The organism is uncultured Polaribacter sp., assembly GCF_947497125.1.
Classification (GTDB): domain Bacteria; phylum Bacteroidota; class Bacteroidia; order Flavobacteriales; family Flavobacteriaceae; genus Polaribacter.
This window is the reverse complement of the sequence record NZ_CANMFI010000002.1, coordinates 1-57,671: the sequence shown is the minus strand read 5'-3', so window position 1 is coordinate 57,671 and position 57,671 is coordinate 1. Positions and strand designations below refer to the sequence as shown.

30 protein-coding genes and 1 pseudogene (1 of these 31 running past the window's edge) are annotated in these 57,671 nt (G+C 32.2%); 19 read left to right on the top strand and 12 right to left on the bottom strand.

The features are described 5' to 3' along the window. Both Q0678_RS03340 and Q0678_RS03335 read right to left on the bottom strand, forming a co-directional pair. A protein-coding gene (locus tag Q0678_RS03340; protein WP_299053884.1) for a voltage-gated chloride channel family protein crosses the window boundary here: on the bottom strand, positions 1–981 show its 5' portion. Its footprint begins 324 nt before the window's first position; 981 of the gene's 1,305 nt are visible here — the first part of the coding sequence; the start codon lies at positions 979–981; its stop codon lies beyond the left edge, outside the window. Between the two features lie 236 nt (positions 982–1,217). Further along, the gene (locus tag Q0678_RS03335; protein ID WP_299053880.1) at positions 1,218–4,316 is read right to left on the bottom strand and encodes a glycosyl hydrolase; all 3,099 of its coding nucleotides are present in this window, start codon (positions 4,314–4,316) and stop codon (positions 1,218–1,220) included. Positions 4,317–4,371: 55 nt separating this feature from the next. Between Q0678_RS03335 and Q0678_RS03330 the strand changes: the two genes are divergently transcribed. From Q0678_RS03330 to Q0678_RS03315, 4 genes are all read left to right on the top strand, one after another. Next, positions 4,372–5,601 carry a 3-phosphoshikimate 1-carboxyvinyltransferase gene (locus Q0678_RS03330; protein WP_299053876.1) on the top strand — a complete coding sequence of 410 codons (1,230 nt, stop codon included), beginning with the start codon at positions 4,372–4,374 and terminating at the stop codon, positions 5,599–5,601. Positions 5,602–5,674: 73 nt separating this feature from the next. Beyond that, positions 5,675–6,724, top strand: coding sequence for a tRNA preQ1(34) S-adenosylmethionine ribosyltransferase-isomerase QueA (gene queA, locus Q0678_RS03325; RefSeq protein WP_299053872.1), 1,050 nt, complete (start codon positions 5,675–5,677; stop codon positions 6,722–6,724). A gap of 222 nt (positions 6,725–6,946) precedes the next feature. Further along, positions 6,947–7,984, top strand: a complete 1,038-nt coding sequence (gene rlmN, locus Q0678_RS03320; RefSeq protein WP_299053869.1) for a 23S rRNA (adenine(2503)-C(2))-methyltransferase RlmN — start codon at positions 6,947–6,949, stop codon at positions 7,982–7,984. A gap of 32 nt (positions 7,985–8,016) precedes the next feature. Next, a complete protein-coding gene (locus Q0678_RS03315) occupies positions 8,017–8,994 on the top strand; it encodes a polyprenyl synthetase family protein (protein WP_299053866.1) in 978 nt (325 codons plus the stop codon). On the opposite strand, the gene Q0678_RS03310 is transcribed toward Q0678_RS03315, so the two are convergent. Further along, the gene (locus tag Q0678_RS03310; RefSeq protein ID WP_299053863.1) at positions 8,995–10,503 is read right to left on the bottom strand and encodes a GH3 auxin-responsive promoter family protein; all 1,509 of its coding nucleotides are present in this window, start codon (positions 10,501–10,503) and stop codon (positions 8,995–8,997) included. A 142-nt stretch (positions 10,504–10,645) separates the two neighbouring features. Between Q0678_RS03310 and Q0678_RS03305 the strand changes: the two genes are divergently transcribed. Continuing rightward, positions 10,646–11,437, top strand: coding sequence for a DUF2797 domain-containing protein (locus tag Q0678_RS03305; RefSeq protein ID WP_299053860.1), 792 nt, complete (start codon positions 10,646–10,648; stop codon positions 11,435–11,437). Positions 11,438–11,450: 13 nt separating this feature from the next. Here Q0678_RS03305 and Q0678_RS03300 read toward each other — a convergent pair whose 3' ends face one another. The 4 genes from Q0678_RS03300 to Q0678_RS03285 form a co-directional block, all read right to left on the bottom strand. Next, positions 11,451–11,972, bottom strand: coding sequence for a DUF255 domain-containing protein (locus Q0678_RS03300; protein WP_299053857.1), 522 nt, complete (start codon positions 11,970–11,972; stop codon positions 11,451–11,453). A gap of 109 nt (positions 11,973–12,081) precedes the next feature. After that, positions 12,082–13,443, bottom strand: a complete 1,362-nt coding sequence (locus Q0678_RS03295; protein WP_299053854.1) for a peptide MFS transporter — start codon at positions 13,441–13,443, stop codon at positions 12,082–12,084. A gap of 5 nt (positions 13,444–13,448) precedes the next feature. Then, positions 13,449–15,668 carry a S9 family peptidase gene (locus Q0678_RS03290; RefSeq protein ID WP_299053851.1) on the bottom strand — a complete coding sequence of 740 codons (2,220 nt, stop codon included), beginning with the start codon at positions 15,666–15,668 and terminating at the stop codon, positions 13,449–13,451. A 168-nt stretch (positions 15,669–15,836) separates the two neighbouring features. Continuing rightward, positions 15,837–16,631: a prohibitin family protein gene (locus Q0678_RS03285; protein ID WP_299053846.1), complete on the bottom strand. Its 795-nt coding sequence runs from the start codon at positions 16,629–16,631 to the stop codon at positions 15,837–15,839. 197 nt (positions 16,632–16,828) lie between these two features. Here Q0678_RS03285 and Q0678_RS03280 point away from each other — a divergent pair, with 197 nt between their 5' ends. From Q0678_RS03280 to Q0678_RS03260, 4 genes are all read left to right on the top strand, one after another. Next, complete coding sequence (locus Q0678_RS03280) at positions 16,829–18,553, top strand: hydroxymethylglutaryl-CoA reductase, degradative (protein ID WP_367181486.1); 1,725 nt, start codon at positions 16,829–16,831, stop codon at positions 18,551–18,553. A gap of 101 nt (positions 18,554–18,654) precedes the next feature. Beyond that, the gene (locus Q0678_RS03270; RefSeq protein WP_299053843.1) at positions 18,655–19,587 is read left to right on the top strand and encodes a GYDIA family GHMP kinase; all 933 of its coding nucleotides are present in this window, start codon (positions 18,655–18,657) and stop codon (positions 19,585–19,587) included. Next, entirely contained in the window at positions 19,584–20,798 is a 1,215-nt protein-coding gene (locus Q0678_RS03265) for an NAD(P)/FAD-dependent oxidoreductase (RefSeq protein WP_299053838.1), read from the top strand. The genes Q0678_RS03270 and Q0678_RS03265 overlap by 4 nt, the downstream gene beginning before the upstream one ends. Before the next feature lie 14 nt (positions 20,799–20,812). Then, positions 20,813–21,370, top strand: a complete 558-nt coding sequence (locus Q0678_RS03260; protein ID WP_299053836.1) for a thioredoxin family protein — start codon at positions 20,813–20,815, stop codon at positions 21,368–21,370. Positions 21,371–21,415: 45 nt separating this feature from the next. Here the strand turns inward: Q0678_RS03260 and Q0678_RS03255 are convergent, their stop codons facing one another. The 3 genes from Q0678_RS03255 to Q0678_RS03245 all read right to left on the bottom strand — a co-directional run bounded on the left by Q0678_RS03255 (position 21,416) and on the right by Q0678_RS03245 (position 36,111). Then, positions 21,416–22,315 (bottom strand): type IX secretion system membrane protein PorP/SprF, encoded by a 900-nt coding sequence (locus Q0678_RS03255; RefSeq protein WP_299053834.1) that lies wholly within the window; start codon positions 22,313–22,315, stop codon positions 21,416–21,418. Between the two features lie 8 nt (positions 22,316–22,323). Further along, the gene (locus Q0678_RS03250; RefSeq protein WP_299053832.1) at positions 22,324–35,517 is read right to left on the bottom strand and encodes an MBG domain-containing protein; all 13,194 of its coding nucleotides are present in this window, start codon (positions 35,515–35,517) and stop codon (positions 22,324–22,326) included. Positions 35,518–35,646: 129 nt separating this feature from the next. Beyond that, positions 35,647–36,111, bottom strand: a complete 465-nt coding sequence (locus tag Q0678_RS03245) for a hypothetical protein (protein WP_299053830.1) — start codon at positions 36,109–36,111, stop codon at positions 35,647–35,649. A 370-nt stretch (positions 36,112–36,481) separates the two neighbouring features. Here Q0678_RS03245 and Q0678_RS03240 point away from each other — a divergent pair, with 370 nt between their 5' ends. Next, positions 36,482–42,799 (top strand): FG-GAP-like repeat-containing protein, encoded by a 6,318-nt coding sequence (locus Q0678_RS03240; protein ID WP_299053828.1) that lies wholly within the window; start codon positions 36,482–36,484, stop codon positions 42,797–42,799. 136 nt (positions 42,800–42,935) lie between these two features. After that, complete coding sequence (locus tag Q0678_RS03235; RefSeq protein ID WP_299053826.1) at positions 42,936–44,258, top strand: hypothetical protein; 1,323 nt, start codon at positions 42,936–42,938, stop codon at positions 44,256–44,258. Between the two features lie 376 nt (positions 44,259–44,634). Here the strand turns inward: Q0678_RS03235 and Q0678_RS03230 are convergent, their stop codons facing one another. Further along, on the bottom strand, positions 44,635–45,192 hold the full coding sequence (locus tag Q0678_RS03230; RefSeq protein WP_299053823.1) for a hypothetical protein: 558 nt from the start codon (positions 45,190–45,192) through the stop codon (positions 44,635–44,637). A 798-nt stretch (positions 45,193–45,990) separates the two neighbouring features. On the opposite strand from Q0678_RS03230, the gene Q0678_RS03225 reads away from it, so the two are divergent. Next, positions 45,991–47,124, top strand: a complete 1,134-nt coding sequence (locus Q0678_RS03225; RefSeq protein WP_299053820.1) for a BspA family leucine-rich repeat surface protein — start codon at positions 45,991–45,993, stop codon at positions 47,122–47,124. A gap of 114 nt (positions 47,125–47,238) precedes the next feature. Here Q0678_RS03225 and Q0678_RS03220 read toward each other — a convergent pair whose 3' ends face one another. Beyond that, positions 47,239–47,406 carry a hypothetical protein gene (locus tag Q0678_RS03220; protein ID WP_299053818.1) on the bottom strand — a complete coding sequence of 56 codons (168 nt, stop codon included), beginning with the start codon at positions 47,404–47,406 and terminating at the stop codon, positions 47,239–47,241. Between the two features lie 393 nt (positions 47,407–47,799). On the opposite strand from Q0678_RS03220, the gene Q0678_RS03215 reads away from it, so the two are divergent. From Q0678_RS03215 to Q0678_RS03190, 7 genes and pseudogenes are all read left to right on the top strand, one after another. Next, the gene (locus Q0678_RS03215; RefSeq protein WP_299053812.1) at positions 47,800–48,273 is read left to right on the top strand and encodes a T9SS type A sorting domain-containing protein; all 474 of its coding nucleotides are present in this window, start codon (positions 47,800–47,802) and stop codon (positions 48,271–48,273) included. Positions 48,274–48,286: 13 nt separating this feature from the next. Next, on the top strand, positions 48,287–51,316 hold the full coding sequence (locus tag Q0678_RS03210; protein WP_299053809.1) for a hypothetical protein: 3,030 nt from the start codon (positions 48,287–48,289) through the stop codon (positions 51,314–51,316). A gap of 25 nt (positions 51,317–51,341) precedes the next feature. Next, positions 51,342–53,444, top strand: coding sequence for a DUF5723 family protein (locus Q0678_RS03205; RefSeq protein WP_299053806.1), 2,103 nt, complete (start codon positions 51,342–51,344; stop codon positions 53,442–53,444). A gap of 164 nt (positions 53,445–53,608) precedes the next feature. Next, complete coding sequence (locus Q0678_RS03200; protein ID WP_299053803.1) at positions 53,609–56,170, top strand: hypothetical protein; 2,562 nt, start codon at positions 53,609–53,611, stop codon at positions 56,168–56,170. 73 nt (positions 56,171–56,243) lie between these two features. Continuing rightward, the gene (locus Q0678_RS11675; RefSeq protein WP_367181485.1) at positions 56,244–56,396 is read left to right on the top strand and encodes a helix-turn-helix domain-containing protein; all 153 of its coding nucleotides are present in this window, start codon (positions 56,244–56,246) and stop codon (positions 56,394–56,396) included. A 62-nt stretch (positions 56,397–56,458) separates the two neighbouring features. Continuing rightward, a complete protein-coding gene (locus tag Q0678_RS03195; protein ID WP_299053800.1) occupies positions 56,459–56,932 on the top strand; it encodes a T9SS type A sorting domain-containing protein in 474 nt (157 codons plus the stop codon). A gap of 5 nt (positions 56,933–56,937) precedes the next feature. After that, positions 56,938–57,671 (top strand): annotated as a pseudogene (locus Q0678_RS03190) (hypothetical protein); the annotation flags it as partial.

Sequence of the window (57,671 nt, the reverse complement as noted above, 5' to 3'; positions counted from 1 at the left end):
CGGAGTTACCTCGCCACCTTTAAAACCTGCACCCAAAGTGAAAGAGGTAAATAATAATTTTAAGATAAAATCATAAGAGTTTAATTGAACGTTAAAAGCATTTTCAATTGTTGGTATTCCTAAACCAATATATTTTGTAGTGCCAATTAAATAGACAATTATCGCTAAAATTAGTCCACCTATTACAGGTCTTAAAGGCGGATATTTGATTGTTTTAACAAATAAATTGCTCCATAAATGGGTAGATTTAGAAAATAGTCTACTAACCAATCCAAATAATATACCTGCCAGTATAGACCAAAAAATTGTAGTAGGTGTAACCGCTATAATTTTGGTAATAGAATAATGCGTATGATGAGAAATTTGCCAAACATCACAAAAATAGTTTGCAAATATTGCAGCCAAAAAACTAGGTATAATAGCATCTAATTTTAAACGCCCGATAACCATAACTTCTAAAGCAAATATAGCACCAGCTAAAGGAGTGCCAAATACTGCCGAAAACCCAGCGCTTATTCCAGCAATTATAATTATTTTTCGCTCTTTAGGTGTTAGTTTAAAAACTGTTGTAAACTGGTCTGCGATTGTGCCTCCTATTTGAACTGCTGTGCCCTCTCGACCAGCAGAGCCGCCAAATAAATGAGTTAAAATGGTTCCTAAAAAGACTAAAGGAGCCATTTTAAAAGGAATTTTTTTTGTTGGATGATGGTATTCGTCTAGCAGTAAATTATTGCCTTTTACAACACTTTTACCTAAATAATGATAAGACAATCCAATAATTAAACCCGCTATTGGCAGTAGCCAAATAATTAATGAATTGGTCTCTCTGTAATTGGTAGCCCATTCTAAAGTCCATAAAAAAATTGCCGATGCACTTCCTGTTAATCCTCCGATTAATAGACAGATAAAGATCCATTTTAATAAAAACAATACAAAATGATATTGTTTAAATTGAAGAAGATTTTTTTTAAGAATACTCATAAATTTTAGACTTCTAAAGTGTCACTTCTATCAATTGAAGAAGTTGCCTTTGCGCAAAAATAAACAAATAATAATTACTAGAATTTAGTAGTTATTTATTGAAATATAACTTGCGTTAGGGATTGAAGTAGAAATCCTTTTTAGAGGAACGAATAAAAAGATTGTAACAAAAAGCCCGACCTTTAGGGAACGCCCAAGAAAAAAATAAACATCTAATCAAATCATTTTTTATACTGCTAATTTAACTGAATTCGTTGAATATCACTTTCTTTTACCTTTTGATTTAAAGTAGAAACTCCTTCTGAAAACAACGTATTTAGTTTTGCCAATTCGACATCTATTTCTTTGATAATTTCATTTTTAAAATCAATTGCTTGTTGCGTAGGAGCATAATTACCCATTCTTGTTAAAGAGTTTAAATGTGACAGTTTGTTGTTTAAACGAATAGGATAGTTTAAAGGATCTTGACCACTTTTAGATTTTGTTTGGTACAAAGTTTCTTCAATTTTAGTCATGTTTTTTAGCAAGTTATCAGCAAAATCTAGCAAGTCTTTTTGTTTTTCTTTATCAGAAATAGATTTTTTTAACAAACCAATCTGAGTGCGAACTTTCTTTACATTTTTTAATGCTTTATGAATTTCGGTCATTTTGGTATTAATGTCATTGATAAAAGTAAATTGTGCTTTCATATCGCTTTCTGTAGCCTCTGAAGTTGGATTTCTTAAGATGTTAAAATCCTGACTCATTTTTGTGTCATTTACAGTTAATTCCACCTTGTAATTTCCTGGCAATGCCATTGGGCCACTTAAAGATGCCCACCAAAGAATCATCCCTTCTACAGATTCTGCGCCATCATACATCATGTTCCAATAGAAAACATTGTGCCCATCTTTTACCTGCAAGCTCTTTTCTTTTTTGTCTTTGTTGGGTTTTGTAGAAAATTTTTGAATTAGCTTGTCATTTGCATCATAAAAAGATAATGAAACTACTTCTTTTTCTTTTTTGATAAAATAATTAACAGCAACGCCTCCAGGATGGTTTGTGCCAGCGGTTTTAGAAGTACGTCCATTTCCGCCAGATAATTGATATGCTTCTTTTGGTTTGTATAAAAACAGGTCTTTTCCTGTTACTGAGGATAATTGGTGTATGGTTGTTAAATCATCTATAATCCAAAGAGATCTTCCTTGAGTTGCTACAATTAAGTTATCGTTTTTAATTGCCAAATCGGTAATCGGTACAATCGGTAGGTTTTGCTGAAAAGAGTTCCAGTTATCTCCATCATCAAAAGAAATGTACATTCCTTTTTCTGTTCCTGCATATAGCAAACCTTTTTGTTTTGGATCTGCTCTTAAGGCTCTTGTAAAACTTTCTTCTTCAATACCAGAAACGATTAATTTCCAAGATTTTCCGTAGTTTTCTGTTTTGTAGATGTAAGGTTTATAATCTCCAGATTTGTATTTTGTACCAACAATATAGGCACTACCTTTGTCGAAAGGATGTACTTCTATACAATTGATTAGCATCCATTCTGGCATTTTTTTAGGAGTAACGTTGTTCCAAGTTTCTCCATTATTTTTAGATATATGTATCAAGCCATCGTCTGAGCCTGTCCAAATTAATCCTGGTTCTAAAGAAGATTCTGTTGCAGCAAAAATGGTTCCGTAGTATTCTACACCGGTATTGTCTTGTGTTATTGGACCTCCAGAAGATTTTAAGGTTTCTGGGTCGTTTCTTGTTAAATCTGGACTAATTAATCGCCAAGATTGCCCTTCGTTTTCTGTAACATGCAAGTGGTTAGAAGCTGCATATAATTTCTTTTTATTATTTGGTGAAAAGAAAATAGGGAAATTCCATTGAAATCGGTACTTAAAATCTTCGGCACCATGCCCCATTGGGTCATCTGGCCAAACATTTATAGCGCGTGTTTCATTTGTTTGATGATTTTTTCTGGTTAACAAACCACCATAACTACCACCATAAACGATTTCATCATTTAAGGGATCTACAGCTATATGAGCACTTTCTCCACCTGCAGTTGCTTCCCAGTCAGATTCTGTAATAAACCTACCAGCTGTTCTGTGCGAAATTCTAACTGTAGAATTATCTTGTTGTGCTGCTAAAATTCTATATGGAAAATGGTTGTCTGTGGTAACTCTATAAAATTGAGAAGTTGGCTGATTCATGTAGGTGCTCCAATTTTCTCCAGCATCAAAAGAAATTTGTGCGCCACCATCATCACCAATAATCATTCTTTGGTTATTTTCTGGAGCAATCCATAAATCATGATGATCTCCGTGAGGTGCATTGTAAGTGGTGTACGTTTTACCACCATCTGTAGATTTGTGATAGCGAACATTTAATACGTATAAAATATCTTCATCTTGTGTATCTGCATACAAACGAGTGTAATACCAAGCTCTTTGTCTTAATTTACGTTCAGAATTTATGAGTTTAAAGGTTTTACCAGCATCTGTAGATTTGTAGATACCTCCGTTTTTGTTTTCTATCAAAGCATACACAATATCAGAATTTACAGGCGATACGGTAACGCCACTAATACCCCAAATACCTTCAGGCAAGCCTTTGTTTGTAGAGATGTTTGTCCAAGTTTCTCCTTCATCTGTACTTTTCCAGAGTGCAGAACCATCTCCGCCAGAAGACAAACTGTAAGGTGTTCTTCTAACATTCCAGGTAGTTGCATATAAAATTCGTGAGTTGTTTGGGTCGATAATTAAGTCGACAACACCTGCATTTTCATTAGCAAACAATACTTTTTTCCAGTTTTCGCCACCATCAATAGATTTGTAAACTCCTCTTTCTTGTGTAGGTTTGTATAAATCTCCTAATACACCCGCAAAAACAATATTTGGATTTTTTGGGTGAATTCTAATTCTTGGTATGTGTCTTGAGTTTTTAAGTCCTATGTATTTCCATGTTTTTCCGGCATTTTCAGATTTCCAAATACCGTCTCCAGAAGAAACATTACCACGTACAGTTTTTTCTCCCATACCAACATAAAGTACGTTATTATCAGATTCTGCAACTGCAACAGCACCTACAGAACCACCAAAAAATCCGTCGGAAATATTCTGCCAAGTGTTCCCTGCATCGGTAGTTTTCCAAACACCGCCGCCTGTTGCACCCATGTAAAAAAGATTGGCTTTGCCAGAAACACCCGTAACGGCAGCACTTCTACCGCCTCTAAAGGGGCCAATATTTCTGTATTTTACAGCGTTAAAATATTCGTTAGAAACTTTGGTAAGTTTTTTTTGTGCAGTAACTTTGGCATTCGCAGATAGAAATGCACAAATTGCCAAGAAAAAATATTTTTTCATAATGGTTAGCTATAATTTTAGAGTTTAAAAATAAGAATTAAAATCAGTTTTTAGAATGGACATCTTGTTAAATGTTTTAGAGAATAAAAAAATAACCGAAAAAATAACAATTTCTGGTTCTAAAAGTGAATCGAATAGATTGCTGATTTTACAAAACTTATTTCCAGAAATTACTATTGAAAATTTATCAGACTCAGACGATTCTGTGCACATGCAGCATGCATTAACCACTAAAGATGCGCTTATAGATATTGGTCATGCAGGTACAGCAATGCGTTTTTTAACTTCTTATTTTGCAGTACAATCAGACAGAGAGGTTGTTTTAACAGGTTCTGAAAGAATGCAAAATAGGCCAATAGAAATTTTGGTAAATGCCCTAAAAGATTTAGGTGCAGATATTTCTTATGAAGACAAAATTGGGTATCCGCCGATAAGGATAAAAGGTAAAAAGATCACCAAAGCTACAGTTGAAATCAATGGGAATGTAAGCAGCCAATACATTTCTTCGTTGTTGTTAATTGCATCAAAATTAGAAAATGGTTTAGAGATAGAATTGGTAGGTAAAATTACGTCTATACCTTACATTAATATGACGCTTAGTTTGTTAACTCAATTAGGCATATCAAACACATTTAAAGGAAATACGATTACAGTACATCCAAAGAAAGAAATAACAAAACAGACTATTGTGGTAGAGTCAGATTGGTCTTCTGCTAGTTATTTTTACGGTATTATGGCAAGCGCAGAAATAGGAGCTACCATTCAATTATCTGCTTATAAAGAAGAAAGTTTACAAGGCGATTCTTGCTTGGCAGAAATTTACCAACATTTTGGGGTTCAAACTACTTTTGGTACTAATTATATCACCTTAAAAAAAGAGCGTTCAACACTTAAAGAAACCTTAGAAATCGATTTAAAAAATGCGCCAGACATTGCACAAACCATAGCGGTATCTTGTTTTTCAGAAGGAATTGCTTGCAACTTAACAGGCTTACATACCTTAAAGATTAAAGAAACAGATAGGTTAGAGGCTTTGCGAGAAGAATTAACCAATTTAGGAGCTGTAATTAAGGTAACTGATAAAAGTTTACATTTAGAGCAAGCAACTACAATACACAAAAATATTGCCATAAAAACCTACAACGATCATAGAATGGCAATGGCTTTTGCGCCGTTGGCTTTAAAAGTGCCTATTCAAATTTTAAATGCAGAGGTAGTTACAAAATCGTATCAAAAATTTTGGGAAGACATGCAGCAATTAGGCATCAATATAACAACTATTTAAATATAAATAGGCAAACACTTGACAACGCCTATTCTCATATCGTATATTTGCAGCCTTTATAAGCAAAAAATATATGAAATTATCGCATTTTGAATTCGAATTACCAGAAGAACTTTTAGCAAAATACCCATCAGAACATAGAGATGAGTCTCGTTTAATGGTGCTAAACAGAAAAGAAGGAACTATAGAACACAAGCTTTTTAAAGACCTTATAAATTACTTTGATGAAGGTGATGTTATGACTTTAAATAACACCAAAGTTTTTCCGGCCAGAATGTTTGGTAACAAAGAAAAAACAGGAGCTAGAATAGAAGTTTTTTTACTTAGAGAATTAAATGCAGAAAATAGATTGTGGGATGTTTTAGTAGATCCGGCAAGAAAAATTAGAATCGGAAACAAATTATTTTTTGGAGATGATGATAGTTTAGTAGCAGAAGTAATAGACAACACCACTTCTAGAGGTAGAACTTTACGTTTTTTGTTTGATGGATCTTACGAAGAGTTTAGAGCAAAATTGTTACAATTAGGCCAAACACCATTGCCAAAAGCAATTGGTAGAGACGTAGAAGAATTAGACGACGAGCGTTACCAAACTATCTATGCAAAACACGAAGGAGCCGTTGCAGCACCAGCAGCAGGGTTACACTTTTCTAAACACTTAATTAAAAGATTAGAAATTAAAGGTGTAGAGTTTGCAGAAACAACATTACACATTGGTTTAGGTACTTTTAGCCCAGTAGAGGTAGAAGATTTATCGAAACATAAAATGGATTCTGAGCAAATTATTATTCAAGATGCTACTGCAGCAAAAATAAATAAAGCTAAAAAAGAGAAGAAAAGAGTGTGTGCCGTTGGTACCACTGTAATGCGTACTTTAGAGTCTTCTGTTTCTTCTAAAGGAGAGTTAAACGGCTATGAAGGTTGGACGAATAAATTTATTTTTCCACCGCACGAATTTAGTGTTGCAAACGCAATGATTACCAATTTTCACACTCCAAAATCTACCTTATTAATGCAAGCAGCAGCCTTTGGTGGGTACGATTTTGTGATGGAAGGATACAAAGAAGCTATCAAAGAAAAATATAGATTTTCTACTTACGGAGACGCTATGTTAATCATATAAGGCATTTTTAATAAAAAATTAAAAGTTGACAGTTATAAATTGTCAACTTTTTTTTTGGACGTTCCCCAAAAGGGTCGCGCTTTTCGTTATATCTTTTTTACGCTGAACAAAAATCAGCAAAAAAAAGGATGCCACTACAATCGCTAACGCAACTGTTTGCTTAGTTCGGTAATAACTTCAAATTATGTTGTATTTTTGCACTATCATTTTAAAACAAACAACTTGATCGAAAAGAAAGACATCAGAGCACTAACAAAAGAACAATTGAGAGCTTTTTTTGTAGAAAATGGCGATAAAGCATTTCGAGGAAATCAAGTTTACGAATGGCTTTGGAGCAAGTCTTTGCATACTTTTGAAGACATGACAAACATTTCTAAAGAAACCAGAGAAATGTTAGAAGCCAATTTTGTAATCAATCACATCAAGGTAGATTCGATGCAAAAAAGTAAAGATGGTACCATAAAAAATGGGATCAAGTTACACGATGGTTTGGTGGTAGAGTCCGTTTTAATTCCTACAGAAAAAAGAACCACAGCTTGTGTTTCTAGCCAAGTTGGGTGTAGTTTAGATTGTTTGTTTTGTGCAACTTCTCGTTTAAAGAGAATGCGAAATCTAAATCCAGATGAAATTTACGACCAAGTAGTAGTAATAGACAAGCAGAGTAGGTTGTATCATAATAAAAAATTAACCAACATTGTTTTTATGGGAATGGGAGAGCCTTTAATGAACTATAAAAACGTGCTAAAATCGATTGAGATGATAACCTCGCCAGAAGGCCTAGGAATGTCATCAAAAAGAATTACTGTTTCTACCTCTGGTGTGCCAAAAATGATTAAAAAAATGGCAGACGAAGAAGTTAAATTTAATTTGGCAGTTTCTTTACACTCTGCAATCGATGAAATTAGAACTTCTATAATGCCTTTTAATACTACTTTTCCTTTAAAAGATTTAAAAGAATCATTAGAATATTGGTATTCTAAAACACAAAGAGCAATTACCTATGAATATGTGGTTTGGCAAGGGATTAATGACAGAAAAGAAGACATAAAAGCATTGGTAGAATTTTGTAAATACGTACCCTGTAAAGTAAATTTAATAGAGTACAACCCAATAGATGACGGGCAGTTTCAACAAGCATCAGCATCAGCAATAAATAATTATATTTCTAATTTAGAAATGCATGATATTACCGTAAATGTTAGAAGAAGTAGAGGTAAAGATATCGATGCCGCTTGCGGACAACTAGCAAATAAAGCGTAGTACAAAAATTTTTAAAACGAAGGCAATCATCTATGAAACCTGTAGAGCTAATAAAATTACCGATTAAAAATGAAATGGATCTTTTTGAAGAGAAGTTTAAAGAATCGATGCTCTCTAAAGTGCCACTTTTAAATAGAATTACGTATTACATTGTTCGTAGAAAAGGCAAGCAAATGCGTCCAATGTTTGTTTTTTTGGTTGCAAAAATGGTTTCTAAAGGTGGTTTTGATGAAAGAACTTACAGAGGAGCATCTGTAGTCGAATTAATACATACCGCAACTTTGGTACATGATGATGTGGTAGATGATAGCAATCGACGTAGAGGCTTCTTTTCTATCAATGCGTTGTGGAAAAATAAAATAGGGGTTTTAGTGGGCGATTTTTTATTATCAAAAGGATTATTGCTTTCTATTGATAATGAAGATTTCGACTTGTTAAAATTAATTTCTATTGCAGTTAGAGAGATGAGCGAAGGAGAGCTCTTGCAAATAGAAAAAGCTAGAAAGTTAGACATCACAGAAGAAGTTTATTTCGAAATTATTAGAAAAAAAACAGCTACTTTAATTGCTGCGTGTTGTGGTATTGGTGCTGCCTCTGTTGGGGCAAATAATGATACTGTTCAGCAAATGCGAAAGTTTGGCGAATACATTGGTGTTGCTTTTCAGATAAAAGATGATTTGTTTGATTATTCTGATGAAAAAATAGGGAAACCTACAGGAATCGATATCAAAGAACAAAAAATGACATTGCCGTTAATTTATACTTTAAATAACTGTTCTAAAGAAGAGAAGTCTTGGTTGATAAATTCTGTTAAAAAACATAACAAAGACAAAAAACGCGTAAAAGAAGTTATCGCTTTTGTAAAACAAAATGGGGGTATTGAATATACCACTACAAAAATGTTAGACTATAAAAACAAAGCAATTGCTATTTTAGAAAGTTACCCAGCATCAGAATACAAAAAATCTTTATTAACAATGATTGAGTATGTTGTAGAGCGTAAAATCTAATTACAAGGCTAACAATTCTTCTACAAATTTTCTAGAGTTAGAGAGCCTAGGTACTTTATGTTGCCCGCCAAGTTTGCCATTTTCTTTTAACCAATTATAGAACAATCCTTTTTTAGCAATGTGTATTTTAGGCAATGCCAGTGTCATATTTTGGTACCGTTTTGCTTCATAATCAGAATTTAAAGACTTTAATGCATTGTCTAACATTTCTGTAAAGTATTCAATACTTTTTGGAGGGTTGTAAAACTCAATAACCCATTCATGAGCACCACTACTTTTATCACTCATAAAAACAGGGCCTACAGTATATTCTAAAACAGAAGCTCCGGTTTTTTCACATGCCAATCGCAAGCCTTCTTCGGCATTTTCAATAATCAATTCTTCCCCAAAAACATTAAGATGATGTTTGGTTCGGCCAGTAATTTTTATTCTGTAAGGTTCTATTGAAGTAAATTTTACAGTATCGCCAATTAAATAGCGCCATAATCCGCCGTTTGTAGTGATTAAAATAGCATAATTAACATTTTTTTCTACCTTAGAAAGCGGGATTGCAGTAGAGTTTTCACCTGCATAGGCATCCATCGGAATAAATTCATAAAAGATGCCATAATCTAACATCAATAATAATTCTTTAGAATGGTTTCTGTCTTGAATGGCAAAAAAACCTTCTGATGCATTATAGGTTTCATAATACTTAAATGCAGGATTCGGAATTAATTTTTTAAACTGTTCTCGGTACGGATTAAAGTTAACGCCTCCATGAAAATAGACTTCTAAATTTGGCCAGACTTCTAGGATATTCTCTTTTCCTGTTTTTTCTAAAATACGATTTAAAAGTACCAACATCCAACTTGGCACTCCTGCCAAACTTGTAATGTTTTCATGAATGGTTTCATTAATAATCGCATCCATTTTTGTTTCCCAATCGCTCATCAAAGCAACTTCTTGGCTAGGCGCCGAGCTAAAATCTGCCCAAAAAGGCATATTTTCTATAATAATTGCAGATAAATCGCCAAAATAAGAGCCATTGTCTTGGTATACTTCCGAACTACCCCCTAATCGCAAACCTTTACCAGTAAAAAGCTGTGTTTTTGGATTGTTGTTAATGTATAAACAGAGCATGTCTTTGCCGGCTTTCATGTGGCAATATTCTAATGCTTCATCAGAAACAGGTATAAACTTGCTTTTAGAATTTGTTGTTCCGCTACTTTTTGCAAACCATTTTATAGGAGTATTCCAAAATAGATGTTGTTCTCCTTTTCGGCACCTTTCAATTAATGGCTCAAAAGTTTCGTATTGCTGAATGGGTGTGTTTGTAGAAAATTGAGTGTAATTTTTAATTTCAGAGAAGCCATATTCTTTTCCAATTGCGGTGTTTTTAGCAGAATTGATCAGTTTTAAAAGTAATTCTTCTTGTACATCTTTGGGGTATTTTAAAAACAACTCAATTTGATGCTTGCGTTTCTTTAAAAACCAAGAAATTATAGAATTGATAATCTGAAACGCCATAGAAATTCGTAAATTTGTTTAACCTATTGCCAATTACACTTTTCTTTGCAAGCTAAAGCAATCTTACTTTTTAAAGAAATAGATTACTTCGTTTGATGCGTAATGACAAAAATAATTTGTTAAAAATACTAAAATCTTTGATATGACATACAAAGGAGTTTTAAAAAAAATGATGACTGAGAATTCTGATAAAATTCAGTATTATTTAGATATGAATACCGATTTTATCAATATGAATCAGTTGTTAGAGAAAGAAATTACCATCAACTTTGTAGGTTATGAATGTTTAAATTGTCATTTAGAAAAGCAAGTTTACAGACAAGGTTTTTGTAAATCATGTTTTTTTGATACCCCAAATGCAGGAGATTGGATACTAAAACCCGAGTTAAGTAAGGCGCATTTAGGAATAGAAGATAGAGATCTGGCTTACGAACAGCAAGTTCAGCTTAAGCCACATATTGTTTATTTAGCCAATTCTAGCAATGTAAAAGTTGGGGTTACCAGAAAAACTCAAGTGCCTACTCGTTGGATAGATCAAGGGGCGCACGAAGCTATAGAAATTGTAGAGGTGCCCAATAGGTATTTGGCTGGTATTACAGAAGTTGCCTTAAAAGAACATGTAGCAGATAAAACCAACTGGCGTAAAATGCTTAAAAATGATATAGCACCAGAAAGTTTGGCTGAGTGGAGAGAAAAGTTAAAAAGCTATATTCCGGAAGAGGCAAAAGAATATTTTATAGAAAATAAAACAGCAACAATTTTAAATTTTCCTGTACTTAAATATCCAGAAAAACCAAAAAGTTTAAATTTAATTAAAACACCAAACTATACCGGTAAATTAGTGGGAGTAAAAGGGCAGTATTTAATTTTTGAAGATGAAACTGTTTTTAATGTTCGATCTAATGAAGGGTTGGTTGTTACAATAACTGTTTAGATACTTTTTAAAATTACAGTTTACTTTTAAAGGTTTTAATGAATTTTGCCCATTTTTCTTTTTTGTAAGTATCATTAGAAAAATACACAAGTAATTTTTCCATTGCAGCGGTATCTAAATACCCCTGAACCCTATCAATTACTTTTTCTTCTTCTGATAAAAAAAGAGTTGTAGGGTAGGCTAATTTTCCGTTCATTAAAGCTGCTGCTAATTCGTGATACCCTCTTCTGCCATTTTTTTGATATTTAAAAACATGAGTTTTAAAGGTGATTTCATTTTTTGCTTCACCATCTAATTTTATTGCATAAAAATTATCATTTATCTGCTTTACAATTGTTGGGTTGGTATATGTTTGCAAATCCATTTTTTTACAATAACCACACCAATCGGTGTAAACATCTATTAATATTGGTTTCGGATTATCTTTATTAAGCGCAATAGCTTCTTCAAAAGACAACCAATTTATGTTGTTTTCTTGCGCTTTTATACATGCAGTTGAAATAACTATCAGAAATGTTAAAAATATCTTTTTCATACGTATGTAAATGTAAAATAAAAATCAAATTTACAAATAGAAATTCTTTTTGTGAATGGTATTAAAAAAAACCTCATAAAGTTAGTTTATGAGGTTATCTAGTTATTTTTTAAGCTTTTGATAAATCTTGTTCATTATCTTCTGCTCCATGTGTTAACGATTTTAGCTTTTTTAAGAAAACAAAGACTAACAATGCAAACGATACACAAAAAACAGCAATTCCTGTAAATACTTTAAATTCTCCAAAAATAGCAGAAGATTCTCCTAGCATTCCGGCTACTTTATTCCCCAAACCAGTAGTAGCAAAGTAAATACCCATCATAATAGAAGCATATTTAGCAGGTGCTAATTTTGTTACAAAAGAAAGCGAAACTGGTGACAAACATAACTCTCCAACAGTATGAAATAAATATGCTAAAACCAACCAATACATCGCAGAAGCACCTGTACTTTCGTACTCTGTAGCTGCTGCAGACATAAATAAAAATCCAAGACCAACGGCACCTAGACCAACAATCATTTTATATAAAGAAGAAGCTTCTGAGCCTTTTAATTTACGTTTTGCCCAGAAAGCTGCAATTGCAACCCCAAGGGTAATAATAAAGAAAGAGTTTAAAGATTGAAACCAAGTAGCAGGTACTTGCCATCCCATTAACATTCTGTCTGTTTTTTCACTAGCATAGATATTCATTAATCCACCTGCTTGTTCAAAGGCCGCAAAAAATGCAATAATCAATAAAAATGAAATTAGTAAAACAATAATTCTGTCTTTTTCAATTTTATTAAGTGGTTTCTTATAAGCCTCTTGGTCTTCTTTATTTTCAGATTTTCCTAAATAGTTACCAACATGTACTAAGTATTTCTGACCTGCTAAAAATTGAATCAATCCTAAAATCATTAATATACCTGCCAATCCAAAACCATAATGCCAACCATGAACTTCGCCTACATAACCTACCACTAAGCCTGATAAAAATGCCCCCAAGTTTATGCCGATATAGAAGATGGTAAATCCTTTGTCTCTTCTAACATCTCCTTTTTTATACAAACCACCAACCATTGTAGAAATATTAGGTTTTAAACAACCTACACCTGCAATAATAAAACCTAATCCTGTGTAAAATGCCCACATAGCTTCTATAGCTAAAATACTGTGGCCAATAACCAATAATATGGCACCTAAAATGACAGATTTTTTTTGCCCTAAAAACTTATCAGCTAAAATACCACCTGGTATAGATGCAATGTAAACCAACGCTGTGTACCAGCCGTATAACGCTAATGCGTCTACTTGAGACCAACCCAAACCATTGTTTAAATCTGTTGTTTTAGAAGTTAAGTATAGGACTAAAAGAGCTCTCATTCCATAATAAGAAAAACGTTCCCACATTTCTGTAAAAAACAAAACATACAATCCTGCTGGATGTCCAAAAAGTTCTTTTTGATGTGGTAATTTAACAGTGTTGCTCATAATTTTTATCCTTTTATTTTAGTTGATGTATTCGATTTGTTAATTAAATGTGTTTCTACAAAATTAGTCATTTTTGTATATAAATTTAAACGCATATTTTTTCCTTTGTAAATACCATGAGTTCTATCTGGCACAATAAACATGTCAAATTGTTTGTTGGCTTCTATTAGAGAGTTAATCATTCTGTAAGAGTTTTGTACATGTACATTATCATCACCTGTACCATGCACTAATAAGTAGTTTCCTTTAAGTTTCTCTGGATAATTTACAGGAGAATTATCATCATAACCAGCCGGATTTTCTTGTGGAGTTCTTAAAAAACGTTCTGTGTAAACAGAATCGTAAAAACGCCAAGAAGTAACAGGTGCAACGGCAATAGCTGTTGTAAAAACATCGCTACCTTTTAAGAGCGAATTTGTACTCATATGACCACCAAAAGACCAACCCCAAATACCAATATTGTTTTCATCAATATAACTGCGTTCTGCTAGCTTTTTTGCTGCCGAAATTTGATCTTCAGTTTCATATTTCACCAAGTTTAAATAGGTAGATTTTTTAAAGTCGGCACCCTTAAAACCTGTTCCTCGTCCGTCTACACAAACAACAATAATACCTTGTTGCGCCAACATATTGTGCCAATAATCATTTGTATTATTCCATTTGTTACCAACCTGTTGAGATCCTGGGCCAGAGTATTGAAACATTAACATTGGGTATTTTTTGTTAGCGTTAAAATTAGCAGGCTTTAACATCCACATATTTAGATCGTTGCCATTGATATTAATCGTAGAAAATTCTTTAGAACTCATCTTATAAGTACTTAGCTTTTCTTTTAAAGCAACATTGTCTTTTACAACTTTTAGCATGTTACCTTCTGCTGTAAATAAAGAATAGATCGGAGGTATTTCTGCTGAAGAAAAAGTATTGATAAAGTAGTTTAGACTTGTACTGAAAGCAGCACTATTTTGGCCAACTGCATTACTCAATAGTTTTTTGTTATTTCCTTTTAAATCAATAGAATAAACACCTCTGTTTGTAGACCCATTTTCTACAGATTGATAATAAATGGTGTTTTTGCTATTGTTAAATCCGTAATAGTTGGTTACTTCCCAGTTGCCTTTTGTAATTTGGTTGATTAATTTACCTTTAAAATCATAGTGGTAAATATGATTAAAGCCATCGGCTTCACTCGTCCAAATAAAGCTATTATCTGCTAAAAAAGTTAGGTTATCTGTAATGTCTATATACGCCTTATCCGTTTCATTTAATAATAAAGAAGTATTGGCAGTTGTTGCAGATACCTTATGGAGTTTTAAGTTGTTTTGATGACGGTTTAATGTAGTTGCAACTAATGTATTAGCATCATTAGACCATTTAATTCTTGGGATGTATTCATAGTCTCCAAGTCTTATTTTAGTTGTTCTTTTAGAAGAAACCGCATACATGTGCAAGGTAACTTCTGCGTTCTTTTCTCCTGCTTTAGGGTATTTAAAAACTTGTTGTTCTGGGTATAATTCTTTGCCAACAATATCCATAGAAAATGTGGGCACTTTGCTTTCATCAAACCTTAAAAAAGCTAGGTGAGTTCCTGTTTTATTCCATTCAAAAGCTCTTACAAAACCGAATTCTTCTTCATAAACCCAATCGGTAATTCCGTTAATTATGTTATTTATTTTGCCGTCAAAAGTTACTTGCGTAACTCTGTTAGAAGCAATATTCTTTATAAAAATGTTGTTGTTTTTTGCGTACGCAACGTTTTTATTATCCGGTGAAAAAACAGGTTCTTGAATATCTTTGTCTATTAAACTTGTTTTTTTTGTTGCAACATCAAAGGCATAAAAAGTACCTTTGTAAGAGCGTCTGTATATTTTTTCGAAGTTTGTACCTAAAATTACTTTTGTTTCATCGTTGTTAAAACTGTATGAAGAAAAATTCTCAATGTCTTTTAAGTCAGTACTACTTACTATTGTTGCTACTTTTTTTAGTGTTTGGTAGCTGTATTTATCTACAGTTTTTATTTTTGTTTCTTCGTCATAGTTAAGTACCGCATAGAAATCGCCATTCATGGCATTTAAAGAGTTCATTCTTTGGGAAGAAAAACTGCCATCCCATATTTCTTCTAAGGTAATTTGTTTATTACCGGTTAATGAGTTATTGGAAGTTTCTGAGTTTTGTTTACAGCTTAAAAAAAATAAAATAGCGGTTAAAAAGAGTAAGTTTTTCATTAAAGTTTAATTTTTTGTAAAATCTTTGCCAAGTTTACGGAAAAATCATCAAAAAATGTTTTAAAAAACACTTCAATTTATAAAATTGCTAATATTTATTCGATTTAAAATAAAAAACCTCAATAAGTTGATACTTATTGAGGTTTTATTTTTTTAGAATTTTAGTTGTTACTTATCTTTCTTTTCTGTTTCGTCATTGCCTACAATTAAAGGTGTTTTACCATCTGTAATAATTGTTTTTGCATTTTCAGATTTTGCTAATTCTTTAAATGCTTCTATAGCCTTTAACCTTATAATGCCAGGTGTTAATCCTTCGGCAATAATTAGTTGTGCATCTCTTTCACCTTTTGCATTGATAATTTTTCTTTCTGCTTCTAATTTTTCTTGATCAATCACAAATTTTAAACGCATTGCATCTTGTTCTGCTTGTAATTTTCTTTCAATTGAGCTTGCCAATCCTCTTGGTAGCTGAACTCTTTTCATTAAAACACCTATTAAATCTATGCCTTCTGCCTGCATTTCTAAGTTAATTTGCATTTTTTTCTTTACTTCTAATTCTATTTCTGCTCGCTTACCAGAATGCATGTCTTTTGCAAAGTATTGTGCACAAACATCAGATACCGCAGATCTAAAGACACTTGTTACTACAGATTCATAATCTTGTCCTAAGTTTTGTAAAACAGAAGCCACTTTATTTGCTTTTAATCGATACAAGATAGAAATCTCGGAGTTTACGCTTAAACCTTCTTTACTTGGTAAACTTAAAATTAATTTTATATTCTTTGTTTTTGTAGATTCTATAATTACTTTGCTTGTTAACGGATTGTACAAAACAGTTCCTTGTGTCTTAACATCATTAGATAATTTACCTAATTTTTGTTTGATACCAACCTCTCCTGGCCTAACAACAGCACAGCTAGAAAATAAAACTACTGCTAAAAATAATACTGTAAGCTTTTTCATTTTTTTCGGATTTATAAATTTATACTTACAAATTTAATAGTATTACTTTCGTTATTGCGATTTTTAGAATAATTATTTCTTATTATCCGATTACTAAATGTTATAATCTATTAACAACGCTTAAGTGTTTTATAAATATTGGTATTCTTTAAAATAGAAACATTTATATTTGTTGCACATAGTTTAGAAGCACATAAATGAGTAAAATAATTTCAGGATTTTCAAAATTTACTAAAGAAGAAAAAATAGCATGGTTGTTAGAAAACTATTTTCATGATTCATCTGCAACAGAAAATATTTTTAAACAATATTGGAATAGTGATGTAGCATTACAACAATTGCATGACGATTTTATAGAAAACACCATTTCTAACTTTTATGTTCCCATGGGTGTTGCCCCAAACTTTATAATAAACAACAGAGAACTAGCAATACCAATGGTTATAGAAGAAAGCTCTGTGGTTGCTGCAGCTTCTTTAGTTGGAAAGTTTTGGAGTACTAGAGGCGGATTTAAAACGACAGTTTTAGGGACTACAAAAATTGGTCAAGTACATTTTATGTATGCAGGTAGTTTTAAAGACTTAGAGGCTTATTTCACTAAAAATAAAACAGAATTACATGCTGCAACTGCTTCCATCACAAAAAACATGGAAAAACGTGGCGGCGGTATTTTAGACATACAATTGGTTGATAAGACCGAGAAATTAGAGCATTACTATCAGTTACATGTAACTTTTGAGACAAAAGACTCTATGGGAGCTAATTTTATTAATTCTTGTTTAGAAGCAATTGCTAATAAATTTAGAAACGATGAGATTGAAATTGTAATGAGCATCTTATCTAACTTTGTGCCCGAGTGTACTGTTAGAGCAGAAGTTTCTTGTAAAATTGAAGATTTAGGAGGTGAAAATCCACAGAAATTTGCAGAAAAATTTTACCAAGCTGTAAAAATAGCAGAAGTAGAACCTTACAGAGCAGTAACGCATAACAAAGGTATTATGAACGGTATTGATGCTGTTGTTTTAGCTACCGGAAATGATTTTAGAGCCATTGAAGCTGGTGTACATGCCTATGCTGCTCGCTCTGGCAACTATACCAGTTTATCGCATTGTACCATAGACAATGGTGTTTTTAAATTCTGGTTAGAGTTACCTTTGGCTTTAGGCACAGTGGGTGGCTTAACAGCTTTGCATCCGTTGGCAAAATTATCTTTACAAATGTTGCAAAACCCATCTGCAAAAGAACTTATGCAAATTATTGCAGCTGCAGGATTGGCTCAAAATTTTGCAGCTTTAAGAGCGCTAACAACCAAAGGCATCCAGCACGGACATATGAAAATGCATTTACAAAATATTTTGAATCAGCTAGGTGCCACTACCAAAGAGAAAAACGATATTGAAATTTATTTTGATGGAAAAACAGTAACGCATGCTGCAGTAGTTTCTAAGTTTGAAGAAATTAGAAAGGCTGTTAATTGGGTAGATTTTTTGGATACAAATCAGCTAAAAAATACTCTTTTACAACTAAAAACAACAACAAAACCTTTATTTGGTAAAATGAATGCACAACAAATGATTGAGCATTTAAGTTTGTTAATGCAAGTATCTTGTGGAAAAATAGCAGCAAATCATTTTGTTGAAGAGGAAAAATCGAAAAGAAGAAAAACTTTTTTAGACACAGAAGAAGAGTTGCAAATTGGCTTTAAAGCGCCTTTGTTGTCTGAAGAACCCACTCCGGTAAAGTTTGAAAGCATCGAAATAGCGATTGAAGACCTAGTAAGTCAAATCATTGTGTTTCAAAATCATTTTAAAACAGCAAAAACGGAGAACCATCCCTTTTTTGGAGAATTAGACAATATATATTGGACAAAGTTTCATACAAAACATTTTACACACCATTTTAAACAGTTTGGTTTGTTGTAAATTCTTTGTTATTTTATGAGCATCAACATCGTTCGCAAGAATCCTTAGATTGATAAATTACAAGTAAAATATTTATAGCATTACCCTAGAAAAAATAAATTTTGAAGAATTACTACTCAAACGGAAAATTGTTATTAACAGGAGAATATTTAGTGTTAGATGGTGCAAAATCTCTAGCAATTGCTACAAAATTCGGACAAAACTTATCTGTGGAAACGATAGCAGAGCCTCAATTAATTTGGGGAAGTTTTACAAGTACAGGAGTATGTTGGTTTGAGGCTGTATTTGATTTAAAAAACCTACGCATTGTAAATTGTACTTTTAATTCTGATAAAGAAGGGAGTGCAGAATTTATTGCAGAAACATTGTTGGCTATTTTAAAAGAGGCTAAAAAAATGAATCCTGCATTTTTAGATTCAACCCAAGGCTATGTTGTAAAAACAGCACTTTCTTTTCCTAGAAATTGGGGTTTGGGCAGTTCGTCAACCTTAATAAATTCTATTGCCAGTTGGGCACAAGTAGATGCCTTTACTTTGTTATGGAATTCTTTTAAAGGTAGCGGATATGATATTGCATGTGCGCAAAATAATGCGCCTATTTTTTATCAAATTAAAGATGAAAAACCATCGGTAAAACAAGTAGCTTTTAATCCAGATTTTAAAGAGAATTTATTTTTTGTACACCTAAACAAAAAACAAGATTCAAAAAAAGGAATTGCAAAATATAGAGAAAGTGGTAAAGATTTTCAGAAAGAAATTGAACGAATTTCGGCAATTTCAGACCAATTTTTACAAGTAAAAACAATCATAGATTTCAATCAATTAATAGCTGAGCACGAACAAATTATTAGTTCAATTATAAAATTACCACCTGTTAAAGAACAATTATTTGAAGCGTATACTTTAGGAGAAATTAAAAGTTTAGGCGCTTGGGGTGGCGATTTTATTTTAGCAACTGGTACTGCAGAAACACCTAGTTATTTTAAAAAGAAAGGATATCAAACAATTCTTTCATATTCAGAGATGGTTTTATGAAAAAAGTAATCATTATTGGTGGCGGAGCTGCGGGTTTTTTTACAGCGATAAATGCAAAAGAAAAAAATCCGGAATTAGAGATCATCATATTAGAAAAAGGAAATGATGTTTTACAGAAAGTAAAAATTTCTGGTGGCGGAAGATGCAATGTTACCCATGCTTGTTTTGAGCCCAAAGAACTTGTTAAATTTTACCCTAGAGGAGAAAAAGAATTGTTAGGGCCATTTCATACATTTATGACTGGCGATACTTTTGAGTGGTTTGACGACCGAGGCGTTCCTTTAAAAATTGAAGATGACAATCGTGTGTTTCCTGAAGCAAATACCAGTCAGGCAATTATAGACTGTTTTCAAAAAGCAGTTGATAACTTAGGGATAAAAGTGTTTACAAATTGTGGTGTAAATTCTGTTTATCAACAAGAAAATAGCTGGGTTGTAAACACAAAAAACCAAAATTTTGAGGCAGACAAAGTGGTAATTGCTGCAGGAAGCTCGAAAAAAGTTTGGGAACTTTGTACAACATTAGATCATAGCATTATAGAGCCCGTACCTTCTTTATTTACCTTTAATATAAAAGACCAACGATTGGTAGATTTGTTAGGTACTTCGGTACCCAATGCAACAGTGGCTATTTCTGGCACAAAATTAGAGACTTCTGGTCCATTGTTAATTACGCACTGGGGCATGAGTGGGCCAGCTGTATTAAAATTATCTGCTTTTGGCGCACGTATTTTAGCAGAAAAAAAATATCAATACAATGTTGAGGTCAACTGGCTGTCTAGACCCACCGCTAAAGTTTTAAATGTGCTGTTGAATTTAAAAAAGAAAGAAGCCAGAAAAACAGTTGTTTTAAAATCTCCCTTTACAGAAACTTCTAAAAGATTGTGGGAGCGTTTTGTAATTTTTTCTAATATTGGGAAGACTGATAATTGGGCAGATCTAAATAATTTTCAGTTAGAAAGCTTGGCAAATCAACTTACAAAAGGGATATACAATGCCAATGGCAGAACAACTTTTAAAGACGAGTTTGTTACCGCAGGTGGCATCGACTTAAAAGAAATAAATTTTAAAAATTTTGAAAGTAGAAAACATAAAAATCTCTTTTTTGTTGGCGAAGTATTAAATATTGATGCCGTAACAGGCGGATTTAATTTTCAGAATGCTTGGACAGGTGGCTATATTTGTGCAACAGCTTTGGCAGAACAACACTAAAAAAAAACTAAAACATGGCACTTACAGAATCTAACGAATTTAAAATAGGTACAAAAGCACCTGATTTTACGCTAATAAATACGGTTAACAATCAAATGGTTTCGCTCGAAGAGGCAAAGGGTGTAAACGGAACCTTAGTGATGTTTATTTGCAATCATTGTCCGTTTGTTATTCATATAAATGCTGCGTTGGTAAAGTTGGCTAATGATTACCAAAAAAAAGGGATTCATTGTATTGCCATTAGTTCTAATGAAATAGAAAATTATCCGCAAGATGCACCAAAATTTATGCAGCAAGTAGCAAGACAACAAAAATACCCTTTTCCGTATTTGTTTGATGAAACCCAAGAAGTTGCAAAAGCATATGATGCTGCTTGTACACCCGATTTTTATGTTTTTGATGCTGAATTAAAAGCGGTTTATCATGGTCAGTTAGACAGTTCTAGACCACAAAACGATATTCCTGTTACAGGTAAAGATATTAGAAATGCTTTAGACAATTTGCTTGCCAATCAACCTGCTTTAGAACATCAAAAGCCAAGTATAGGTTGTGGTATTAAATGGAAATCTTAGATTTAAAAAAGTTGATTTTAAATCTAAGATTTTACTTTTTTTGAATTAAAATTTATTTTGCGTCTTTTTTATGTTGAATATAAAACTGAACTCATGAGAACCATTATTAAAATTAGAGTGGCTAAATGTGCTTGTATCATAGGTATACCCAACCTTAATAGATTCAGTTAAGCGCAATTGAAATAATACTGATACAGAAGTGTTAATTCGATGCGATAACCCAAATTCTAATTTATCTAACCATAAAATATTTGCAGAAATATCTGTAGATACTGGCACTCCTTCTAAAGTTCTTAACATAAAAGATGGGCGTATTTTAAAGTTTTCATTCAAATCGAATAAATAACCAGAAGAGAAGTAAAAGACCATTTCATCAGAAGCGCTAGAAACGATATTGTTTTTTTTATTATAATGCTTTGTTTCTAATAGATTAAGGGTAGATAAACTTGCATAAAAACGATTAGAAGATAAATACATACCTGTACCAATATTAGGATTAAATGTATTTATATTTCTACTAAATAAAACATCGTTTTCGATGCCTAAACTTAGCAAATCTACATTTAAAAAACTACCTCCAGCTTTAATTCCAAAAGCTAACGTATACATTTCTGATAATTTAACTACATAAGATATATCTGCATATAAGTGTGTTTCATCTAAAACAAAAACATTGTCATTTATAACAGACATACCAACCCCTAAACCATAACCAACAGGCGAGTGAAATGAAACTGATTGTGTTTTTGGCGAACCAACTTCACCAGACCATTGACTACGAATGTTTGCAGTTGCAATAAAAGATCCTTGGCTACCCGCATAAGCAGGGTTAATTAGATTAAAGTTATTATAATATTGAGTATATAAAGGGTCTTTTTGGGCAAGACTTTTAAATGCTACTAATAAAATAACCGTAAGTGCTGTATTTTTAATTATGCTTTTCATATTATTTTTTAATAATTGATGTAAACCCATCCTTTAATAATTCTATTTCCACCATTTATACTTAATACATAGAAGTATGAAGCCGCTGGTAGCTTTATGTTTTTTCTAGAGGACATACCATCCCAATAATTCTGATAGTCTTTAGATTCGTAAACAATACTTCCAAATCTGTTAAATACTTTAAGACTGTTATTGGTGTAATTATGCAAACCATTTATAATAAATTCATCATTAACACCATCGCCGTTAGGAGAAAATCCTTTAGGAATATTTAAGTCTGCATTATCACATACATCTCCAATTCCATTTCTGTCTAAGTCAGCTTGATCTATATTAGGAATTAATGGGCAATTGTCATTTGTGTTATTAATACCATCACCATCAATATCTATATCACAAAAATCTGCAATACCATCATTGTCATAATCTGAAGCAGTAAAATTGACAAAAGCAATCTCTGAAGCTAAATTGCCTGAAGTATCTTTAACTGTTAGGGTAACTTGAATAGAATTCTGTAAATTAGGGCAATTAAAAGTATCAATATCAATGCTCATGTTATCGATACTACATGCATCATAACTACCATCGTCTATATCTTGTGGGCTAATAGTTGCATTTCCATTATCATCTAATTGAACAGTAATATTCTTAGTAATTACTACAGGTGCTACTTGGTCTGTAACGGTAACGGTTGTACTACAGCTGCTTACATTGTTATTTGCATCTTTAATAGTTAATGTAACAGTATTGTCACCAATATTAGAGCAGTCAAAAGAGGTTTTGTCAATACTAACTTCAGTAATAGCACAATTATCTGAACTACCATTGTTAATTTGATTTGCAGTAATAGTTGCGTAGCCAGTATCATCTACTTGAATGCTAAACGGACTCACACAATTAGCAGTTGGTGCAATTACATCTTTAACAGTTACTATGGCAGCTTTAGAAGTTTGATTTCCGTAAATATCTGTTACTGTTAAATTTACAGTGTTTTCTCCAACATTAGTACAATTAAAACTTAGCGTATCTAACTCGTAGGTGTCAATTTCGCAATTATCAAAAGAACCATTATTTATATCGGCTGCTGTTATGCTAGCGGTACCATTAATGTCTAAATTTATAGTAATATCTTTAGTATTTATTACTGGTATTGTAGTATCTATAACAGTAATAATAGCTGTTTTAGAATCTTGATTTCCACTAGAGTCTGTAACTGTTAGTGTTACTGTATTTAACCCTGTATTGGTACAGTTAAAAGTATCAATATCAATGCTCATATTATCGATACTACATGCATCATAACTACCATCGTCTATATCTTGTGGGCTAATAGTTACACTTCCATTATCATCTAATTGAACGGTAATATTCTTAGTAATTACTATAGGTGCTACTTGGTCTGTAACAGTAACAGTTGTACTACAACTACTTACATTGTTATTTGCGTCTTTAATAGTTAATGTAACAGTATTATCACCAATATTAGAGCAGTCAAAAGAGGTTTTGTCAATACTAACTTCAGTAATAGCACAATTATCTGAACTACCATTGTTAATTTGATTTGCTGTAATAGTTGCGTAGCCAGTATCATCTAGTTGAATACTAAACGGACTCACACAATTAGCAGTTGGTGCAATTACATCTTTAACAGTTACTATGGCAGCTTTAGAAGTTTGATTTCCGTAAATATCTGTTACTATTAAGTTCACAGTATTTTCTCCAACATTTGTACAATTAAAACTTAGCGTATCTAACTCGTAGGTGTCAATTTCGCAATTATCAAAAGAACCATTATTTATATCGGCTGCTGTTATGCTAGCGGTACCATTAATATCTAAATTTATAGTAATATCTTTAGTATTTATTACTGGTATTGTAGTATCTACAACAGTAATAATAGCTGTTTTAGAATCTTGATTTCCACTAGAGTCTGTAACTGTTAGTGTTACTGTGTTTAACCCTGTATTGGTACAGTTAAAAGTATCAATATCAATGCTCATATTATCGATACTACACGCATCATAACTACCATCGTCTATATCTTGTGGGCTAATAGTTACACTTCCATTATCATCTAATTGAACGGTAATATTCTTAGTAATTACTACAGGTGCTACTTGGTCTGTAACAGTGACGATTGCATTACTTTCTGCAGAATTACCTATGGCATCTGTAACAGTAAGACTAACGGTGTTTTCTCCAATGTTTGAACAGTTAAAGTTTGATTTACTAATAACCATTGTAGCAATACCACTAGGGTCATTAGAGCCATTATCAATGTCAGTAGCCTCAATTGAAGCAGTACCATTGTCATCTAAATAGATAGTAATATTTTTGGTAATAACTATCGGAGGAATATTATCTAATATTGTTAAGATACCTGGTTGATAAATTATAGAATAATTGTTTGATGAATACCCTAAAGTTGTAATAGCATATTCTCCTATTGCCTCACCTGTTATTCTCGAAAATGTTAAAGATCCTACTAAGACAGTTTCATCTTCGTTATTTACAAAACCATCATAAGTAACATTAAATTGTGGATCTGAGCTTCCGAAAATTTTCTCTGTATCTGTAACCTTAACAATTAGTTCTACAGGTGCTATTTCAAAAGTTTTTGTAATCTCTCCTTTATAATTTTGAATTCCAACTATTTTAACACTCGCACTACCTGAATTTATGTTGTTAGTATAACTTAAATTAAAGTCTACGTCTTTTATTAAACTAGTAGTACCATATAAAATAGTTGGAACTGGTTTTTGTTCTAAACCACTATAATCAACATCAGAAAAAGTAGAAATTGTAAATTGACTTAAATCAATTTCTTTTCTCTGTATTGTAAAATTTCCTTCTAGATAATTAATAGTATAGTTTACAGAAGCTGCGTTACTTGCATTTATTTTATAAACACCAACAGATTCGCCAGTATCTCTGTTAATTGTAACAGGTGTTGTTAAGGCAGTTTCATCCTCACCGAAAACAAAACCTTCATATCTAACAGTAAATGTTGGGTCATTTTCTCCGAACACTTTAGAAAGATCTTCTGGGATCACTTTTAATTCAGTTGGCTTTATCTCTAGTTCTCCTTCTATGACATTAATTGTGTAATTTGAAGCTATAATACCTGATACATCTATAGAATATGTAGCAACATTTTCTCCAATAGTTCTGCTATATATCTTAGAACCTGTTAAAACACTTTCATTTTCACCTAAAACAAAACCACTATATGAAACTGTAAATACAGGGTCTGACTCACCGTAAAACTTAGACTTATTAGCAACAGTTACTTGTAGTTGTGGTTTATCAACCTTAATAGTAATAGTTGTGTTAGTAGAGCCTCCGGTATTTACAGCTGTTATCGTAAAAGTTGTTTCACTTAATAAAACTTCTGGAGTTCCGCTTATAATTCCTGTAGAAGCATTTATACTTAAACCCAATGGTAATGCCGGATTTATTTGATATGTAACAACAGTACCTCCGTTAGCTGTTGGACTAATTGCGGTCATTAAAGATCCTCTAAGTAAATTTTGTGCCCCATTGTATGTTAAAGAACTTGGCGCAACATCATTTACACGTAACAAGAAATCTGTCGAGGTATTACCACCTGTATTTTCTGCGGTCACAGTGTATGTTTTTTCAGCTTCTATGTTTACAGGTGTTCCGCTTATTATCCCTGTATCAGAATTCATAGAAAGACCTTCAGGAAGGCTTGGCGAAATAGTGTAATTAACAATTGCACCACCAGCTGAAGTTGGATTTAAGTTAGACATTACAAGTCCTTTTGTAAGGCTATTTGGCGAAGCATATACCAAACTGCTTGGTACTACATCAATTACTTTTAATTGAATTTCAGAACTGTCTGTTCCTACAAAATTACTTGCGGTAATTGTGTATGTTGTAAGTACACTTAATTCTGTTGGTGTTCCAGAAATAACACCAGTACTTGTGTTAAAAACAAGTCCTTGTGGTAACGCTGGCGAAATAGTATAAGATGTTGGCGCTCCACCAGAATTTAAAGGGTTTATTGATGTAATCTCTTGCCCTTTTGTAAATGTTTCTGATGTAGAATACGTTGTTGATGGAGCAGAATCATTTGAAACAAATTGAACTGTAGTTTCTACAAATCCAGAAGCATTTTCTCCTTTAATCGTAAAAGTTGATAGGTTAAATATTTCTGAAGTAGTTCCCGAAATTTCTCCTGTAACGCTATTCAAACTCAAACCTGTTGGCAGTGCAGTACCAATTACAGAAAATGCAGTTATTTGACCTCCAGTAGTTATCGGAGAGATAGCTTGCATTGCAATGTTTTTAGATAGAACATTTGGTGAAGGATACACCATTGTTAACGGAGCAGTATCTATCACTGAAATGGTTACCTCTGTATTTGTGTTACCACCAGAATTAATTGCATGAATAGTATATGCTGTAGCTGAAATTATTTCATTAGGTGTTCCCGAAATTTCTCCTGTTAAGGCATTAAAGTTTAAACCTACTGGTAAATTAGGTGAAATCGTATAAGAAACCGGTGAACCTCCGGCAACAGTTGGTTTTAATGAAGCTATTTCAGATCCATTTGTATAAATGTAAGGCCCCGCATAATTTAAACTTGTCGGTGGAGCATCTATTACAGATAATCTAAAATCTGTTTCATAAATACCACCTAAGTTTTTAGCAGTTACTTTGTAGCTTACTTCATCTTTAATAACATTTGGAGTCCCTGTAATTTCTCCTGTTTCTTGGTTTAAAGTTAATCCAGGAGGCAATGGAGGCCACACAGAAAAATCTCTGGTTGCTCCTCCTGTATTTGTTGGGCTAATACTCGTTATTAATTCATTAACTTCTAGGTTTAATGCATCTTCATATTCTAAGGCCGGTTTAGCAGGTAGGGTTACAATAAGTGTAGCCTCGATAACAGCAGCTTTATATAAGAAACTTTCTTGTTGATAGGCATATATTTTTGTAGTGCCATTCTTTTTTAGTGAAATTACATTCCCATTAATTGTTGCAATTTCTTCGTCTTGAATAACGTAGTTAAATACTTCATCACTCAAACTATTAGGTGTGTTAAGTGTAAAATCGGCATCAGTTACCACTTTCTCTATATCTTGAAAGCCAGATAAGTTTGGTGTTTGTTTGTAAGGGTCAGAGACCACAAGCACTGTTTTTGTTTTTCCAGCATTATGCGTGTCTGTTTCTTCTTGAATAGCTGTTAAAATAGTAATTCCGTTACCCGAAATAGAAACGGTTTTGTTATCAATAGTAGCTACCTGTGGGTTGCTAGAAACAAAAGTAAAATTACCTTGACTATTACTTGTTGGTTTTGGTAATAAGAAAGAAACATCATCTAGAATTTTATGTTCACTTTCTATCCAGTTTATTTCTGGTTCTTGTTTATTCTTGTCTTTTACAATTAAAACACCTTTTGCAGTAGCCTCTAAAAATGTTTCTGAAGCTGCTTGTGTAGCATTTACAACTGTAAATCCTTTTGCAGCGGTAGCAATTGTTGCCCCAGATAAAGTTGCTACATTTAGGTTTGAAGAGGTATAGCTTATTGTTCCATTACTGGTCGAATTTACAGTAACATCTCCAGGTGTGTCCTCTAGATAAATTGTTTTATCTGCTACAGTTAGTATTGGGTAATCTTTAACTGATACTTGTACTGTTTTGGTTGCGCCTAAATAGTTCTCTGTTTCAGCTTGCTTAATTGTTAAAGACGTAGTACCTGTACCTAAAAACTGTATGGTTCCACCTTCATAAGAAGCAACTCCATTATCTGAAGGTAGACTTATATTAATAGCACCATCACTCTTTGATACTGGCGTATTAAAAGCAATTTCTCTATCAGAAAGTAATGCCTCTATAGGTAAAACTTCGGCAAGGCTAGGGTCTTGTTTTGTAGATCCTATAATTGTTATTGCATCATTTGTATCTTTAAACTCTGAGGGAGTTCCATCATTACTTGAAATAGATGAATGCCCTGTTCTAAATGAAACTTTTGCAGATGTAGAATAATTGTTATAAACATATAAACGAATTTCAACCTCTTCGTTGGCAGGTACTAATTCAGTTGAAGAAAGATCTATAGAAGTATATCTCCATCTAGAATAATATGTAAATGATACAGATGAGTTAAAATTATAAAGACTTAAATCTCCTAGTGAATTTTCAAAATTATCTCTAGACCATCTAACTTGCACTTTTGAATTATAAGAAGTGTGAATCCCTTGAATAACTAGTCTATCAAATTTAACAAAGCTCTTATTTGTTAACTTTAAGCTTATATAGGGAGTTGTTGACGTGTTTATTGATGATGAATTTGTTGTTTGAGGAGAAAATGTCATACGATCACTTTCTGAACTGGTATTTAAACCAGTAAAAGTTAATATAGCATCAGAAATTGCTCCACTTCTATAGGTACTCGCTTGGTAGGCGCTGGTTAATGTATCCGTTTTAGCCGGATACCAAGAAACAATACTTGCAGAATCCGCTAAGGGCATGCCTATTTCAAAGCCAGTTTTTGTTGCGGTTCCACCTTCTGCAGAAACTTCAACAGAGCCAGAGACAGCCCCTTCAGGTACAGTCGCAACTATCTGTGACGCAGAATTAACTTTGTAAACTAAAACATCTGTTCCTCCAATTTTAACACCCGAAACATTTGTAAAATTAGAACCGTTAATGGTTATAGAATTGCCAATCTCTGTCTTATACGGAGAAAAAGACGTAATTTCTGGTGCTGATTTATAGTAAAACCTGTAACGAGTAGCGCTACCTCCAGGTGTTACAACTTCAACCGTACCGTTTCCGCTACCATTAGCAACAATAGCTGTAATTTGCGTAGCACTGTCAACAGTAAAAGAACTTGCTTCTGTGTTTGCAAGAGTTACTTTGGTAGCTCCTGTAAAACCTGTTCCTGTAATAACAACTTCCATATCAGTTCCCGCATTTGTAGGGGTAAAACTTGTAATACTTGGTGCCGCGTTTTTAATGATAAAATACCTTGCTTGATTTTTTAAAACACCTTTAAATCCTTTTATAGTTATAGAATTGCCATCTACCTCTAAACTTGAATAATAAGATGTAGATAACGTAGACCAGTTAGAAGTAGTTGCACTACTAGACCAAAAAATCATTGGTTCTACTAAAGAACCAATAACCGAAGCTTCATCCCACTCAAAAGTAATCTCTAAATTTTTTCCTCCAGAGGTTATGCTGTTTTCTTTTTGAATTTTCCAAGTTTTCTTTAAGTAATCTGTTACACCAGAACCAGGGTTTGAAACATCCTCCGCAACGGCAACAGAAAATACTTCCTCTGTGCCTAAATTGTTAGTAATGGTAACAGGAGCGTATGAAGTAGCTGTTCCGACAGGAAAAATTTTAGCTGAGTTACCTACCAAAGATTTTAAGTATCCGGTACCTGTTGTTTTTACATAGGCATCAGAGCCATAATCTTGTATGGCATTTATAGTTGCATTTTTATCACCTAAAATTAATGAATTGTTATTTAATTTTAATGTTCCTTCGTTGGCCCAGTCTTCAGTAATAGTATAATTTGATGCACTATTTTTTAAAATAAAAAACTTACCTTCTGCAAATGCAGTAGGTACAGAACCTGCAGTACCATTTTCGTTAACCGTCCAAGAAGCCAAGGTTTCTAACTCGTTAACCTTTGCTGTAATAGGGTAGTATGGTGTTGTTTCTAAGTTAACTAATACTTGTGTACTTACAACACAACCATTAGATTGAGTTGCTGTTAAACGATAGTATGTTGGTGTACCGTTCGTATAATTTGTAATTATTAAATTCTTAGTAGTAGCTCCAGAAATAGCGCCACTGTCTGTTATGTTAGTAAAAGTGCCATCTGTTGGCTGGGTACTTTTACTCCATTGATAACTTGTAATAGATTCATCTACAATAGCATTTGCAACACTAGAAAGATTTAAATCTGTACCAGAAAGTATGTACTTTTCTGTTGGCAATGCTTTTCTTATATAGGGTACTGTTTCATAACCACCTCCTAAAAAGGTTATTTCTGCCAAACCAAAAGAACCATAATCTTGAGATTCTTTTCTAAAACGAATGTACCTGGCGTTAATTTCATTTAGAGCAATTGTTTGCCCATTTACAGGTAATTCTGGGATAGCACTAATTTGACGAACCCAAGTGGTACCATCTAAACTAGATTCTATATAACCACCTGTAAAACTAGAAGATGAGTTTGAAAAATTAACCAATCTAACACCATTTATTGTTTTAGAAGCCCCAAAGTCTGCAACTATATCTGCAACATTTTTAGTGTCATCTATTTCAGAGTCATCAGACCAGTTAGAGTTTCCTGAAAATTCAAAATTATTTAAAGTCCCATTTGCATCATTACCACTCATATCTTGTAATGAAGTACCAGTACCTTCCATAAATTTATAGTTAGCAACCAAACCAGTTTCTCCAATTACATTGCTAGACATTGAAGCTGCAATAGCTGCTTCTGATTTTACATAATTCCAAATACGAACTTCATCCATCAATCCTTTGTAACGTCTGCCAGATTGAAACGAGCTTCCTAAAATTAAATTCCCACCTGTTCCTAAAGTTGTAAAACCTTGGTTATTTGTTGCTTCACCAACTTTTACACCGTTTACGTAGACAATTACCTTTTGGGTGGTTGCATCATAAGTACCCGCAATATGTGTCCATTGATTTCTAGGTACTGTTCCACCATCAGTAATAACACTATAGTTTTTAGTTCCATTCATTACAGAAAAAGCAATTGTACCTCCGATCGCTTCGTCATAACAATATCTGTAATCTGGGGGACCACCAGGATAGCAAACCTCTTTAATTTCTGAACCCAATCTAAGACCAAATTGCCCATCTTTTTCAACAACAGGAGATTTAAACCAATCATTATTAAAAGAGGAAGGTTTTACCCAGGCTTCAACAGTAATACCTGATGTTATTGCCTGTATAGCTGCTGGCTGCCCTATAATAACATTATCATCTATTCCATCAAATTTTAATGCGCTTTTAACAGTAAATGATTTTGCGTTTTCTGCAGTAAAACCAGTTGTTGTATTTTTATCTGATACTTGAGTTTTATCTGCAACATACGTGTTACTAGATCCACCACCTGTAGGAAATATTGTTGCAGTATAGTTATCTACACTAACAGCACCGGTATCACAAGCTCCGTAAACATCAGCTATTGTAATGCTAGAACTATTTGTAATGATGGTGTGACCAGAAGAAGTTCCGGTAAGTTTAAGACGGTATTGAAATCCGTGTAATTTTTTAGCTGCTTTAGAAATAAATAAGGTACTACTATTTCCTGAAGTACCTGTATAGCCAGTGTAGGTAATATCTGCATCTAATGAATTTGCATTACTACTCGAAATTGTTGTCCAAGTAGCACCGTTATCATCAGATCTTTCCCAATCATATTTAGAAAAGCTAGCTAACCCTGTTGCTTTTATTGGTACATTTTCTTGATCTGTAATTGCAAATGTATTTGCCAATGCATTAAAAATTGGGCCACGATAGTTAATTCTTACTTGCCTAGGTGCACTTTGGCAACCCGTAGCAGGATCCGTTGCAACCGCATAATAATTTGTTGTTTGAGAAATATTTGGTGTTGTAAACGTACGGCTATTAGCTAATAATAGTTGGGTAGCCTCGGCATCTTGATACCAACTTGTTGTTGTGCCTGTTGGTTCTGAGATGTATAAATTCAAACTTCTTTCGCCATAAATAGTTTGTGTTGAAATAGAACTTGTAATTACTGGAGAATTAGTCATTGTTACCACCACAGGAGTTCTCGCGCTTTCGCAAATAACACCATTTACACTAATAGAAGCCGAAACATATCTGGTAGTAGTTGCATTTATATTTGTAATAGAAGCATAGGCAATGTTAGGTGTGCCACCAACTGCGGTATTGTACCAATTTAAGTTTCCTGCAGATGCTTGTGCTGTTAAAACAACATCGCTATACTGACAAGTTGTTATACTAGGAGCATCAGTAATGGTTGGTGTTTCTATAACCGTTAGCAATATAGCAGTTCTAGTAGATGAACCATTGCAATTGTTTGCTTCTGCATAATAGGTTTTGTTGGTTGAAATAGTTGGAGTTGTAAATGAGTTTCCTTCTCTTAACAGCGTGCCGCCAGTAGCAGCATCGTACCATTTTATAGTAGCTTCTGCGCTAGTGCTTGCTGTTAATGTAAAGTTTGAAGCATTACATTTAGTGTCATCAAAAATACCGAAGGTAACTGTTGGTATTGCAGTGTTTACAGCAGCTATTACTGCTTTTCTACTAGTAGATACACATCCGTTAGCACTTTCTGCTTCTGCATAAAAAGTGGTGTTTTCTGTAATTTCTGGAGTATTAAAAACTTCGTCTGAAGCAGTTCTTCCAATAGGTTCGCCACTAGTTTCTGTGGTGTACCAATTTACAAAAGAGGTGTTGCCAATAGAAGTTTCGGCTACTAAAGGTACAGATCCAGTGCCACAAATAGTAACATCTGCTGCATTTACAATTGTAGGCAATTCTTCTACTGTTATTTTAACAGGAATTGTATAATAAATAGCAGTAGGAGTATCGCTACTTGCAATACCTCTTCTAAAATAAGTTGTTTCTGAAATTGAAGAAGGTGTTAAATTTAGTTCACTTTCACCTGTAATTACTGTGTATCCAGAAGTTTCAGAATTAGTTGATTTTTCCCATGAATATATAATATTACCAGATAATACGGTTCCTGCTTTTTCTGAACTAATTTCAGATGCGTTATCACCATTACAGATAGTTTGACTGCCAGAAATACTGCCCGATTCTAACACTCTATTTCTAAGTACCTCTAATTTTTGATTGGTTGCATCAACTGCTAAAATATCTGGTTTTTGATCGCCATCAATATCTACCAACTCTATTTGCTGATACGTATTAGACCCTTTGTGGATTAATACAGCAGTTTTAAAAGTAACTGCGTTTGTAGAAGTATTTTCTAGATAAGAAATTTCAGATCCAACACCATTTACATAGCTAGAAACGATAAGGTCTGCTTTTCCGTCACCGTTTAAATCTCCTATTGCTAAACCTACTGAATTTTGATGTTCTGGTAGTGTTATATCTATTCTTTGTGCTGTTTTAAAATCAGCTCCTGTGTTTTTCCAGATATGAATTTTATTAGCGGCATTATTGGTCGCTATAATATCTAAAAAACCATCATTATCAATATCAAAAAGCTTTACGTTGTATGCAATTCCGTTATCAGAAGTAGGAAGAATCTGTTTTCTAAGAAAATTAAAGTCTTTTTCATTAGGGCTTCCAATTTCGGTCTTGTTTTCTAACAAAATCACAAAATTACCCGATCCATAAGCAACGTCTTTAAGTCCGTTACCATTAAAATCACCATAATCTCCGCCATAAGCAGATGTGAAATCAAATGTATTATAAAAAAGTGCTGTACTAAAGCTAAAATTATTAGCTGTAGTATTGTTCTTAGAAAAATAAGGTTTTACTTGTCCTTGATTAGAAGATAAACCAAAAATATCTATTTTACCATCTTTATTAATATCCAAAGGTAAAAAAGCAGCATTTACTTTGTAAGTGTTTTCTTGGGTAAGTAAAGATACGCTTTGTCCTAAAGAAGCGCTTGTTCCAGACAATGTGTTTGGAGTAACAAAACCACCATCATTTACATTGTTAGAAACGGCAAAATCTTGAATACCGTCATTGTTAAAATCTCCAAAAAGAGTTTGTCTTGATGAATTTGGCGAATACGTTGGTGATATTCCGCTGAAAGCAGCAACACTTTCAAAAGTAGTTGTGTTTACTTTACCTGCAGTTGCATTGTTTTTTAACACTCTTGGTACACCATCACTGCCATAACTTAAAACATCTACTTTGCCATCTAAATCTACATCTACTAGATTTATTTTTTGATCTAGGCTAGACGAAAATCCACTAGAAAAAGAAACCGGATTTTCAAAAGCATTGTTTGTGTATTTATAAGACTCGTAAACTGCTTCTTGTAATGAAGGGGTTGTAGGTGTAAATTTTTGATTAGAAACGGTTGTTAAGTTTGATGTTAAATTTGTTACCGAAAAATACCCAACCGATGCATGGGTTGGCACTTTAACGGTAAGTGTATTTTTTGTAGCAACAACTATGTTACATTTTACACCTTTAAGATATACGGCGTTTTTAGCTGGGTCTTCATCAAAGTACTTTCCGTTGATAATAATTGAAGTATTAACTGCACCTGATGTTGCGCTAAGGCTTGTTATTTCTGGAACCGGTATGTAGGTTAAGGCAACTTCATCTAAAGCAAATAACCCGCCATTTGTACCGTTAAATTGAAAGGTTGGAGTTGGTATTGCAAAATTTAGGCTTGTTGTCTGAGTTCCTGTAGTTCCCAATGGGGCAAAAGAAGTCATTGTTTTGGTTCCTTGTCCACTCTGAATAATACTACCTCCCTCTATAGACCATACAATTTCATAATTTGTACCATCTTCATCATATTCTAACGTATGCGTATTTGTTGTTCCTGGCGTGTATGTTTCAGAATTTGAAACTATTCTTCCGTTTTTAGGCAATGTAGTAATAGGAGATGTTTGTGTGTAACTCCCTTGATCTATTGCTTTCCATTCAAAAATAATTCGGTAACTTTTACCTGGTTTTAACACCTTAGAGTTATAGGTTACTACTCTGTCTTGTACTAATGGTTCAGAGTTTGTATACGATTCCCAATTACTTTTATTAGCTAAAACAGTTGTTAATGTTGCGTAATCATTAAATAACATATTGTTTTGAAAATTGAACGGGAAGTGAGCTGTTTCAGAGAAAAATACTCTTGGAGGGCTTGTGGTATTAGATTCATTTTTAAATTTAAACGACAAAGAAATGGAAGATGCATTATTAGGTACTAAAACATCTTTATATAAATAAATAACCCTATTTTGACTTTGCGGCGAAGTAATGTTTTGTGTAATTAGGTTGTCTGATACAAAAGCACCCGAAGCCCCACTAGATTTTTCGGCATCACCAATTACCCATTTGTTTTCAGCATCTGCTGCATTTACAATCGTCCAGCCATGATTGTCTTCAAAACCACCATCTGTGGTTGGATTAATTAGGTATTCTTGGGCGTTTAATTGAACACTAAAAAAAATAAAAAGAATGAGTAGGTGTAATTTTTTGTTTTTCATCAGAATAAAATGTTAGGGGACTTTTTTTAGGTGTATTTGTATTATAACCTAAATTTTAAGTAGCATTATTTAAAGAAAAAGATAATGGTTACTTATTGTAATTTTAATTAGATTAGTAGTTGACTAAAATTATTTTTTTAGGAGTACTAAAATTTGGGCATCAAACTTTTTACTATTGATTACAGTGTCTCTTTTTACTACTTTAATCGATAAAATATCGTCTTTAGATATCGCTTTTAGTTCTTCGTTTCTAAAGAAGACTCCGTTAACTAAGTAGGCAGTATTACTAGAAATACTAGATTTTTGTTTGTTGCTTATTTGAGCTATCTTTTTGCTAGTATTCTTTTTTATAATAGAATAGTTGTCAGTTTTTTTTGATGTCTCTGAAAGTGTGTTTGTGGTATTCTTTGTCTTGTTTAAAACAGAAGATTTTACTTGTGCAAAAGCAACAGGATTTATAGTTAAAAATAAAAAGAATACGACGAAATTTAAAAAATAGAATTTGCTTTTATTAAAATAATTATAATCTGTCTTATTTTTAGGAAGAACTTCTTTGAGTTTTGATAGTTCTCTTTCTGAAGAAAGTAGCAGCATTTTAGGGGGATGTGTTAAATTAGGGATTTCGTCGGCAAATATACGCTACTTTTTAACTTTACAAAATATTAAATCATCTAAATTTTAGTGTTTTATGTTGAGTTTTGGTTTAATAAAAGTCATTTTCTTCAAACAAAAAAAAACACAAATAATACACTTTATAATAAAAAGAGCTAAATGGTAATTGAAGATATTTAATTATGTATAGCCTTAGTTTTTGATATTTTAATACTAATGTTCGATTGTAATTTATAAGGTTGATGAAAAGGTTTAGTTATGTGTCAAAATATATGCGAAATTATGATGTCGTATAAATTTTTAAAAATATTTTGAATTAAATCATAATTTTACTTTTAAAAAATTAATTGAAATGAAACAATTTTACAATCTACTCTTATTACTAACTTTTTTTACAACAAATTTTACTGCAAAAACAAATGTTTCAGGAGCTATTTCCTCAGATACAACATGGAGTTTGGTAAACAGCCCCTATGTTCTTACTGGTAATGTTTTAGTCTCTAATGGGGTTACTTTGACTATAGAAGCTGGAGTGAATGTTAATTTTACAGGTGATTTTAATCTTTTAGTAAAAGGAAATATCATTTCTATCGGAACAAATAATGCTTCAATAGTATTTAATGGTAATGCCGTAAAAGGAGATAATGCTATGATAATATTTAAAAGTGCAAATTTATCAGATAGTCAAATTACTTACAACCTATATACAGGGCCACAAAAAGCTATTCAATTGGCTGATGAATCTGAACATAATCAAGATGATATTAAAAATACGGGAACATTATTCATAACAAACTCTAATTTTAATAAGTCAGATGTATCAACAAAAGGTTACTCTACTAATGCAGAACTAAAATTTGAAAATTCAACATTTGATGATTTAGAAATAAAAGGATTTTATCCTAGGACTGAGCCAATCAGTTTTACAAATTGTTTCATTAGTAACTCTAATGTTAATTCAGATTCATATAATTATGGTATACGATTCATAGGTTCAATTGTAAAAAATTCTAATATGACTATGGGTTGTTGTTCCGCAAATTTTTTATTTGACGGAAGTACTGTTTATAATTCAAATATCAGCAATGGTGGAGGTAGTCCTGTAAATGGTCTTTTTAAAGTCATTAATTCAATTTTTGTTTCATCAGTAATTAATTTGCCAAGCTCACATTTTATTTCTGAAAACAGTGTTTTTTCCTCAAAAAATGAAGTGAATGATATGATTTCTATTGGGAATATGGAAGTTTCTAACTCAAGTTTTATTGGTTATAAATTTTTGAATACAATTGGTATAAGAGTTAGTGGAAGAGCAGGTTACAACATTGGCGGTAACACTAATATCACCAATAGCAATCTGATAAACTTTGTGGAGGGTTTAGTTTTTGACGGTAAAAACAATATAAATGTTACTAATAATAATATTGTATTAAGTTTATATAATATTAAAAATAATACAGATTCTAATTTAGTTTTAGAAAACAATTACTGGGGTACTTCTTTAGAATCAGAGATACAAGCTGCAATTTATGATTCTTCGGATGATGTATCATTGGGTACAGTAGATTATACACCTTTTTTAACAACGCCAAATACATCAGCGCCCATAGCGCCTCCTAGCAACGTTGTTAAAAATAAAAATGGTACAGATGTTATTTTAACTTGGTCTAAAAATCTAGAATCTGATACTGCAGGTTATAAATTATATTATGGTTCTCCAACAGGGTATTCGTATGAATCAACAATAGATCTGGGCAATGTAACTAGCTATACAGTGGCCGATGCTGATATAAATAGCGAGTTTGCTATTACTGCTTACGATACCGATAAAGATGGTACAGATGATATGGTAGAAGGTAACGAGAGTTGGTTTAGCAAAGCAAATGAAGTTAACGTATCCCTTTCTGCTAGTAACTTAAGTGTTTCAGAACCTACAAATACTGTAAATTTGATAGCAACTCTAAATAATCCATCACCTGAAGATATTATTGTTAATTTATTAAATAGTGGTACAGCAATTAAAGGAACAGATTATAATAGTTCGTTAACTATTACCATTCCTGCAGGAGAGCTAACGGGGGTTACAGAATTATCTGCTATTGATGACGCTTCAGTAGAATTTATCGAAACAATTATAGTAGATATTGATACAGTAATAGGCGCAATAGAAAAAGAAACACAACAAGTAACTATAAATTTAATAGATAACGACTTACCAGAAGTTAAGACCGTTGTTTTTGATAAAATAGAATTTGCAGAACATGAAATCGTTAAAGTAACAGCAACTATTGATTACCCAAGTTCTAACAACATTCAAATACCTTTAGATGTTTCTGGAACTGCATTAATTGATACCGATTATTCTACTGATTTTTTTGCAAAAGGGAAAGCATCAATATATCATGGTGGTAATGGTTTAGGAAACAATAACAATCAATTAAAGCAACCTGAAGGATTAGCTTTAGATACAGAAGGAAATCTGTACATAGCAGATTATCGAAATAACAGAATTCAAAAGAAAGAGAATTCAACAGGAAATGTAACAAATATAATTGATGGAATCCAAAGTCCAACAGATATTCATATAGATGCCTCAGGTAGTATATATGTTTTAATTGAATCTGGTACCGTAAAAAAATATGATAATTCAGGGTCTTTTATATCAAACGTATCAACTGGTATTGATAATGGTGCAATTAATATGCATGTTACTACAGATGGAGACATATATACTATTTCTAGAAATAGTAAAAAAGTATGGAAATCTTCTATAAATGAAGTAAGTGCCTCTGTGTTTTTTGAAGACACAAGTTTTCATTTCCCTAATTCTATAGTTTTAGATTCTGAAGGAAATGTGTATGTTTCTGGTCAAAATCAAAGGGTTAGAAAATGGATGAAAAGTACTTCAACAGCTTCTAATTTAGAGACTATAAATGACTATCAAGGAAGTCGAGCTATATCCATAAACTCAAAAGGGAACTTATTAATTGCATTTGATAGCTCTAACCTTACAGCCAGAGATGCAAAAGTTGAAGAATATACCTTGAATGATGGAGTTGCAACTTTTTATAAAGAACAATATATACAAGACTCAAGTAGTGAAGATTATTATCTTGGGATATCTGCTTTAATATCAAAAAATAATGGAGATTTATTTATTGCTGTTGGTAAAGATGCAAGTCAAAGCGGCACTAATTTTAGCGATGAAAATATAAAAAAAGATAGAATATTACTGGTAGGAAATGGACCAAGTATAAATATATCTGCAGGCGAAACAGAAGGTATTTTAATTATAAAAGGTATTGAAGATGATTTAAATTTTGAAGGAGAAGAAATAGATGAAACAATTACTATCGACTATCAAACTCCAATAAACGCATCAATAAGCGTTCAAATTTCTTCAACACAATTAACACTCTTAAATAATGAGTATAGTTTAGAAATTCAAGATAATCCTTTTATAGGGTTAAGTGATTCTTCTGTAGCATGGGGAGATTTTGATAGAGATGGGGACCAAGATGTTGCAGTTATAGGAAGAAGTAATTTATTTGGTATTATCACAAAGTTGTACACAAATGATGATGGTTCTTTTGTAGACACTCAATATGCTTTTAACAATGTATATGATGGAGATATTGAATGGAGCGACCTAAACAAAGATGGTTTTATAGATCTTATTATTTCTGGACTAGATGCTAATAATGAAACATCAACCAAAATATATATAAACACAGGTGGTACAGGTTTTAATGAAAGTAGTTCTTTAAAATTACCTAATTTATTTGGAACAAGCATTAGCTCTGGAGATCTTGATAATGATGGTGATATTGATTTTTCTATTAATGGATTAAACGCAGATAATGAATGGGTTTTTGAAATTTATTACAGAGAGAATGATTTACTAGTAAGAGAACCAAATTTTAATGGAACAACATTACCTTTTGGTAGTATTAATATTTCAGACTATGATTTTGATGGAGATCAAGATATTCTTGGTGTTGGAAATAATGTATCATTTTATAAACAAAACACTAACATTAACAATGATAATTCGAGTAGCTCTTTTAGTTTACCTGCATTAAGTAATTCTTCTTTTACAGCTTATGGTACTACTATTTGTATGATGGGTGAAAATTCTAATAATGAATTAGAGTTTTGGTTTGGGAAACGAAATCAACTCAGTAAGGTATCAAATATAGAAGGGTTAAAAAATGGAGATATTGCTTTAGGAGATTATAACAATGACGGCATCTTAGATATAGTAGTTACTGGAGAAAATAGTTTAGGTGAAAGTATATCTAAATTATATGATGGAGTAAGAGATATTAATGATAACGGAAATAGTAGCGTTGCTAATGTTCAGTTAAATACTGAGATTAATTTAAAAGGTTTTAGAAACTCTAATGCTAAATGGGTAGATTATGATTTAGATGGTGATTTAGATTTGTTTTTAAGCGGAACATCATCAGATGGCGAAGAAACAATTTTATACAAGACATCTATTGCAAATAAAACCAATAATGCTCCTGAAAAAATTACAGATTTAACATTTGAAAATTTAGGTAATGGTAAAGTAAAACTATCTTGGACAGCACCAGAGGATGATTTTTCTAAAGAAATAGGTTATATCATAAGGTTGGGAACTACTCCTGGCGGAAGCGAATTGTCGAATACTGAAAGTAATTTAGTAACTGGACAAAGATTAATTACTAAATCACCCGCAATTTACACTACAGATTATGAATTGTCTTTAGCACCTGGTAACTATTATTGGTCTGTTCAATCTGTAGATAATGGTTTTCAAGGCAGTACTTTTTCAGAAGAACAATCTTTTCAATTAACCTATGAATGGAAAGTATTAAATCAAGGGGGAATTATTGATCAAACCATAACTGCAGTATCAGATCCGATATTAAAGTTAAGTGACTTAGACAATGATAATGATTTAGATTTAATATATAGTTCTAAAGCCTCTAGTGGTAATTTAAAAACATATTCACTAGATAATAATCAATACAAATTAATTCAATCTTTAGGAACAACCAGTATTACAGATATTGTTTTACTTGACTTAAATAATGATAATATTCAAGATATAATTGTTAATAACTATGAAAGCTCAGGTACTAATGCTTTAATTGTATACCAGTCTAGTGAAAATGGTTTATTTAGTAGTGCTATCATTTCATCTGGGTTGTATAAAGGTAAGTTGAAAGTGATAGATATAAATAACGATGGTGAAAATGAAATTGCACAAGTAGGATTAACGTCAAATTTTAATAATGCAACTTTAAAAATTAACATCTTTGAGCAAGAAAATAATTCACTTAAAAATGAACCAATAGATATTTCTAGCCAAATAAAATCTTTAACAGCAGGTAGTTTTGACTTTGGCGATATCGATGGCGACCAAGATTTTGATTTAGCTATTACTGGTTTTTCAAATTCAGGACTTGATAATAAAATTTATTTAAATGAAACTGCCTACGATGAATCTACAATTACACCAATTCTATCTGAAACAGAATTAAAGACGACCAGCGCAAGAGAAAGTACATTAGATTTTATTGATTTTGATAGTGATGGTGATTTGGATATTGCAATAACAGGTACTACAATAGCAGGAGACATATTTAAAATTTATGAAAATAAAAAAGTTGATGATAAAGTTGAATTTACTTCTATATCAACTAACTTATTACCTGTTAGAAATGCTAATATAGAATTAGGTGATTTTGATGGAGATGGATATGCAGATATTTTATACTCTGGAACCGTTTCAGGTCAGGGAGAAATCACAAAATTAGCATCATATAATCCAACTACAAAAACTTTTATAGATAGTACGTTTGATTTAGGTGATATTATTAATGCATCAGTTGCATTTGGTGATATTGATGGAGACGGAGATTTAGATTTCGCTATTTCTGGTGAAGACAGGTCAGATAGCAGTAAAAATGTATTTAGAACCTATTTAAATGTTAGAAATGAATCTGCTATTGCTAAGGAATCAACTACGTCTTTAGCAAAATCAACCGTAAATAATTTTGTTAAAAATGATAGGCCAACAGCACCAGAAAATCTTAGAAATTATAATGTAAAGTATGATTCTGAAACGCAAACCTATCAAACTATTTTTGAATGGAATCCTGCAACTGATGATCATACACCTTCACCTGGTCTTACATATGCTATAAAAATAGGAACAACTGATGGAGGTGAAGAAATAATGAAAGTTAACTCACTTGACAATGGTTTTAGAAAACTTGCAGGAAAAGGGAATGTTGAACATAATTTAAAATGGAAACTTAACTTGCCTAATGGTAGTTATTACTGGTCTGTTCAGGCTATAGATGCTTCATTTTTTGGTTCTCAATTTTCTGAAACAAAAGAAGTGAATATTTCAACATTAAAAGTTAATGAAGAAGAAAATAACTATTTAAAAATTTACCCAACACTTTTTGACAATTACATAGAAATTAACAACATTAATAAATTACCAATTGAAAAGATATCTATTTATAACATGAATGGACAAAAAGTAATAAGTGCTTTTAAAAATTTAGATAAATCGATATTTACAATAGAAACAAATGGATTATCAAATGGTATCTATATTTTAGAAGTAATATCTCAAGATAAAAAACATACAACAAAACTGATAAAAAAATAAAAGTATATTTTTTGAATAAAACTGAGAACGAAAAAAAATCACTACTATTTTGACTTTTTTTCTTTCTACACAAACCATTCCGACGCAGGTAATTGTTCTTGCTGGTCAAAAATCTATAAATTTAGTAATTTAGTTCATGAAGTATTTAGTCCCCCACATATTATTTTTAGTGTTATTAATACCTGGTTTTTACTCACAAAATAGAACATTACAAAAAGATGGAAAACACTTTTTGTTTTCATTCAAAGAAGATTCTTATTTAGTATCTGGTGATTCTTTGTTTTGTATAACAAAAGAAAAAGAAGGGTTCCCCAAGCCACATCAACTTAATTTAGTTAATTATAAATTTGTTGCCAATGATTCTTTAGGTTACATAAAAAATAGGTCTAGTGGAATCGTTTATTCTTTTGATGGGAGTGAGTTTAAAAGATTAGATAAATCATTTGCATACCAGTCTCAAAATTTTAGTTTTTCATTTCTGTACAAAAATAATCTAATGGATTTTGGGGGTTATGGTCTTCATACCTATAAGAATAACATCATTTATTTTGATGCGGAGAAGAAGGAAACAGAACTTTATCCACAAGTTTCTTCTTATAAAGACTCTCCGAACCCTAGACATAAAATTATTGGGCAATTTAGAGGAAATCATCTTTATATTGGTCCTGGTTATGGAGTTCTTAATGAACAAGAATTCCCTCTTAAGAATCTAAGTTTTATAAATGATTATTGGAAGTTTTCTTTTAACGACTCTCGTTGGGAAAAACTTGGAAAAGGATCTCTTAATATAACTTTTCCTTTTTATACTTCTATAGAGAATTTTAACCAAAATACGTTGGTCATTGCAGAAGATGGTGTCTTTGAATGTGATATAAAAAATAACACTTTGATTACGTATCCAAGAGCAAAGTTAAACGTAACAAGAACATTAAATAGATCCTTCGATGAATATAAAGTAACTTATAATAAACTTGAAAATAAATTTTATTTTATAATCAATAAGACAAATGGAGTAGCAGAATTAGTTAGTTTAAGTAAAGAAGGTTTTTTAGGTACCGAAAAAGTATATTCTAATTTGTATCAGACAAGGTCTTATATCTGGTTCATCGTTTTAAGCCTATTAGGACTATTTGTTTTGATATTTTTTTACTTTTCTTCAAAAAAGACTCCGTCACAAGTGATCTCTAAAAATTTATTAAATATACGAGAAGAAATAAAACTAGAAGATTTTAAAATTTTAAAGAGACTCATAGAAGCATCGCCAAATTATATTAATTATTCAGAATTGTTAGATGTTTTTGCAGAACATTATAGCTATGAGTCAAAGAAGAAAAAAACACGCCAATCCATTCTGTATTTAGAGGAATATTTAGCTCAAAAAATAAAATTAAAGTCACCTGTCTTTGAGTTTCGAAGAAATGTAGAAGATCGTAGAGAAAAACAAATTAGAATAAAATAACAATTTATCAACTGTGTAGAAAATAGGGTTTTGTAAATCTCACGAAATAACTTTTTAATTTAATAGAAGTATATGTTAAATTTATCCTGTTTGCAGGAAAATATTGTTGGGTAACTAATCAATTTAGAATCATTTAAATAAAAATCTCACAGTTGCCAATAGTATTGATTACACTATAATGAAATTATCTTTTATCCTTTTTATAGAGAGTTCATATTTTAGATAGAAAAGAATTTTTAAAAGTAGATGATGTGAGAGTCGTGATGTTTTTGAAAATATTACACAAAACCATTTCCTAGAAATAAAAAATCGATTATACTTTAAAGTATAATCGATTTTTATTTAAAAAGTTAAATCTACTTTTTAGAAAAGAAAATTATCTATCTTGAAGAAGAACTTCCTTTCCATTCTGCAACAACATTAATTTTTGTTTTTCCGTTCTAAAGTTAGAGTATTTAGCACCATACCCTTCAACATCTACTTTAAATGTTTTAAAAAGTATGTAGTTTTTTACTGTAGTGGTGTAATTTGGATCTACAATAACATCATCGTTATTCTTGCTAAGTGCCTTATATGCTGCTGCACTTCTAGTTTTAGACTCACCTCCATTATAAATCCAATTAAAAGGATTTAAAAGACTTAAGACAGAAGTAGTCAAATCTTTTTGATTATCAAAATCTACATCAGCGTAAACTTTATCTCCACTTATTCTGAAGAATAAAAAATAAGTTGACTTACTACTTCCTTTAATTTTAGATTTCTCATTAACATTAATGTCTGCCTTTATAGGGTCTAATTCGACACTTTTAGAGTTAACTGGAGATGAATCAAATGCAGTTTGCGTTGATGAACAGCTTGCAAGTAAAATTGCGATTAAAGTTACGGTTAATAGTTTTTTTATTTTTTTTATTTTAGTTAATAATATGTAATTCAAAATTAAATAATCAAAAGACTATTCATTACAAATTTTATGTACTACCGTAGTAAACCCCTATTTTTAGTTGATATTTTTTCTAATTCAGTATAATTAGTTATTGTAGATTTCCTTTTTATAAACCGCTGTTTATGAGGGTAAAATAAGGCGTTATTAATTTCAGTAAAATCCTATTTTTAGTGTTTTCTAATAAATTAATAGAATTCCTAAAATAGAGCTAGCGACATTTGTTGCTGCATAAGATAACGTTTGATAATGTGATGAAAAAAATAATACTTTGATTATGTGTTCTAACAAAAAGTTAAACGTAAAAAGAATATTAAATAGGCCTATTTGATAAATACAAAGTAACTTGCGGTAAGTTTGAAAATAAATTTTACTAAAAGTAAAACCCAATAATAAATTATTGGGTTTTTACATTCACTTTTTCTTTCTTTTTAATTGTAACAATAATCCCTAATGTTAACAACGATGCTCAAAATTAGTAAAGAGGGCACTATTTTTTTTGATTTTTTAGGTAAAATAGGTTTAATAACCAATATAACAATTTTAATATTTTAGTTATTGTTGTAATAATCAATGTGTTTTAGTAGTTAAAATCAGTATTAAATTGTTCAGTTTAACCAAACATAAATTTAGGTATAAATAGGTTTTTACCTATTTATACCTAAATTTTTAAAAACTAAATCTGTAATAAAATGCTGATAACATTATTGTTATCAAAAAAAAGAATTCTTTTTCTTTTGAAAACTATTCATAAAACAGCTATTTTAGCGTAAAACAATTCCCTAATAATTTATGATTCTTAAACAATTACTATTAACACTAATCCTTTTTACGCAAAGTCCAGAAGTAATAACTTTAGATGATAATGGAGTGACATTAAAATGTTCGTCTCTTGCAGAAGTGGGTAAATTTTATCAGTTTAATGATAAAGATTATTTAATTGTTGATAATGAATTATTAAAAAAGTTAGTTAAAGACAAGAAGCCTTTAGAAAATGTGATTACTACTTTTGTTACAGACATGAGTTATCTGTTTTATAAAAACAAAGATTTTAACGATAATATAGGTCATTGGGATGTTTCTAATGTAACCAGCATGACTTGGATGTTTGGTTTCTGTGACGAGTTTAATGCCGATATAAGTAATTGGAATACTGAAAATGTTACGTTTTTTAATGACATGTTTCATGGTACTAAAAACTTTAATGTAGACATTTCTGAATGGAATGTTGGTAACGGTATTCTTTTTAATGGGATGTTTTTCGAAAGCTTCTTTAATAAAGATATCAATTCTTGGGATGTTTCTAAGGCAACTAATTTAAGTGGAATGTTTGATAATGCAATGTCTTTCAATAAGCCCCTATCTAATTGGGATGTTTCTAATGTTAAACTAATGGGAGGCATGTTTGCTGAAGCAATTGCATTTAATCAAGATATAAGTATGTGGAATGTAAGTAAGGTTACAGACATGACAAATATGTTTAGAAATGCGGTTACATTTGAACAAGATTTATCCTCTTGGAAACCCAGAATCTACGAAACACCAAGAAATTTTAATTTTAATAGCGCTGTTATTGGTCCTAGTTTTAAAAAATCATCCAAAGATTACCAATATTGGTTTATTTTTATTTCGATTTTACTATTGGTCTTCATTTTTCTTTATTGGAAAAAAAACGCTCAAACACCAAAGCACTCTAGCGAACAAGACATTATTATAGAGAAATTGAAAAATCTTGCAAAATCTAAAGATTACATTTTAAAAAGTGAACTAGACAAAGTGTTTAATATAGAAGATTTAGATTACGAAAAGCAGAAAGTAAAGAGAGCGATGATGATACGAGATATTAATGCTTACAACAAAAACTTGATAAATAGAGAAAGAGACCCAGATGATAAACGCTCATTTTTATATAGAATAAACTACTAATGATACCTCGCAGTTTTCAAGTTATAATTGAAATAAGCTTGTTATTTTGAGTTTTTCTTTTATTATGTATGTTCCTGTCTCAATTAACAGGCTTTTAAATTGAAGTAAGTTCCATCACCTTTTCCACGTTCCACCATACGTATATAACGGATTGTCTTTTTTAACTTCTAAAAGGCACTCTTTACAAACAAACACCCATTCTTTTGGGTTTTTGTATTGTACTCGGTACATGGTAGAAAAATCTACGTTACACAAGTTGCAATGTTTAATTCGTTGTTTCATAGGTTACTTAAGTCATTAATAACTTAACTTTTGGAGTGTAATATAATCAGTTCACAGTTATCTTTTTATACCTCCCGAGCAACCTCTCGAGCAACCCCAAAAAACAAAAAACCCGTAAATCATTGTTTATAAATGAGTTATTTTAATTTATGGTGTTATGTATTAAGTATTTAACACAAAAAAATGGTTTTAATTCCTTTAAAAATTGGGAGTAGGGTACTGTATCGAAAAGAAGATGTTTATAATAATGAATGCCTGGTGGCGTGAGTTTTGAGTTAGAGTTTTATAATAAAATTTAACTTCAAAATATATGCGAAATTATGATGTCGTATAATTTTTTTAAAATCTTTTGAATTAAATCATAAATTTACTTTTAAATTAATATTGTTAACTATGAAAAGAATAATTTTCTTCCTATTAATATCAAGTTCGGTTTGTGCACAAACCATTTCAAAACAAGTAATTGGTCCTGTGGGTGGTAGTTTTGAAAACGAAACGAATAAGCTTAGTTATACAGCTGGCGAAATAATTGTTGGTGCAATGACAGATGCAGATGGCACGTATCAATTAGGCAATGGTTATTATCCTTCGTTAAATCTAACTACGCTGTCTATACAAGCACCAGCACTTACATTACAATTTAAGGTTTTTCCGAATCCTACTACCGAATTTGTTTTTATAAGTCATCCCGTAGAGCAGCAATTTGAGGTAATACTCTCTGATGCTAACGGAAAACAAATTCTAAAAGGAATGCATCAAAAACAAAACCCAATCAGCTTAAAAAACCTTACAAAGGGTATTTATTTTGTTAGAATTACTACAAAAGATTCAAAACAAACAAATACTTATAAAATTATTAAGAAATAAAAGAGTCTCCCCAATGAAAAAGATAGTTATATTTTTAGCGTTAGTTTTTACAATTACAACTTTCGCCCAAGCGCCACAGGGTTTTAATTACCAGGCAACAGTAAGAAATAGTTCAGGAGAATTAATAATAAATACCAATGTGTATTTTAAGTTTAATGTGATACAGGGTTCACAAACAGCAGTGCCAATTTTTACAGAAACGCACTATGTGCCAACTGATGATTTAGGTCAAGTAAACTTAGTTATCGGTCAAGGAACAGCAACAACAGGGGCTTTTTCTGATTTAGATTGGTCTTTGGGTAATTATTATTTAGGTATAGAATTGAATACTGGCAGTGGTTATGTAGCTATGGGTACCACACAGCTTTTAAGCGTGCCTTATGCCTTGTATGCAGCCAATAGTGGTAATGGAATAGCAACAACTCCTACTTTAGAGTCTGTGTTGGCAGAGAGTAATTCTGCGAATAACCAACAGATTAAAAATGTAGCAGACCCAACAGATGCCCAAGATGTAGTTACAAAAGCTTATATAGAGGATAATTTTGGTTCTTTAACAGTAAATTCTATAAATGATCTTTTTCCAGAGGGTCTAGCATTAGGTGATTTTATTTCATGGGTCTGGGACGGTAACATTTGGGAGCCTATATTTTCTCAATTAAATGATGATGTATTAACTCTGGTTTCAGATTCTGGTACAGATACTCAGATAGTATGTGAGTTTGAAAGCATACAAACCATTCAATACGCAATAAATGTTAACACCACAGAAATAGCGGTTACAGGACTGCCAAGTGGAATTGGCCATACGTTAGTAAATGGTATTTTAACAATCTCAGGAGAGGCTAACCAAGATGTTAGCACACAAACTACATTTAATTATACAGTAACTGTACCCACACAAGATACCAATGTAAATACCATAGCTTCAGGTACCTTAATAGTTGCCCCTAAATCTTCTCTTGTTTTAGATGAAGGAGAGCTTAATCAAACCTCTTGTTTAGGAGAACCTATTACACCGATAGCTTTTGTTATAGAAGGTAAATCTCCAAATGCTACAGTGGTAGGATTGCCAGAGGGAGTAAGTGCAAATGTTGTAGAAAACAAAATTATAATCTCTGGTACCCCGCCTATAAGTTTGGCTTCTGGTAGCCGTTTCGATTTTACTGTACAAACCAATTCTTCTGCGTGTGCACCAGATGCTAAAACAGGATCTATTACTGTTATAGATTGCTCTACATGTTATCCAACTGCAGTTGCTGGGGCAGATTTTTCTGTTTGTGCAGGCAATAGTTATACCCTACAAAACGCATCAGCAGCAAACTTTACAAGCTTAGCTTGGACAACCAGTGGAACAGGTACTTTTAATGATGCTACTACAACCTCACCAACCTATGTTGCCTCAAACGCAGATGTTGCCTCTGGCAGTGTTACACTTACGCTAAGCACAACAAATACCGATTGTACAGAGCCACAAACAGTGGTAGATACTATGGTACTAACCCTTACACAGTGCAATAGTATAGATGTTACGCTACAAAACAACGATGAGTTAGAGCTTTTTGGTAACGCAATGACCTATGGAGCAAAAGTAGTAACAGAAAACATACAAAACATTAGCTTAGTTGGGGTTTGTTACAGTACAAGCGTTGCACCTACAATAGACGATGCTAATATTATAGAAAACAACTCAGGTACAGATTGGTGGGCAAGTGCAACACCAAGTTTTCTATTAAATGCAACTGGGTTAAGCCCAAATACTACGTATTATGTTAGGGCTTTTGCAAAAACCATCAATGATAATGTGGTATACGGAGACCAAGTAGAAGTTAGCTACACAGACCCTAATATTGCAGAGGTGTATAATTTTACAAGTACATCATATGAATCGGGTAGTTCTACCTTTTCTAAAATTACACGTTTACATTTAAAAAGCGAAAACTTTAGACGTTTAAACTTAACAGAAAATACTGTAAATTCTAACAATATTAAAAGTGTGTATGTTTACATGCACGTTAACAATTCAAATCAACTAAACATTTCAGCTAGTCGTCAAATAGGTTTAAATTCTATTCATATATATGGTGGTAATAACAATAGATTAGATATAAACTGCGATTCTAACAGTGCTTTGAAAACTATTTTTTCACCAGATATAAAATTACTAAACACTAATATTTATAATAATCAAAATTTAGAATCTTTTACTACTACCAATGTACAAGAAATAGATTATCTTAATATTAGAGATTCAGAAAGTTTAACAGAACTTAGTTTTCCAAATGTAACTTTGGGGAATTTTATTCGTTTATCTTTAGAGAATCTATCTAGTTTAGATTTTGCATCATTAGAATCTATCAATCGTCTTACTATCACTGAAAATTCAATTACCAATTTAAAATTTCCAAGTTTAAAAACTATCAATCAACTTTATATAAGAAGTGGTGATAACGAATCTCTTACCAAGATTGATTTTCCTGAATTAGAAATGGTAGGTAATGGTAATTTGGGTAGCAATTCTTCTTTTGAAATAGAATCTAATAAAAGTTTAACAACCTTAAACATACCAAGCCTTACTAAAATATTTGGACAACTTTCTATTAGAAATAATAGATTGTTAGATGTGTCAAGCATTAATAATTGTAATCTTTTTGTTTACAGTAATAATGGTTATAAGTGCAATTTTGGCACAGTAAGAATAGATAATAATGCCAATAATAATTATTGTTTCCAAGATAGTACTAAAATACAGGTTCCTACAATTACTACAACACAAGCTATAGCTGTTACACAAACTACAGCTACTACAGGGGGTAGTATTGTGTCTCCACAAGGTAGTATTATGCAGCGTAAAGGAGTGTGTTGGAGTACTTCTCAAAACCCAACTGTTACAGATGCTTTTTCTGATAATGGTTATGGTAATGATACTTTTGATGCTTATGTGTTTGGACTTTTAGCTAATACAACTTATTATTACAGAGCTTATGCAGAAGATTGTAACGGTATTTATTATGGTAACGAAATGAGTTTTACAACACCGCAATAAACTCCACTTATAAAAAACCTTTATTATGAAAAAAACAGTAATTTTATTCATTCTTTTTACAAACTCATTTTATTTACAAGCCCAGTCTTATCTTGGTTTTTTAACAGATAATTATAGTGGTGTAAATAGCGTTATATCTAACCCTGCTAATATTACAGATTCTCGTTTTAAAACCGATATTCATTTAAGTGGTCTTAGTGGTTTTTTTTCAAATGATTATTATGGTGTAAATCTTTTAGATGCTTCTAAAGAAGATTATGATTTTGATTTAGATGCAAAAAAAACTCCTTCAATAGATAATAATGCCATTATAAATATAGATGTTATGGGACCAGCATTTATGTTTAATTTAAATAAAAACAGTTCTATAGCCATTTTTACCAGAGTAAGATCTATGGTAAATATTAATGAAATTAATGGAACTATAGTTGATGATTTAGATGATGATACAACAAGTGATTTTAATATAAACGAAGGTGACTTTGGTATGTTTACTCAAGCTTGGGCAGAATTTGGTGTTACATACGCTAGAGTTTTACTTAATAATAACGAGCACTTTTTAAAAGGAGGGCTTACTTTAAAGTACCTTCGAGGTGGAGCTTCTGCCTTCGCTGTAGGTAAAAACATAACAGTTAATTATGATGAAGATGGAACAAATTTAGGAGGCGGACAAACAACAGGTATTATTTCTTCTAATGGTAAAATTACTTACGGACGTTTTGATGATTTTGATAAAAATAATTATAATTACGAACTTCCTGATGCTAAAGGTCTTGGAGGAGATTTAGGGTTTGTTTATGAGTGGAGACCAAACTTCGCATTAGATACTATAGCAAATGTAAAAGAAGAGTTATTTACTCTAAAGCATATAAACAAATATAAATTAAAAATAGGTTTATCTATCACAGACATAGGGAGTATTAATTATAATAAAGGATTTTTAGATACTTACAATATTTCAAGCATAGGTATAAACGAAGATGATTTTAATAATGCTGATGATATTGACGATATTTTAAGTACTTTTTACACTCTAGAAAAAACTTCGCAGGGTATTACAGCAAATTTACCAACTGCACTTCATTTAAATGCAGATTGGAGTTTTACAAATAATTTATACGTTAATTTAAATACTGATATTTCGCTTATTTCTAAAGGTAAAGAAAATGCAAGTCGTATTTCTAATATTGCTACGTTAACTCCACGTTTTGAAAGTAAATGGCTTAGTTTTTATTTGCCTTTAAGTATTATTGAAAATAGCGGGTTTAAAGCAGGAGCTGGTTTAAGAATGGGACCGTTGTATGTAGGCTCAGGTTCTGTGCTTACAGCATTAACATCAAATAATATTAAAGGAGTTGATGTATATGCAGGTTTAAAAATACCTGTTTACCAGGGTAAAATAAAAGATAAAGATGGTGATGGTGTTATCGATAAGCTAGATTGTAACCCTCGATTAGCTGGGCCTATTGAAAATAATGGTTGCCCATGGGGAGACAAAGATCAAGATAACATTTTAGATAATGAAGATGAATGCCCAGAGAAACAAGGAGCTATTGAAAATAATGGTTGTCCTTGGGGAGATAAAGACCAAGATGGGGTTTTAAATAATGAAGATGTATGTCCTGAGGTTTTTGGTTTCATAGAAAATAGCGGTTGTCCTTGGAAAGACAGTGATAATGATGGTATTTTTGATAAAGATGATAAATGCATTGATGTACCAGGAGCAAAAGCAAACAATGGATGTCCAGAAGAACCAATAATAATACCAACAACGGAAATACAAAAAAAATTAAATGTTTTTGAAAAAAACATTTTATTCGATTCTGGTAAATCGACTATTAAAGTTGTTTCTATGGGTGTTTTAAATGAAATTGTTAAAATTTTAAGAAAGTATCCTAACACTAAATTTTCAATAGAAGCACACACAGATAGTATTGGTAAAGAAATCTCTAATCAAAAACTATCTGAATTTAGAGCTACTGTTGTAAAGGATTATTTAGTTGAGAAAGGAGTTTCTTCGAGTAGGTTAATAGCAACTGGTTTTGGTGAAAGAAAGCCAATTGCAAGTAATACTTCAAAAGCAGGTCGATCTAAAAACAGACGTGTTGAAATTAAATTAATTAAATGAGTATTGTAAATAAAGTGTTTTAATTCTAAAAAGAATGCATCAAAAACATAATCCAATCAGTATAATAAACCTTACAAAGGTTATTTATTTTGTTAGAAGTACTACAAAAGATTCAAAACAAACAAATACTTATAAAATTATTAAGAAGTAAAAGAGATCCCCCAATGAAAAAGATAGTTATATTTTTAGCGTTAGTTTTTACAATTGTAACTTTCGCCCAAGCGCCACAGGGTTTTAATTACCAGGCAACAGTAAGAAATAGTGCAGGAGAATTAATAATAAATACCAATGTGTATTTTAAGTTTAATGTTATTCAGGGTTCACAAACAGCAGTGCCAATTTTTACAGAAACGCACTATGTACCAACTGATGATTTGGGTCAAGTAAACCTAGTTATCGGTCAAGGAACAGCCAGAACAGGTGCTTTTTCTGATTTAGATTGGTCTTTGGGTAATTATTATTTAGGTATAGAATTGAATACTGGCAGTGGTTATGTAGCGATGGGTACCACTCAGTTGTTAAGCGTGCCATATGCCTTGTATGCAGCCAATAGTGGCAATGGAACAGCAATAACTCCTACTTTAGAGTCTGTGTTGGCAGAGGGTAATTCTGCGAATAACCAACAGATTAAAAATGTGGCAGACCCTACGGATGCAAAAGATGCTGCAACTAAAGCATATGTTGATTCATTATTAATACCACAAGCTATAGTTCCAGTTTTGGGATCTTCTGTTCTTTCTAATATTTCTTTCAACACGGTAACCGTAGAAAGTTCTTTATCTGATACAGGTGGTCAAATTGTATTGTCAAAAGGGTTTTATGTAGACACAATCTCACCGCCTTCAGCAATGACTTCTCAAGGAATAGCTCCTAACAATCAGGAAACAGGGGGTTATACTATAGGACTTTCAAATTTACGACCAAATACTTCGTATTTTGTTAGAAGTTACGCGACAACAATTTATGGTACTGGTTTAGGAGAGATTACTTCTTTTACAACTTCTTCTAATTTAACTATTCCAGAATTAACTACTATGTCTGTATCAGAAATATCTTTTACCTCAGCAAAATCGGGAGGAAATATAATTTCTGATGGAGGTAGTACCATTACAAATAGAGGTGTTTGCTGGAGTAAGTCACCCAATCCGACTATCTCAGATTCTAGTATAGAATCAGGAACAGGTTTAGGCAGTTTTTCTATGAGTTTTTCATCTTTAGATTCAGATACGATTTATTTTGTTAGAAGTTACGCTACAAACTCATTTGGGACTAATTATGGAAATCAAATTCAATTCAGAACCTTGTCATATACTCTGCCTATACTATCAACATTAAGTCCTAACGGATTGACCACAACAAGTGTTAACTCAGGAGGAAATATTACTGATGATGGTGGTGCTGCAATTACATCTAGAGGAGTTTGTTGGTCTACAACAACTAACCCCACGATACTGAATAATAAAACTGAAGATGGTAGTGGCTCAGGGTTGTTTAATTCTTTTATCGATGAACTTTTAACAAATAACACTTATTACATTAGAGCTTATGCTACCAACAGTGTAGGTACTTCCTATGGTAACCAAAAAACTATTGTGAATAATGCTGTTTTACCACCTAATTCAACGATTCCAACTGTAGGAACAAGTTCTTCTAATAATATGTTAACTCCAACAACAGCTTCAAGTGGGGGTTATGTGAGTCAAAATGGCGGTTCTGATTTAGTTGCTAAAGGGGTTTGTTGGTCTTTATCAGAGAACCCTACAGTTAATGACAGCCACACCAATGAAGGTTCTGGACTTGGTTTTTTTACGAGTACGCTCACAGAGCTTAGTGGTTGTGGTGTGGTTTTTTATGTCAGAGCTTATGCTACCAATGAAAATGGAACAGGATACGGAGCTCAATACACTATTAGTACTGGTTTGCTTCCATCAATCTCTACAAATTCAGCTTCAGTAATTACTGAAAATAGTTTTACTTCTGGAGGTACCATTATAAGTGATGGAGGGTGTCCAATAACAGCCAAAGGTATTTGTTGGAGTGTCTCTCCAAATCCTACAATAGAGAATGATGTCACTAATGAAGGTAATGGTATTGATAGTTTTAACTCTTCTACAACAAATTTGTTGTCCAACTTAACTTATTATATTAGAGCATACGTTACCAATGGTATTGGGACAACATATGGTGAAGAAATAGTAGTAAATTCAGCTGTGCCTAATGCATTATATATCGGCCAAAACTATGCAGGAGGAATTATATTTTATTTGGACGACACAGGAGAACATGGGTTGATATCAGCAGATATTGACCAGCAAATCACAGATGAATCTAGAAACAACCAATGTCCATCTGGGACTTTTTTTGAGACTGATACAATTATTGGTTCTGGGGCACAGAATACAACGAACATAATATCAGCTTGTAACACAACGTCTAATGTAGCCTATATTTGTGATAATCTGGTCTTAAATGGTTATGATGATTGGTTTCTTCCATCTAAAGATGAGCTAAACTTAATGTTCCAAAATCTTAGAAAAAATGGTTTAGGAAATTTCCCAACTGAGGGATGCATTGTAAGATACCCCAGCTCTTCCTTTAATAATGAATGGGGTGATTTTTTTGGTATATTATTTACGTCTGATTGTGGTCGTCAAATAGGTGATAACTATAATTATAATATAAATCGTGATAATCATAGATATATAAGGGCTATAAGAGCTTTTTAAAACTGAATTATTAAGTATTCAAAAATATTCATTGAAATACCACTTATCAATTAGTGGTGAGGATACCCAATACATGACCCGAGACGAAGTTTCAAAAGTTTTGAGTGTAACAGTCCAAACACTAAACAATTGGAGACGAGAAGGGATTCTAATTCCTTTAAAGATTGGAAGTAGGGTACTGTATCGAAAAGAGGATGTTTATAACAACTCACGTCTAGTGGCTTGAGTTTTGTAATGTTTTTTTTTAACTTATATTTGTTTTAAAAAAAACTTTTTTTTGTATTAAAAATGAAGAAAATCATATTAATAACGGCACTATTCTGCGCTACACAATTAGTGAATGCACAAGAAACCATACCCGTTTCTGGTGGTGAAGCTACAGGGGCTGGTGGCGAGGTTAGTTATACTATTGGTCAATTAGTATATACAAATCCAACTACTGCAGCAGGTTCATTAAATCAAGGGATACAACAGAGTATCGAGTTTGTTACGTTAAGCAATCCAGAATTAACGGCAGTAACACTCAATGCAGTTACCTATCCGAATCCAACTACAGATTTTATTATACTGACATTAAAAGATACAAATTTAACAGGTTTAAGTTATACAATGTATGATCTATTGGGTCGATTAGTAAACAAAGGAACGGTAGCTACCTTTGAGACGAAAATAGAAATGAAAAGTTTACCGATAGGTGTGTACATTCTTAGAGTGCAACAAAACAACCAAGCATTAAAAACCTTCAAAATTATAAAAAACTAAATTCTATGAAATTTACAAAATCACTACGTACTTCTTTTTACACCACAATAGGCGCTTTATTACTAACGCTAAGTAGTTTTGCACAAGCACCAGAAAAGATGAGCTATCAAGCAGTCATACGAGATGCATCTAATGCGCTTGTAACCAGTCAGCAGGTAGGAATGCAAATAAGTATTTTACAAGGAAGTACAGCAGTCTATGAGGAAACACAAACCCCCACTTCAAATACAAACGGATTGGTAAGTTTAGAAATAGGTACAGGAACTATTGTAAGTGGAATATTCTCATCGATTGATTGGAGTGCAGGCACTTACTTTATAAAAACAGAAACCGACCCAACAGGGGGTACAAATTACACAATAACAGGTACAAGCCAATTATTAAGTGTGCCGTATGCGTTGTATGCGAATACATCAAGTGATACAGAAGCAGTAGCAGCAAACACCGCCAAGGTTGGTATTACCACTGAACAAGCTTCTGCCATTGTAGACAATACCGCCAAGGTTGGCATTACCACTGAACAAGCTTCTGCCATTGTAGACAATACCGCCAAGGTTGGCATTACCACTGAACAAGCTTCTGCCATTGTAGACAATACCGCCAAGGTTGGCATTACCACTGAACAAGCTTCTGCCATTGTAGACAATACCGCCAAGGTTGGCATTACCACTGAACAAGCTTCTGCCATTGTAGACAATACCGCAAAGGTTGGTATTACCACTGAACAAGCTTCTGCCAT

What these genes read in the sequence shown, in the direction of transcription:
- Q0678_RS03310 (WP_299053863.1), bottom strand. Translation starts at nt 10,503, where the DNA reads ATGGCGTTTCAGATTATCAATTCTATAATTTCTTGGTTTTTAAAGAAA.
- Q0678_RS03315 (WP_299053866.1), top strand. Translation starts at nt 8,017, where the DNA reads ATGAAACCTGTAGAGCTAATAAAATTACCGATTAAAAATGAAATGGAT.
- Q0678_RS03265 (WP_299053838.1), top strand. Translation starts at nt 19,584, where the DNA reads ATGAAAAAAGTAATCATTATTGGTGGCGGAGCTGCGGGTTTTTTTACA.
- Q0678_RS03210 (WP_299053809.1), top strand. Translation starts at nt 48,287, where the DNA reads ATGAAAAAGATAGTTATATTTTTAGCGTTAGTTTTTACAATTACAACT.
- Q0678_RS03250 (WP_299053832.1), bottom strand. Translation starts at nt 35,517, where the DNA reads ATGAAAAACAAAAAATTACACCTACTCATTCTTTTTATTTTTTTTAGT.
- Q0678_RS03285 (WP_299053846.1), bottom strand. Translation starts at nt 16,631, where the DNA reads ATGAAAAAGCTTACAGTATTATTTTTAGCAGTAGTTTTATTTTCTAGC.
- Q0678_RS03215 (WP_299053812.1), top strand. Translation starts at nt 47,800, where the DNA reads ATGAAAAGAATAATTTTCTTCCTATTAATATCAAGTTCGGTTTGTGCA.
- Q0678_RS03225 (WP_299053820.1), top strand. Translation starts at nt 45,991, where the DNA reads ATGATTCTTAAACAATTACTATTAACACTAATCCTTTTTACGCAAAGT.
- Q0678_RS03260 (WP_299053836.1), top strand. Translation starts at nt 20,813, where the DNA reads ATGGCACTTACAGAATCTAACGAATTTAAAATAGGTACAAAAGCACCT.
- Q0678_RS03305 (WP_299053860.1), top strand. Translation starts at nt 10,646, where the DNA reads ATGACATACAAAGGAGTTTTAAAAAAAATGATGACTGAGAATTCTGAT.
- Q0678_RS03295 (WP_299053854.1), bottom strand. Translation starts at nt 13,443, where the DNA reads ATGAGCAACACTGTTAAATTACCACATCAAAAAGAACTTTTTGGACAT.
- Q0678_RS03235 (WP_299053826.1), top strand. Translation starts at nt 42,936, where the DNA reads ATGAAGTATTTAGTCCCCCACATATTATTTTTAGTGTTATTAATACCT.
- Q0678_RS03220 (WP_299053818.1), bottom strand. Translation starts at nt 47,406, where the DNA reads ATGAAACAACGAATTAAACATTGCAACTTGTGTAACGTAGATTTTTCT.
- Q0678_RS03245 (WP_299053830.1), bottom strand. Translation starts at nt 36,111, where the DNA reads ATGCTGCTACTTTCTTCAGAAAGAGAACTATCAAAACTCAAAGAAGTT.
- Q0678_RS03300 (WP_299053857.1), bottom strand. Translation starts at nt 11,972, where the DNA reads ATGAAAAAGATATTTTTAACATTTCTGATAGTTATTTCAACTGCATGT.
- queA (WP_299053872.1), top strand. Translation starts at nt 5,675, where the DNA reads ATGAAATTATCGCATTTTGAATTCGAATTACCAGAAGAACTTTTAGCA.
- Q0678_RS03200 (WP_299053803.1), top strand. Translation starts at nt 53,609, where the DNA reads ATGAAAAAGATAGTTATATTTTTAGCGTTAGTTTTTACAATTGTAACT.
- Q0678_RS11675 (WP_367181485.1), top strand. Translation starts at nt 56,244, where the DNA reads ATGACCCGAGACGAAGTTTCAAAAGTTTTGAGTGTAACAGTCCAAACA.
- Q0678_RS03280 (WP_367181486.1), top strand. Translation starts at nt 16,829, where the DNA reads ATGAGTAAAATAATTTCAGGATTTTCAAAATTTACTAAAGAAGAAAAA.
- Q0678_RS03240 (WP_299053828.1), top strand. Translation starts at nt 36,482, where the DNA reads ATGAAACAATTTTACAATCTACTCTTATTACTAACTTTTTTTACAACA.
- Q0678_RS03290 (WP_299053851.1), bottom strand. Translation starts at nt 15,668, where the DNA reads ATGAAAAACTTACTCTTTTTAACCGCTATTTTATTTTTTTTAAGCTGT.
- Q0678_RS03195 (WP_299053800.1), top strand. Translation starts at nt 56,459, where the DNA reads ATGAAGAAAATCATATTAATAACGGCACTATTCTGCGCTACACAATTA.
- Q0678_RS03330 (WP_299053876.1), top strand. Translation starts at nt 4,372, where the DNA reads ATGGACATCTTGTTAAATGTTTTAGAGAATAAAAAAATAACCGAAAAA.
- Q0678_RS03255 (WP_299053834.1), bottom strand. Translation starts at nt 22,315, where the DNA reads ATGAAAAGCATAATTAAAAATACAGCACTTACGGTTATTTTATTAGTA.
- Q0678_RS03205 (WP_299053806.1), top strand. Translation starts at nt 51,342, where the DNA reads ATGAAAAAAACAGTAATTTTATTCATTCTTTTTACAAACTCATTTTAT.
- Q0678_RS03335 (WP_299053880.1), bottom strand. Translation starts at nt 4,316, where the DNA reads ATGAAAAAATATTTTTTCTTGGCAATTTGTGCATTTCTATCTGCGAAT.